The organism is Enterobacter sp. 940_PEND (assembly GCF_001059415.1).
Lineage (GTDB): Bacteria > Pseudomonadota > Gammaproteobacteria > Enterobacterales > Enterobacteriaceae > Enterobacter > Enterobacter cloacae_M.
The window spans coordinates 1-49718 of sequence record NZ_JUMS01000002.1; the positions used below are offsets into that span (position 1 = coordinate 1).

The 49718-nt window shown below is 57.9% G+C and carries 45 protein-coding genes and 1 pseudogene; 23 read left to right on the forward strand and 23 right to left on the reverse strand.

The window, feature by feature from the left end:
* The 5 genes from ADJ24_RS00445 to opgC form a co-directional block, all read right to left on the reverse strand.
* On the reverse strand, positions 1-289 hold a 289-nt coding region (locus tag ADJ24_RS00445; protein ID WP_048701774.1), incomplete at its 3' end, for an ATP-binding protein.
* Positions 290-628: an STAS domain-containing protein gene (locus tag ADJ24_RS00450; RefSeq protein ID WP_023311854.1), complete on the reverse strand. Its 339-nt coding sequence runs from the start codon at positions 626-628 to the stop codon at positions 290-292.
* A complete protein-coding gene (locus tag ADJ24_RS00455; RefSeq protein WP_023311855.1) occupies positions 618-1832 on the reverse strand; it encodes a PP2C family protein-serine/threonine phosphatase in 1215 nt (404 codons plus the stop codon). The genes ADJ24_RS00450 and ADJ24_RS00455 overlap by 11 nt, the downstream gene beginning before the upstream one ends.
* A gap of 9 nt (positions 1833-1841) precedes the next feature.
* On the reverse strand, positions 1842-2741 hold the full coding sequence (locus ADJ24_RS00460) for a hypothetical protein (RefSeq protein ID WP_023311856.1): 900 nt from the start codon (positions 2739-2741) through the stop codon (positions 1842-1844).
* An 11-nt stretch (positions 2742-2752) separates the two neighbouring features.
* Complete coding sequence (gene opgC, locus ADJ24_RS00465; RefSeq protein ID WP_023311857.1) at positions 2753-3970, reverse strand: OpgC domain-containing protein; 1218 nt, start codon at positions 3968-3970, stop codon at positions 2753-2755.
* Between the two features lie 280 nt (positions 3971-4250).
* On the opposite strand from opgC, the gene ADJ24_RS00470 reads away from it, so the two are divergent.
* The 9 genes and pseudogenes from ADJ24_RS00470 (at position 4251) to ADJ24_RS00510 (ending at position 17267) form a co-directional block, all read left to right on the forward strand.
* Positions 4251-6068, forward strand: coding sequence for a glycosyltransferase family 2 protein (locus tag ADJ24_RS00470; RefSeq protein WP_023311858.1), 1818 nt, complete (start codon positions 4251-4253; stop codon positions 6066-6068).
* Positions 6065-7396 carry a DUF3131 domain-containing protein gene (locus tag ADJ24_RS00475; protein ID WP_023311859.1) on the forward strand — a complete coding sequence of 444 codons (1332 nt, stop codon included), beginning with the start codon at positions 6065-6067 and terminating at the stop codon, positions 7394-7396. The genes ADJ24_RS00470 and ADJ24_RS00475 overlap by 4 nt, the downstream gene beginning before the upstream one ends.
* The gene (locus ADJ24_RS00480) at positions 7393-8940 is read left to right on the forward strand and encodes a DUF3131 domain-containing protein (protein WP_023311860.1); all 1548 of its coding nucleotides are present in this window, start codon (positions 7393-7395) and stop codon (positions 8938-8940) included. Before ADJ24_RS00475 ends, ADJ24_RS00480 begins: the two co-directional genes overlap by 4 nt.
* Positions 8925-10319, forward strand: coding sequence for a DUF3131 domain-containing protein (locus tag ADJ24_RS00485; protein WP_023311861.1), 1395 nt, complete (start codon positions 8925-8927; stop codon positions 10317-10319). The genes ADJ24_RS00480 and ADJ24_RS00485 overlap by 16 nt, the downstream gene beginning before the upstream one ends.
* A complete protein-coding gene (locus tag ADJ24_RS00490) occupies positions 10316-10741 on the forward strand; it encodes a globin (protein WP_048701779.1) in 426 nt (141 codons plus the stop codon). Before ADJ24_RS00485 ends, ADJ24_RS00490 begins: the two co-directional genes overlap by 4 nt.
* Before the next feature lie 11 nt (positions 10742-10752).
* Positions 10753-13419: a hybrid sensor histidine kinase/response regulator gene (locus ADJ24_RS00495; RefSeq protein WP_023311864.1), complete on the forward strand. Its 2667-nt coding sequence runs from the start codon at positions 10753-10755 to the stop codon at positions 13417-13419.
* Positions 13416-15586: pseudogene (locus ADJ24_RS00500) on the forward strand (glycosyl hydrolase 2 galactose-binding domain-containing protein). The gene ADJ24_RS00495 and the pseudogene ADJ24_RS00500 overlap by 4 nt, the downstream one beginning before the upstream one ends.
* Positions 15587-15679: 93 nt before the next feature.
* On the forward strand, positions 15680-15967 hold the full coding sequence (locus ADJ24_RS00505) for a VF530 family DNA-binding protein (RefSeq protein WP_023311866.1): 288 nt from the start codon (positions 15680-15682) through the stop codon (positions 15965-15967).
* Between the two features lie 7 nt (positions 15968-15974).
* Positions 15975-17267, forward strand: coding sequence for a glycoside hydrolase family 10 protein (locus ADJ24_RS00510; RefSeq protein WP_023311867.1), 1293 nt, complete (start codon positions 15975-15977; stop codon positions 17265-17267).
* A 41-nt stretch (positions 17268-17308) separates the two neighbouring features.
* Here the strand turns inward: ADJ24_RS00510 and dsbG are convergent, their stop codons facing one another.
* From dsbG to ADJ24_RS00545, 7 genes are all read right to left on the reverse strand, one after another.
* Positions 17309-18067, reverse strand: coding sequence for a thiol:disulfide interchange protein DsbG (dsbG, locus tag ADJ24_RS00515; protein ID WP_023311868.1), 759 nt, complete (start codon positions 18065-18067; stop codon positions 17309-17311).
* A 41-nt stretch (positions 18068-18108) separates the two neighbouring features.
* Positions 18109-18720, reverse strand: a complete 612-nt coding sequence (locus ADJ24_RS00520) for a DsbA family protein (RefSeq protein WP_023311869.1) — start codon at positions 18718-18720, stop codon at positions 18109-18111.
* 7 nt (positions 18721-18727) lie between these two features.
* Positions 18728-20752, reverse strand: coding sequence for a protein-disulfide reductase DsbD family protein (locus ADJ24_RS00525; protein WP_023311870.1), 2025 nt, complete (start codon positions 20750-20752; stop codon positions 18728-18730).
* A gap of 47 nt (positions 20753-20799) precedes the next feature.
* Positions 20800-21168: a hypothetical protein gene (locus tag ADJ24_RS00530; protein WP_023311871.1), complete on the reverse strand. Its 369-nt coding sequence runs from the start codon at positions 21166-21168 to the stop codon at positions 20800-20802.
* 87 nt (positions 21169-21255) lie between these two features.
* On the reverse strand, positions 21256-21816 hold the full coding sequence (locus ADJ24_RS00535) for an RNA polymerase sigma factor (RefSeq protein ID WP_023311872.1): 561 nt from the start codon (positions 21814-21816) through the stop codon (positions 21256-21258).
* A 5-nt stretch (positions 21817-21821) separates the two neighbouring features.
* A complete protein-coding gene (locus tag ADJ24_RS00540) occupies positions 21822-22241 on the reverse strand; it encodes a hypothetical protein (protein WP_023311873.1) in 420 nt (139 codons plus the stop codon).
* 156 nt (positions 22242-22397) lie between these two features.
* Positions 22398-22637, reverse strand: a complete 240-nt coding sequence (locus ADJ24_RS00545; protein ID WP_032668446.1) for a hypothetical protein — start codon at positions 22635-22637, stop codon at positions 22398-22400.
* Positions 22638-22803: 166 nt separating this feature from the next.
* On the opposite strand from ADJ24_RS00545, the gene ADJ24_RS00550 reads away from it, so the two are divergent.
* Positions 22804-23595, forward strand: a complete 792-nt coding sequence (locus ADJ24_RS00550) for a hypothetical protein (protein WP_023311875.1) — start codon at positions 22804-22806, stop codon at positions 23593-23595.
* Between the two features lie 167 nt (positions 23596-23762).
* Here ADJ24_RS00550 and ADJ24_RS00555 read toward each other — a convergent pair whose 3' ends face one another.
* The 8 genes from ADJ24_RS00555 to ADJ24_RS00590 form a co-directional block, all read right to left on the reverse strand.
* Positions 23763-25313: a methyl-accepting chemotaxis protein gene (locus ADJ24_RS00555; protein ID WP_023311876.1), complete on the reverse strand. Its 1551-nt coding sequence runs from the start codon at positions 25311-25313 to the stop codon at positions 23763-23765.
* Positions 25314-25402: 89 nt separating this feature from the next.
* Positions 25403-26419, reverse strand: coding sequence for a LacI family DNA-binding transcriptional regulator (locus tag ADJ24_RS00560; protein ID WP_023311877.1), 1017 nt, complete (start codon positions 26417-26419; stop codon positions 25403-25405).
* Positions 26420-26447: 28 nt separating this feature from the next.
* A complete protein-coding gene (locus ADJ24_RS00565) occupies positions 26448-27854 on the reverse strand; it encodes a sucrose-6-phosphate hydrolase (protein ID WP_023311878.1) in 1407 nt (468 codons plus the stop codon).
* Positions 27854-29224: a sucrose-specific PTS transporter subunit IIBC gene (locus tag ADJ24_RS00570; RefSeq protein WP_032656958.1), complete on the reverse strand. Its 1371-nt coding sequence runs from the start codon at positions 29222-29224 to the stop codon at positions 27854-27856. Before ADJ24_RS00570 ends, ADJ24_RS00565 begins: the two co-directional genes overlap by 1 nt.
* A gap of 66 nt (positions 29225-29290) precedes the next feature.
* A complete protein-coding gene (locus tag ADJ24_RS00575; protein WP_023311880.1) occupies positions 29291-30808 on the reverse strand; it encodes a carbohydrate porin in 1518 nt (505 codons plus the stop codon).
* Between the two features lie 173 nt (positions 30809-30981).
* A complete protein-coding gene (locus ADJ24_RS00580) occupies positions 30982-31872 on the reverse strand; it encodes an aminoimidazole riboside kinase (protein ID WP_023311881.1) in 891 nt (296 codons plus the stop codon).
* A gap of 88 nt (positions 31873-31960) precedes the next feature.
* Positions 31961-33172, reverse strand: coding sequence for a diguanylate phosphodiesterase (locus ADJ24_RS00585; RefSeq protein ID WP_023311882.1), 1212 nt, complete (start codon positions 33170-33172; stop codon positions 31961-31963).
* A gap of 95 nt (positions 33173-33267) precedes the next feature.
* The gene (locus tag ADJ24_RS00590) at positions 33268-34749 is read right to left on the reverse strand and encodes an alpha/beta hydrolase (RefSeq protein ID WP_023311883.1); all 1482 of its coding nucleotides are present in this window, start codon (positions 34747-34749) and stop codon (positions 33268-33270) included.
* Positions 34750-35015: 266 nt separating this feature from the next.
* Between ADJ24_RS00590 and ADJ24_RS00595 the strand changes: the two genes are divergently transcribed.
* The 7 genes from ADJ24_RS00595 to ADJ24_RS00625 are packed head-to-tail and all read left to right on the forward strand — an operon-like array spanning position 35016 to position 41850.
* Positions 35016-35870 carry a MurR/RpiR family transcriptional regulator gene (locus ADJ24_RS00595; protein ID WP_023311884.1) on the forward strand — a complete coding sequence of 285 codons (855 nt, stop codon included), beginning with the start codon at positions 35016-35018 and terminating at the stop codon, positions 35868-35870.
* Between the two features lie 12 nt (positions 35871-35882).
* Positions 35883-36458: a D-alanyl-D-alanine dipeptidase gene (gene ddpX / locus ADJ24_RS00600; protein ID WP_023311885.1), complete on the forward strand. Its 576-nt coding sequence runs from the start codon at positions 35883-35885 to the stop codon at positions 36456-36458.
* 15 nt (positions 36459-36473) lie between these two features.
* The gene (locus ADJ24_RS00605; protein WP_048701792.1) at positions 36474-38006 is read left to right on the forward strand and encodes an ABC transporter substrate-binding protein; all 1533 of its coding nucleotides are present in this window, start codon (positions 36474-36476) and stop codon (positions 38004-38006) included.
* 23 nt (positions 38007-38029) lie between these two features.
* Entirely contained in the window at positions 38030-39052 is a 1023-nt protein-coding gene (locus ADJ24_RS00610) for an ABC transporter permease (protein WP_023311887.1), read from the forward strand.
* Complete coding sequence (ddpC, locus tag ADJ24_RS00615) at positions 39049-39942, forward strand: D,D-dipeptide ABC transporter permease (protein ID WP_023311888.1); 894 nt, start codon at positions 39049-39051, stop codon at positions 39940-39942. The genes ADJ24_RS00610 and ddpC overlap by 4 nt, the downstream gene beginning before the upstream one ends.
* Positions 39942-40928, forward strand: a complete 987-nt coding sequence (locus ADJ24_RS00620; protein WP_023311889.1) for an ABC transporter ATP-binding protein — start codon at positions 39942-39944, stop codon at positions 40926-40928. Before ddpC ends, ADJ24_RS00620 begins: the two co-directional genes overlap by 1 nt.
* Entirely contained in the window at positions 40921-41850 is a 930-nt protein-coding gene (locus ADJ24_RS00625; protein ID WP_023311890.1) for an oligopeptide/dipeptide ABC transporter ATP-binding protein, read from the forward strand. The genes ADJ24_RS00620 and ADJ24_RS00625 overlap by 8 nt, the downstream gene beginning before the upstream one ends.
* Here ADJ24_RS00625 and ADJ24_RS00630 read toward each other — a convergent pair.
* Entirely contained in the window at positions 41847-42596 is a 750-nt protein-coding gene (locus tag ADJ24_RS00630; protein WP_023311891.1) for an SDR family NAD(P)-dependent oxidoreductase, read from the reverse strand. The two genes, ADJ24_RS00625 and ADJ24_RS00630, sit on opposite strands and share 4 nt — an antisense overlap.
* A 133-nt stretch (positions 42597-42729) precedes the next feature.
* On the opposite strand from ADJ24_RS00630, the gene ADJ24_RS00635 reads away from it, so the two are divergent.
* A complete protein-coding gene (locus ADJ24_RS00635) occupies positions 42730-43635 on the forward strand; it encodes a LysR family transcriptional regulator (RefSeq protein WP_023311892.1) in 906 nt (301 codons plus the stop codon).
* A 23-nt stretch (positions 43636-43658) separates the two neighbouring features.
* On the opposite strand, the gene ADJ24_RS00640 is transcribed toward ADJ24_RS00635, so the two are convergent.
* Positions 43659-44087 carry an OsmC family protein gene (locus ADJ24_RS00640; RefSeq protein WP_023311893.1) on the reverse strand — a complete coding sequence of 143 codons (429 nt, stop codon included), beginning with the start codon at positions 44085-44087 and terminating at the stop codon, positions 43659-43661.
* A 115-nt stretch (positions 44088-44202) separates the two neighbouring features.
* On the opposite strand from ADJ24_RS00640, the gene ADJ24_RS00645 reads away from it, so the two are divergent.
* Positions 44203-45162, forward strand: a complete 960-nt coding sequence (locus ADJ24_RS00645) for a hypothetical protein (protein ID WP_023311894.1) — start codon at positions 44203-44205, stop codon at positions 45160-45162.
* 7 nt (positions 45163-45169) lie between these two features.
* Here ADJ24_RS00645 and ADJ24_RS00650 read toward each other — a convergent pair whose 3' ends face one another.
* Entirely contained in the window at positions 45170-46045 is an 876-nt protein-coding gene (locus tag ADJ24_RS00650) for a LysR family transcriptional regulator (RefSeq protein ID WP_023311895.1), read from the reverse strand.
* A 110-nt stretch (positions 46046-46155) separates the two neighbouring features.
* Here ADJ24_RS00650 and ADJ24_RS00655 point away from each other — a divergent pair, with 110 nt between their 5' ends.
* From ADJ24_RS00655 to ADJ24_RS00670, 4 genes are all read left to right on the forward strand, one after another.
* On the forward strand, positions 46156-47007 hold the full coding sequence (locus ADJ24_RS00655) for a Vmh family MBL fold metallo-hydrolase (protein ID WP_023311896.1): 852 nt from the start codon (positions 46156-46158) through the stop codon (positions 47005-47007).
* A gap of 232 nt (positions 47008-47239) precedes the next feature.
* Positions 47240-47455, forward strand: coding sequence for a biofilm-dependent modulation protein (bdm, locus tag ADJ24_RS00660; protein ID WP_013096534.1), 216 nt, complete (start codon positions 47240-47242; stop codon positions 47453-47455).
* 95 nt (positions 47456-47550) lie between these two features.
* The gene (sra, locus tag ADJ24_RS00665) at positions 47551-47688 is read left to right on the forward strand and encodes a stationary-phase-induced ribosome-associated protein (RefSeq protein ID WP_008501714.1); all 138 of its coding nucleotides are present in this window, start codon (positions 47551-47553) and stop codon (positions 47686-47688) included.
* Between the two features lie 176 nt (positions 47689-47864).
* Positions 47865-49562 carry an NAD-dependent malic enzyme gene (locus tag ADJ24_RS00670; RefSeq protein ID WP_023311897.1) on the forward strand — a complete coding sequence of 566 codons (1698 nt, stop codon included), beginning with the start codon at positions 47865-47867 and terminating at the stop codon, positions 49560-49562.
* The last annotated feature ends 156 nt before the right edge of the window (positions 49563-49718 follow it).

Below are 49718 nucleotides of genomic sequence, written 5' to 3' on the forward strand. Positions count from 1 at the left end.
CTCGTCGGGCGGCCTCAAGCCGCTCCAGCGGGAATGCATCGCCCGCGTCGGTAAAGACAACGCGGACATTATGGTCCCGGATGTCGAACTCTACGCTAAATGCGCGTGAGGTATCCTCATGCAGCGCGTGCCGGATAATATTCGTCGCCACTTCACAGACGGCCAGGTCGAGCGCGAAACCCCACTCATCGTCAACGGCAAGCGCGCTCAGACGGTCTCCCAGCCAGCCAGCAAGCAGCGTCAGGGAGCCGAGCTCCGCCGGAAATTCCGCATGCTCCGGCGTCTGCATCTACTGCCCCAGCTGCGCAAGCGCGCTGTTTTTATCCGGATAGATGCGGAAGATGCGATCCATTCGGGTCAGGGTGAACATATTCATGATCCCGGGATTCAGGGAGCACAGCGCCATTTCGCCCTTACCGTTCATCAGCTTAAACAACGACACCAGCATCCCCAGTCCGCTGCTGTCGATAAAGTCCACTTTGCTAAAATCGACAATTAAGGCTTTACGATCGTTGCCAATTTCTTCCGTGACAGTAGCCTTAAACGTCGCGGCAATGGACGCATCCAGCCGCCGGACCGCTGGCGTAAGAATGTTGGCATGCGGTAATCGTTCAGTGTTAATAATCATTCTGTTCTCCCTGACGCTCAATCGCTAACAGTGAAACGTCATCGGTTAAGGCGGTCGGTTCATGTCTATTTGCATTGCGCCAGCCGGTCAGGTGTTGGCCGAACCGCGGCAGGAGCTCGTCAACCGGCAGATGGGTATGCTCATGAAGCCAGCGTTCCAGACGTTGCGGGCCAAACTGCTCGCCATCGCTGTTCTCACACTCCGTGATGCCGTCACTGAATAAGCATAAGCGATCCCCTGGATTGAGGGTAAAAGCGACGTCCTCCCAGCTCAGGTCGGGCATCAGTCCGACAGGCGGTCCACCCTCGCCAACGTAAGTGACGGCACTCTCTGCGTTCACAATCACGGGAGTAGGATGCCCCGCCTGACACAACAGTCCCTGACCACTAACGGGGTCGATCACGCCGTAGATGATGGTGAAATAGCTGGTGATGTCGTTTTCTTCACTGCAAAAGCGGCTGTTCAGTATTCTGACGACCTCGGCAGGCGACTGAATTCCGCCCTCTGCGGTAAACAAAAAACGGTCCACCACCCGGCCGTGCAGGAACTGACGCGCCACGGCCAGGGACATCATCGCGGCCCCCACGCCGTGACCGGACACGTCCACGCAATAGAACCCCAGATGAGAGTCCAGAGGAAAAATATTGAAGACATCGCCCGATACCCAGGCAGACGGTAAGAAAAGCCAGTCGGAAAAGTAGTCCCCGAAGCGCAGGCGGTGTGAAGGCAGAACCGAGTGCTGAACGCGCGCCGCCAGCTCAAGATCCTGTTCAATCTGGCGTAACGCTTCACTCAGGCGCTTATTATGCGCCGCAAGGGTCGCTTCCAGCGTCAAAATACGTACCCCGGCATGGAGCCGCGCCCGTAGCTCAGCCTGTTCGACAGGTTTGCTTAAAAAATCATCCGCCCCGGCATCAAAACCCTGCGTTAAATCTCCTGCATTCTCGCGGGCCGTGAGCAGAATGATATACACATAGTGGCCAAACTGACGGCTGCGGATCGTCTGACAGAGCGTAAGCCCGTCCATTTCCGGCATCTCCCAGTCGCTTATCACCATGCTGATCGGCTGGCTGGACAATATTTCCAGCGCGGCGACGCCATTTTCCGCCTCGCTCACGATATACCCCCACTGGGTGAGCATTCGGGAGAGTAACCGACGATAAATCAGCGAATCTTCAACGATTAACACGTGCAGCGCTGACATGTATCCCTCCTATAGCGGTAAGAACCAGATGAGGCTCACGGTCCCTTCCCTGAATTTTGCGTTACCGTTGCCGTGCCCCGGATAGCGCGTCCCGGCATAGTTTGCGTACTGGATGGAGAACGAACCTGGCGTATAGCCCGCATAGCCAAAGCTGTAGCTGTAATCGCCGTTCCAGGGCTGCTGCTGGCTGCTGTCCGGGAACCAGAACGCCGTTGCGCGAACGAAGAAATGTTGTTTGAAGGTATAGCCGCAGCCGCCGAGCATGACGTTTTTATTTTTGCGGATGTCATCGCTGCTGAGGTCGTAGTAGCGCGGAACCCAGCTGTACCCGACCTGGCAAATAATAGAGTCGCCTTTATTAATCAGGAGCGTGTTTTCGACCGGTTTCGGTAGCGAAAACTTATAGGCCAGCGTAAAGGCACCCTGTTCGAAATAGGTGTGTCTCCGGCTACCCGACGTCCAGAAGTGGTTGTCGCCGTAGTTGCCGTAGACCAGGCTGAACGTATTGGCATGCCAGTCGTCATAGCCGAAGCTGTAGCGAAAATCCGCGGTGTAGCGGTTGGTATTCCTGACCGGCAGCCGGGAGGTAATGTTGGCAAACCAGAAGCTGTAGGGGGAATACTGCAGACTAAGATTCAGCGTCTGGTTAATTTTTTTCGCCTGCGCGGCGCTGTCCGAGCTGTTGGGCACGCTCACCATCTGCTCTTTCAGCCCAGAACTAAAGCTCAGGGCGCCTGAAAATTTCTTGTCATTGCCTGAGAACAGGCGCCCCCACCGGCTGGTAAAAACGCCTGCCTGAACGGGCTCGCCGTTTTTATCGCGCAACGTCTCTTTCTCACTGCTTTGCGCCGCATCCGCCGCGGGTATTGCGGCGAGTAAGAAGCCCGCCAGGAGCCATTTTCCGCGCATAACCGCCATCCTTAGTTAGGTATCCAGCGTGCTGCGACGTTGTATTTTGCCATGAGCCACAAAATGCCCAGTGCCGCAGCATGCACTAACGTATTTTCTATCCAGGCATGACGCCACAAATCGAAGGTGATGAACTGACTCACCAGCAGCACCACGTACACATGCAAAATGAAGGTATAAAGCGAGTGCTGGCCTAACGGAATAAGAAACCATCCCAGCAGGCGGTTGAGCGGCGTCCAGCAGTATGTCAGCACCAGATAGACGGTAACCATCAGGGCGATGTCGTTTAACACCCGCACCGGGCCCAGCCCATTTTTCGCCGCCCAGGTGTGATAAAAGGTGTTGAAGCTGTCAGGCGGAATCACGTGCATCAGCAGCGCGGGGGGCATAAACGGGTTGGTATGGTTCTGTGCTATGAACCCCAGAATGAGCGCCACTATCACCAGCGCAACCACCACCACTTTACCTGCAGGCGTGCGTGCGAAAGAGATCAGTTCGGCTTTATACCACCCGCTGGCCATGCCCAGAACAAAGATGAATTGCCAGGCCAGCAGCGGAAAGGCAAATTCGAATTCCGACGGCGTCAGCCGGAGCGGCCACCGCTGCCACAGGCCGTATACCAGCAGAGACGCCCCCAGCAGCCACCAGACGTTACCCTTCTGTAGCATCCCCAAAAATAGCGGACTCAGTAGCAGCAAAAAGATATACAGCCCCAGAATTTGGGTCTGATGGGGGCCAATCTGCAAATAGAGGATAATGTTGAACCAGGTCTCTTTTATTTGCGGAGTGACCGGATAAAGCGACCAGCTTTCACCCGAAAAGCGGTCGGTAAAATGAGTGACCTCGAAAAGATTAATATGCGGGATATAGGCCAGGAGAATAAACGACACTATGATAATGATATTTACACGATATATTTTCCACGCTCTGAGATAAAGCCCCCACGAAACCGTGAGTAATACAACCTTTTGCAGGCGAGCGCGATTCAACATCCCCAACATAAATCCCGAGAGAATGACAAAACCTTCTGCACCTGTGGTTAATCCAAAACGCTCCCAGGAGAATATATTAAATATCGACATGACCTCCGTATGCGCCACGACCATCATGACGAGAGCAATGCCGCGCATAAAGTCAATTCTCAGGTCCCGGGCACCTGCAATGGCATACCGCCATGATGTTGATTTTACTATATCCGCTTGCGCGATCGGCGGCACAACATGGCTCATAGTGTGTCCTTTGCCTGAAAACGAAAATCAAGGTCTAAATAAAGTAGATAGACTAAAGGAATAGTAACTGCAATTTATCGCCGGCAGATGAGGTGTATTAAGCAGAATTAAATCCGAATTAACTGTTGCTACACATTAATAAAAACGGCGCTGGACACTTTTATTCGGCGTTCTACACTTATCTTAAATCTTGTTTAATCGCTATTTTCTTTCGCTTTTGGGCAACTGCGTGCGCAGCAGAATGGCTCTGCATTTTCACGGAATCAGGAACGCCGGAACTATGGATTTTTATTTTTCCCGTTTTGAACATCGTCGACCTCCGGAACCGTTAAAAACGCCGCGCTGGGTAATGATGACCTGGCAGGTGTTAGCGGTCGCGGCGCTTATTCTGGGCGCAAATTATATTTACTGGCGCTGGACCGCTTCCCTGAATACGGACGCCTTATGGTACGCCATACCGCTGGTACTTGCCGAAACCCTGGCCTGGATCGGTACCGTGCTGTTCACCATCAACTTATGGAAAGAACAGGATCCTCCCCAGAGTCCGCCTCCGAGCGAGATTAACGACTGCCTGGCACCGGAGGAGGCCGTAGAACCCCGTCCCGTTAAGGTGGATCTGTTCATTGCCACCTACTCCGAAGACACCGAGCTGGTGAGGCTGTCCATTCGCGATGCCCTGAAGATGGATTACCCATACCCGATTGACTACCGGATCCACGTCCTCGATGACGGCCGTCGCCCGGAGATGAAAGCCGTTTGCGATGAGGAAGGCGTCAATTACATCAGTCGCCAGACCAACATCGGCTTTAAGGCCGGTAATCTGCGCAATGGCCTTGAGCAAACCGACGGCGATTTTCTTGTCATCTGCGACGCCGATACCCGGGTATTTCCCACCCTTCTCAGCCATACGCTGGGCTATTTCCGCAACCCGGAAGTGGCCTGGGTGCAGACGCCGCAGTGGTTCTTCGATCTCCCGGAAGGAGAAAGTTTATCGCGCTGGGGCCAGCGGAAAGCGGGAAAAGTAGGCTATGGCCTGGGCTGGCTGATCCAAAAGTGTGTTGGCCCGGTCACGGTTGGCCGCGACCCGTTTTTTAACGATCCGCGCATGTTCTATGACGTGATCCTGCGGCGGCGCAACTGGGCTAACGCGGCGTTCTGCTGCGGCGCGGCGTCCATCCACCGTCGCGAGGCGGTTATGCAGGCCGCGCTGAGAAGCTACGTCTGGTCCGTCGAAGAGGAAATCCATCGCCATACCCGCGACATTCGCGATGACGAAACGCGGAGCGCGCTACAGGAGGCGATGCGTCCGCACGTGGCATTCGACACCGAACTCACGCCCTACAAGTTTCACGTCTCCGAAGATATTTACACCTCGGTGCTGCTGCACGGTGACGCCGCAAGACGCTGGCGTTCGGTCATGCACCCGCGCGTTGAGTCGAAGATGCTCTCTCCGCAGGATATGCTGACGTGGATGATCCAGCGCTTTAAGTACGCCGCCGGCTCGCTGGATATTTTATTCCATGACAACATCTTCAGCCGTCGTCGCTTCAGGCTTTCACTCCCCCAGACGCTGATGTATGCCACAACCTTCTGGTCCTATATGGCCTGCGTGTGGAACACGGTATTTTTGATCTCGCCCATTATCTATCTGTTCACCGGCATTCCGCCGGTATCGGCCTGGTCGACGCCGTTCTATCTCCACTTTCTCCCCTTTTTTATTTTCTCTGAATTGGCCTTTATGTTCGGGACATGGGGAATATCGGCCTGGGACGGCAGGGCCTCCTACCTCTCCTTCTTTTCCATGAACCTGCGCGCGCTCAATACGGTGCTGCGGGGTGAACAGATCAAATTTCACGTTACGCCAAAAGAGAGGCAGACGGGCCGTTTTCTCTACCTGGTGAAGCCGCAGATTGCCATCGTGGTACTGACCCTCGCTGGGCTTATCTGGGGCGGCATTCAGGTTGCTCGGGGCCAGGTCGACGATCCTTCCGGCTACGTCATCAATATTTTCTGGGGAGGGGTAAACATCGCCGCCATGCTGCCGCTGATATTCGCAGCCATGTGGACGCCCGCCGAAGACGATGAGGTCACCCAATGAGAATACGTGATGCCCTGCTTTCCGCGCGCAGTTATCTCACTATTCTGCTGGGGTTCCTGCTCGGCTTTGCCATTGTGGTATGGGTTGAGAAACAAATGCCTTCGCGCGTGGAGAGCAGCGGCGGCATCGCGCTCAGTAAAGATTTCCCTCCGCTGCCCGCGAAACGCGAGCTAACCTACGACGAGGCCATCTGGGCGCGGGTGGCCTGGCAATACTATGTGAACAATACCCAGCCAAATGGCCTGGCAAATGCCAGCGACGGTGAGCCCTGGCTGAGCCTCTGGAGCGTAGGGAGCTACCTGTTTGCGACCGCCGCCGCAGAGCAGCTCAATATCATTTCCACCGATGAGTTTGACGAGAGGGTCAGCGCGGCCCTGTTTACGCTGGGGCAGCTGCCGCTCAATGAACAAGGCCTCCCTGCCGCGTATTACCATGCGGACACCCTCAAAATTCTGGGGAAACCCGACGCCTCTGCAATTGGGCTGAGTCGCATGCTGACGGCGCTGCAGACCATTCTGTGGCGCTATCCTCAGCACGCGTCCGCTATCCGCGATCTGTTTAGCGTCTGGCGCACCGGCGCGCTGATGGAAAACAGCACCCAAAGCCACGCGGCGGTACCGCTCCATCACTGGACGCTGGCTGCCGACGAGCAGCGAGATAGCTTTGGCTACCGGCTCTATGCCAGCCATACGCTGCGCTTGATTGACAGTGCGGCGGGACTGGCGGTCACCAATCCGCCCGAAGGGCAAAAGATGATCGACCTGGACGGGATCATGGTTCCCGATGAAGGGCTGCGCACGCCCTGGGGCAAGCAGACCTCTCTGATCAGTCTGCCCTATCTGCTAACCGGACTCGAACTGGGTTTTGACGCACAGAGCGCTGAAATTGCGTGGCGGATTATGCAGATCCAGCAGCGGCGCCACGGCCTGCGTTCACCAAAACCTCCCATCAGCACGGATTACGCCGAACCGGCACCGGATTACGTTACCGATCTGCCCAACAGGCAGCCGGTACAGGCGCGCGCCCTGCGTGACGAAGTGCCGGAGAAAGTCGCGATCGCCTCCACCCGCACCGCGTTTGCCTGGTATGCCCTGTTCCGCAACAGCTGGAGCGAGGCGCTGCGCCAGCAGGTTCTGCCGCTTCTGGTGCCGGGTAAAGGCTGGCAACGCGGCTTCAATCTTAATAACAGCGTTAATAGCGTCGTGGACGCCGACACCAACGCCATCGTGCTGGAAAGTCTGTCGTATATCGCGCACGGCCAGATGCTTTGTCTGGCCTGCTTCTCCACAGCCACTCATTCATCCACTCCCGCAGGAGCAACGCCATGAAGTCAAGATCCCCGATCCTTTTCCACCTGCTCACGGGAATAACGATCTGCTGGCTGGCGCTCTCGACCGCGCGCGCGGAAACCGGGCTGCCTGCATCAGGCTACGCCCCGCGCAGCGGCGAGCTGACGGCCCGAGAGATGACCATTGCGAAAAACGCCTGGCAGTATTTCGTCTCCAACTATCAGCCCACGACGGGGCTGGTGAATGCGGTCAACAAATATCCCTCCACCACCATGTGGGACAGCGCTTCCTATCTTGCCGCAATGACCGCAGCGCGCGAGCTAGGGATCATTGATAAAGCAGAGTTCGACCGCCGGATGCTGAAATTCCTCGCCACGCTTAACACCCTTGTGCTGTTCCGCAACGAGCTGCCCAACAAAGCCTATAACACCATCAGCGGCCAGAAGGTGGACTACACCAACAAGCCCGGCGAAATTGGCTTCTCGGCCCTCGATATCGGGCGAATGCTGGTCTGGCTGAAAATCATCAAAGAGCGTTACCCGGAATACGGCAACAGCGTTGATAACGTGGTGCTCGGCTGGGATTTCAGCCACGCGATCGACCCCTGCGGCACGCTGTACGGTGCTTATCTGGAGAACGGCCAGCCGAAGTATGTTCAGGAAGGCCGCCTGGGCTATGAAGAGTACGGTGCGGCAGGTTTCCAGCTTTGGGGGTTCAATACCTGTAAAGCCAGCCGTCCGCAGCCATACGAGCTGGCCGAGATTTACTGCGTGCTGGTTCCGTATGATTCACGCGACCCGCGCAATACGTCTCAGCATAACTACGTGGTGACGGAATCCTACCTGCTCTACGGTCTGGAGTTCGGCTTCGATAAGCCGACCGATCGGGATAACGCCCCGCGCGACTACTCCCTGACGTGGATGAAAAACTTTGCCGATCGCGTTTATCAGGCTCAGGAGAACCGCTATACCATCACCGGCGTCCTCACCGCGCGCTCTGAGCACCAGCTCGATAAAGCGCCATACTTCGTCTATGACACCGTCTTCAGCGACGGGTACAACTGGAACACCATTACCGACAAAGGACAATTCGTCCCTAACGCTGCTGCGATTTCACTGAAGGCGGCGCTGGGAATGTGGGTCCTGTGGAACTCGCCTTATACCGACCGCCTGCTGAATACCATTGAGAATGCCAACGAAGAGGGAAAAGGCTACTACGAAGGGCTGTATGAAAACGGCGACGGGCCGATCAAGGAGTTCACCGCGAACAATAACGGCATCATGCTGGAAGCCCTGCTGTTCAAAAAAGAGGGAAAACTGCTGGCCTTCAATACCGACAACCCGAAAAGCAAGGATTTTGCGCCGTCGCTGTGGGATCAAAAGCTGCTCGATCAGTTTGAAGAGAACAACGCCCTGCGCAGCCGCCCGTTCCTGACAAGCACGCCAGCCGTAAAAAGCTGGTGCGACCGGACCGGCGTCACGCAGCGCACCAAACCCGCCTGCCAGGCCTGTCAGTGCGCGTCATGCAGCGCGGACGAGCCGGTTAAACTGCCTCCGGTGACTGCGCAATGCTTAAAACCATAGCCAGAGGGCTCGCGGGATTACTCCTCGCAGGTGTGGTCATCTTTGCTCTGTTTGGCCATCAGGGGGCTGGCTGGCGTTGGCTAATCAATGGTGGCTGGCACTCCAGCGCGCGTATCGCTGCCCTGACGCCGGAAGAACAGAAATGGGCGGCGATCGCCTGGCGCTATTTCGTCAATAATACCCAGCCGCAAACGGGCCTGGTCAACGGAAGCGACAAACAGCCACGCGTCACGCTCTGGCAAATGGGCGATACGCTTATCGCCCTGCTGGCGGCAAAAGAGCTGGGGATGATTGATGAGGCCGAGTATGACGCCCGCCTGACGCGGCTGATGGGCACTCTCAACCGCTTGATGCTGACCGAGACCCGGACGCCAGGACGGCTCTATTCCAGCCAGACGGCGGCGCCGATCGACTTTGGCGGCAAGCCCGCTAAAAATGGCTGGTCCGCACGCGACATGGCTCGCCTGATGCTCGCCTTGCGCCTTACCGCTGAGCGGGAGCCGCAGTACAGCGAGTATCTGGATAAAATCATTCTGCGCTGGAACTTCTGTCCGGTCATCGATGGTGAAGGTGAACTGTGGTCCTCTTCCCTGCAAAACGGCCAGCCGGTGGTCCGTGAGGAGCTGCGCCTGGGCGAAAGCGAATATGCCGCGACGGCGTTTCATCTGTGGGGGTTTTCCCCGGATAAAGCGTTTACGCCCCCGGCGCACCACGTCATCATCGCCCAGCGGCGGCTTGCTGTGGACGCCCGCGATCCGCGTACCACGTGGCAGCCCTCCCTGATAACTACCCTTCCCTATATGCTGCCGGGCCTGGAGTTTGGCTGGGAGCCGGAAGGCGTTGCGGCCGATCTGCAAAAGCGCCTGCGCAAGCAGGCGGAAAACGTCTGGCTCAGCCAGAAAAGCCGCTGGGAGACCGATAAGATCCTGACGGCCAGAGCGGATTTTTCACTCCCTCAGGCACCCTGGCATATACAGGATACGGTCTGGGGAAATGGCTATGCCTGGAACTCTGTTGGCGATGATGGCCGGGATTACACCCGCTTCGCGCAGGTATCGACAAAAGCGGTTTTTGCGCTGTGGGCCTTGTGGGATACCTCTTATACCGACGTCCTGATGTCGGTCACCGAGCACCTTAACGATCCGCAGAAAGGCTGGTACGAAGGCCGCCTTGAAGCCACGGGCGATACCAACGCCTCCCTCACCCTTTCTACCAATGCCACGGTTCTGGAAGCCCTTTTCTTTAAGCACAACGCCGGGCCGCTGTTTGACGCCCGCCGGTCTAAGAAAGAGAGCTACTTTACGCGCCGTGTAGCAGAGGAATATACGCCAGTCGGACACTGTCTGCCGGGCGAAAACGCCGTAAGGAGGACGCCGTGAAGTTTTACCGCGATCTGTTTGAATCCAGTCTGAACCGCGTCTTTCCGGATAATGACAAAACAGCGTTTTTTCAGACGTTCTATGACGCCTTCGTCCATATGTCACCCGAGACGGAGCAGCATTTTTCTCGCCTGCCGGATCGTGAAGGTCAGCAGACCCTGTTTAAAAGTTTCTTCGCCATGCTTGCGGTAGACGGCGCCCTGATCGTCCCTGATTTTCTCGAGCGTCTGGCGCGGGAGCAAAACGACGACGGCCTGCACCTTCCCCCACGATTTTTCGCGCTCTGGCGCGAAGCGATGTTGAACGCGGTGAGCGAGCGCGATCCGCAGTGCGACGATGAGATCCTGACGGCCTGGGCGATGGCTATCGCGCCCGGGCTGGAATACCTGCGCCGACAGGCAGAACTGCACTACCGCGAGTAGGGAGGATCACGATGAGTTCATTCACGTACGATCTTAACGCGCTGCCGGCCGCCGTCATGATTTATGACTGCGATGAGCGCCTGCAGACCTGGAATGATAACGTGGCCCTTTTTTATCCCGTCATCACCCCCTGGCTGCAGGTGGGTATGCCCCTTGCTGAGCTGGCGGAACGCTTTATCGATGCTGTTTATAACGTCGACCCCGGCCTGCGCCAGACGCTGCGCGAGTCGGTCGTGCGCAACTGTCGGCAGGATAAACACTGTGAGGTGCGGCAAGTTGGCCAGCGGCGGATCTTCGTCCAGCATCAGCGCCTTGCGGACGGCGGTATTGTTAGCCTGCACAGCGATATTACGGAGCTGGATGAGGCGCAGCGCGCGCGCCACCAGCTGCATGACGATTTTTTGCTGACAGCGGAATCCATCCATATTGGGATCTGGGACTGGCAGGTTTCCGGCGACGCGTTACAGGTTAACGACACGCTGCTTGCCATGCTGGGTCAGTCGCGCACACAGTGGCGATATCCGGTTCGTTTTCTGCTCAATCAGATCCACGAGGACGATCGTGCAGCGCTGCGCGAGGCGCTGCACGCTTCGAAGCAGGATCATCGTCCGGTCTTTGAATGTGAAATTCGCGTACATCATCCTACCGAAGGACTGCGCTGGATGCTGCTGTCAGGCCAGGTGGTCACACTCTCCATTGAGGGAAACGCCGAGCGCGTTATTGGCACGCTGCAGGATATTACGCGGCGCAAAGAGGCTGAAATTCAGGCGTTCGCCTCGGCCCTTGAGGCACAAAAAGCCAATGAGGCGAAAAGCGCGTTCCTGGCGAACATGAGTCATGAAATCCGCACCCCGATGAACGGCATTATTGGCATGACCCAGCTGTGTCTTGACACAACTCTCAACGCCGATCAGCGCGATTACCTGACGCTGGTGATGAGTTCTGCCCAGTCTTTGCTGCATATCATCAACGATATTCTCGACTTTTCCCGTATTGAAGCTGGCAAAGTGGAGCTGGAGGCGGAACCAGTCCCTGTCCGCCCATTTATCCAGTCGCTTATTCGCCCGCATATGCCGGGCGCAAGCGAAAAAGGCATCGAGCTTCTGGTTGATATTGCACCCGATGTTCCCGACGTGCTGCTGGTCGATGGTGCCCGGCTGCGTCAAGTTCTGACCAATCTGCTGGGTAATGCGCTGAAATTTACGCACCAGGGAGAAGTTATCCTGATTGTTGAATCCGGGGATGACCCGAATCACTGGCGTTTTCGGGTGCGCGACAGCGGTATTGGTATCCCGGCTGATAAGCAAAAGGCCATTTTTGAAGCCTTCAGCCAGGCGGATAACTCAACCACCCGCCGCTACGGCGGTACGGGGCTCGGGCTAACCATCTCTTCGCGACTGGTTGCGGCGATGGGCGGCGAGTTGACGGTCACCAGCGAGCCGGGGAAAGGCAGCGAATTTTCGTTCGTTCTGCCGCTTTCAACACAGTGTCTTATCCCTGAGGAACGCCCGCGTAGCCAGCGCTTTAACGGGGAACCCGTGCTGGTGGTTGATGACAACGAAACCAACCTTCGTCTGCTGGCCGCCATGCTGAGCCAGATGGGGCTAAAACCCACCTGCGTCAACAACGCCAGCGAGGCCATCAACCGGGTTAAAGCGAGTGCCTGGCCGCTGATCCTGCTGGATGCGCAGATGCCGGATATGGACGGCGTGTCTCTGGCCCTTGAGCTTTCGGTTCTGCCGCAGATTTCTGAAAGCCATATCATCATGCTGAGCTCCATGAGCCGACATTTTGACATCAATATGCTGAAGCGGATAGGCATCAAAAACTATCTGCATAAGCCTATCGCCCAGGACGAGCTGCATCAGGCGATTGCCGCGGCGTTTGAACGTGCGCCGAAGACCGTGGGGGAAACCGCGCCCGCCCCCGTCGCCGCCCCGGGCATTACGGGGCTGCGGATCCTGCTGGCTGAAGATAATCTGGTTAATCAGAAAGTTGCCGCGCGCCTGCTGGAACGCCTCGGCCATACCTGTCAGATCGTCGACAACGGCGTCGCGCTGCTTGAACGCTGGCGCACGGGCGTGTGGGACGTTCTGCTGATCGATCTTCAGATGCCCGAGATGGACGGCGAGACCGCCATTCGCCTGCTTCGCGAGGAGGAACGCTCCCGGCACGGACCGGCTCAGCCTGCCGTCGCCATGACCGCACACGCCATGCAGGGGGATAAGGAGCGCTGCCTTAATATGGGCTTCGACGGCTACATTGCCAAACCCATCAGCCAGGAGCGTCTCGCTGAAGAGATTGCTCGCGTGCTCGAGCGTCATGATGATTCCTCCGTTTTTCCTGATGAAGCACGCCTGCTGAAACAGTGCGCTGACGACCCTGTCCTGGTACAGGAGCTGCTGGCCCTGTTTGGCGAAGGGCTGGAGGAGGCCATAAGAGCGATCGCCCTGGCTATCGACAACGATGACCGCGAAGCGCTGCGCCGTAAGGCCCACAAGCTGCGCGGAGAAGCCGTCACGCTGGATTTCGGGCTGCTCGCCCGTCAGCTGCAGGCGCTGGAGAATGAGGCGCACACGCAGGACAGGCAACAGCTTGCGACGCTAAACCGGCGTCTTCAAATGGAATCGCAGCGCCTGATGGCGTGGCTCAACGCGCGAGGGGTAAACGAACCATGACCCGTAGCTGCGCGCTGCTCTTTGCGCTGTTTATTCCACCGCTGGCGGCGAACCCGACACCGGTCAGCTGGTCACTTGCTGGCACCTGGCGGGTTCAGGATGCCAACGACGGCACGCCTCCTACCGCGTCAGGCTGGCGCGGGCTGAAAGTCCCTGCCAACTGGTACAGCGCGGGGTACGATCGTCAGGGCGCGCTGTGGTATAAGCACGCCTTTACGCTACCCCTTCAACCGCCCGACGTGATGAGCACCCTGGTGTTTGACGGCGTCGATTACCTTGCCGATGTGACGCTGAACGGCCAGCCGCTGGGCAAGCACGAGGGCTATTTTCAGCGCTTTTCGCTGGACGCCAGCGCCGCGTTACAACGTCACAACCAGTTAGTGGTTCGGGTGGATAGCCCTTACGAAGATCCGCACAAGGTCTGGCCGTTGCATAAAACGGTCATGAAGGGGATTCTTAATCAGCATGACACGCGTCCCGGCGGCGCCTGGTCGCCGGAGGACAGGACGCCAACTCTGGCGGCATTTGGGCTCCGGTCAGGCTGCATCTGAGCCGGGGCGCCACCTTGGATGAAATCATCCTTCGGCCTGACTGGTCGCAGGGGCTGAAAAGGCCTGAACTGAAGGCTGAGATTCGCTATCGCGCGCTCGGTCAGGGCCCGGCAACCGCGCGGCTCACCGCCACACCTGCCAATTTCAACGGTAAGCGCTTCCAGGCAGATTTTCCGGTTAACCTGGAAAACGGCGCCCATTCCGCGCGCGTCACGCTGCCCATGCCTGCGGCAAAACTGTGGTGGCCGGTCGGCACCGGGAAACCCCATCTGTATACGGTTCGCGTCTCATTACGGGATGAAAAAGGGTTAATGGATACGGCGGTCACCCGCACCGGGCTGCGCAAGATCGTTGAGCAGCCAGACAACAAAGGCTGGCTCATTAACGACAGGCGCCTTTTTGTTAAGGGCAGCAATTACATCGGTTCTCCCTGGCTCGGCACCATGACGCGAGAAAAATATCGTCGCGATCTTCGTCTGGCAGAAGCCATGAATGCCAACGCCATTCGCGTGCACGGACACGTTGCCGGGCGCGCGCTGTATGACGTTGCCGATGAGATGGGAATGATGATCTGGCAGGATGTTCCGCTGCAGTGGGGCTACGACAGCAGCGACGCCTTTACCAAAAATGCGGTTCGACAGACGCGGGAGATGATCGAACAGTTTGGCAACTCACCCGCCATCATCGTCTGGGGCGGCCATAACGAACCGCCCTGGAATTCGCCGTGGATGGAAAAACGCTTCCCGGACTGGAACAAAAACCTCAACCGCGAGCTCACGCAGCGGGTAGCGGATACGCTTGCCGAAGATACCTCCCGCATCGTGCATCGCTTTTCCGCCGTTGAGGAGCACTACTGGGCGGGCTGGTATTTCGGTAGCGTACGTGACCTGCTGACGCCAGCTAAAACGGGGATCATTACCGAGTTTGGCGCGCAGGCGCTGCCCCGCTTGTCAACGCTAAAAACCATCATCCCGGCTGCGCATCTCTGGCCAAAAACCACCGCCGCTGACGATCCCGGCTGGAGCGTCTGGAAATACCATAACTTTCAGCCCTTCCAGACGTTTAAATTTGCCGGTATCCCGCGCGGAAACAACATTCAGGAAATGATCCGCAATACCCAGGCGTATCAGGCGCGGCTGGTGGCCACGGCGGCCGAGAGCTACCGCCGACAGCGCTACCAGCCGGTGACGGCCCTGTTTCACTTTATGTTTGTCGAGACCTGGCCCTCCATTAACTGGGGCGTGGTGGACTATCTCCGTAAGCCTAAAGCCGGTTTTTACGCGTTAAAACGCGCATACCAGCCGGTTCTGCCTTCTATTGAACCGGTCACCCCGCAGTGGAAATCCGGCACGGCGGCGACCGTGCGTCTCTGGGCCATCAACGACACCTGGAAACCGTGCAGCGAGTGCCGTCTGTCGTGGCGTATCACCCAGCGCGATAAGGTGCTGGCAAAGGGCATGATGACGATGACGATCCCAGCAGATTCGGGAAAGATGGTCAAAACGCTGACGGCCACGCCCGTGGGTCAGGATGAGGTATCGATCGGGTTTACGATTGAAAACAGGGCGGGAAAAAGTGTTGGTGAAAATCAGCGCACGGAGTCCGTCATAAAATGAGCGAGAGAAAAGGAAAATTGCCGCTTCCCCTGCTTTCTTGTACCCTTTCAGGGGTTACCCCAATCCCCTAAAAATCGAGACATCCGGACACCTATGACTGCACATATTTCCAAAGATCCTTTGCATGGCGTAACGCTGGAGATGATGGTCAATGCCCTGGTGGCAAAATATGGCTGGAGCGAACTGGGCGACCGAATCAAAATTAACTGTTTCAGAAAAGATCCCAGCGTTAAATCGAGCCTGAAATTTCTGCGCCGCACCCCGTGGGCGCGCTCGGAAGTGGAAGCCCTGTATCTGGACTCCCTCAACGATGAGGTAAGCACAGAACAGGCGGAGCCCGCCTTTAATCCCTGGGCCAACAGTCGGATTATCAAGAGCTAATACGCAAATGACGCGACACGTAAAACGGATTGGTGCGCTGGCTGCCTGCGCGCTTTTACTTGTGAGCTGCTCCTCAAAACCACCCAAATCACTGGTTACCCCTCTCCCCACCGCGAGCAAACCGACGCCGCAGGCAAACGAGCCGATGCGCGGGATCTGGCTGGCAACCGTCTCTCGTCTCGACTGGCCGCCAGTAGCCTCGGTGAACGGCCGCAGCGCCGATCAGCGCATCGCGATGCAGAAGCAGGCGCTGATAAGCAAGCTCGACAACCTTAAGCACCTCGGTATTAACACGGTGTTTTTCCAGGTGAAGCCGGACAGCACGGCCCTCTGGTCATCAAAAATTTTGCCGTGGTCGGATATGCTGACGGGCAACATCGGCGAATATCCGGGATACGATCCGCTGCAGTTTATGCTGGATGAAGCGCACAAGCGCGGCATGAAGGTCCATGCCTGGTTCAACCCATACCGCGTGTCGACCAACACCAAACCGTCAACCATCGCCGCCTTGAACCGGACTTCCTATCAGACTCCGTCCAGCGTCTATGTCCAGCACCCTGAGTGGGTGCGCATCTCGGGTGACCGCTTTGTTCTCGACCCCGGCATTCCGGAAGTGCGCGACTGGATAACCAAAGTGGTGACCGAAGTGGTGGCGAATTACGCGGTAGACGGCGTGCAGTTCGATGATTACTTTTACGCCGAATCTCCGGGGTCCGCGCTCAATGATTCGCAGACCTGGCGGCAATACGGCCAGGGATTTGCCTCAAAGGCCGACTGGCGTAGACACAACACGCAGCAGCTGATCGTCCAGGTTTCCCGCGCGATTAAACAGACTAAGCCCGACGTTGAGTTTGGCGTCAGCCCGGCGGGCGTGTGGCGTAACCGCTCCTTTGACCCGGCAGGCTCGGACACCCGCGGCGCCGCGGCCTACGATGAATCCTACGCCGATACGCGTCAGTGGGTTCAGCAGGGCCTGCTCGACTACATCGCTCCGCAGATTTACTGGCCCTTCTCCCGGGACGCCGCGCGCTACGACGTGCTGACCAAATGGTGGGCCGACGTCGTTAAGCCGACCCACACTCGCCTGTATATCGGCATTGCGTTCTACAAGGTGGGCGAGCCGTCGAGAAACGAGCCGGACTGGACGGTTCAGGGCGGCGTGCCGGAGCTGAAAAAACAGCTCGATCTCAACGATTCGCTGCCCAACGTGAACGGCACCATCCTGTTCCGGGAAGATTACCTGAACCAGCCGCAGACGCAGCAGGCGGTGAACTACCTCCGAGGACGCTGGGGTAGCTGATTGATGACCAGGCAGAAACATCCCGTTTCTGCCTGTTTTTTTTACGGCTTCGGCCCGAACATCGCCTCAAGCTGCTGCGCATCCGGCATACCGACCACCTGCTGCAGCTCATTTTCCGCATTCAGATAGTAAATGGCCGGCGTGGCGTTAGCGCCCAGGCTGTCCATCAGCGTCTGGTGCTTCTGCAGGATCTCAACCGTCTCACGGGAAGCCTCGCCCTCTGGCTTCGGTAATTTTTTCCCACCGGAAAGCTCGTATTCGCGCCACGCCGAAACCGGATCTTTCGCATTCAGAATCGCCGAGGCGTTACGCCCGCTGTTGGGGTTGAGAAACGCCACCAGCAGCGTGTTGAGCTGCACCTCGCCCGCCTTCACCCACGGCTGCGCTTCGGCCCAGAACTGCTTGCAGTACGGACAGAACGGATCGGCGAAAACAAAGACTTTACGCGGGGCGTTATCCGCCCCTTCCTTCAGGGGATGCGCCGCGTTGAGGTTCTTCCACATTTCGCGGCCCATCGGGGCGTAGATCTCTTTCTGGAAATAGCCTTCGCTGAGGTTTTTTCCTTTGTCATCGTACAGATAGCCTGAAATGACGTGCTTGCCGTCCGGGGTTAAAAAGAGCGTCACGCCCATGTCCTGATACTGCCCCAGCCAGGCGGGCGCGCCGCCGGGCGCATCCAGCTTCTTGATGATTTTAATGTTCTGCTGCTCGCCGAAGTGCTTCACCACGTCCGGTATGGCTTCAGCGGCCTGCACCAGCCCTGACGTCGCCAGCGCTGAAAGTAACAGTAATTTTTTCATTTCCCTCTCCGGTTTGTCGGGGGCATTCCGCCCCCTTCAGGTTAGCGGTTTTTCAGTGCGTCACTGACCATTTCGTCGAACTGTTCAAACGGCACCCAGCCGGGCAGCAGTCCCTCGCCGATGAGCGTGGCGGGCGTGCCCTGGATCCCCATTTTTTCCGCGACGATCAGGCTGCGCTTGATCGTCATCAGGCTCTCGTCATCCGGCGCGGTGACGCTCACGCCCGCCCGCTTCTGCGCCACCTGAATGCTGGCGTCATCGTGGTAGCCCTTCTTCGCCATCAGAGTGTGGTTAAGCTTCATAAACTGCCCCGGATCCTGACGCCAGAGCGTTAACGCATCGCGCGCCGCGGTTAGCGAACTTTCCGAGCGGAAAGGTAAAAATTTAAAGACCACCGCGACGTCCGGATGCTTTTCGACGATCTTCTCCAGGTACGGATCGAATTTTTTACAGTACGGGCAGTTGTAGTCGGTAAACACCACCAGGGTGAGCTTTGGGTTTTTCGCGCCGATGCGCGGGGAGTTCGGATCGTTAAACAGGAAATCAGCGATCATCTTCTGCGCACGCTGCTCCTGGTCCGGCGTCAGCGGCTGGGCAGCGAACACCTGAACCGGGGCCAGCAGGAGCAGAAGCGTAATAAGGATTTTTTTCATAACACAGTTAGCCTTTTGCGTTGTTCAGGGTGGTGATGAGGGTGCGCTTGTCCAGCAGCGGCGAGAGGATTTCGCCGTCAGACAGGCCGGGGCCATACACCGCGTTAAACGGAATAGCGTAACGGTTTCGCTTCGCCAGAAAATCCGCGATAAACGCGGACGGCTGGCTCCAGTCTCCGCGCAGGGCCACCACGTCCGGCTGGCGCAGCGCGGCAATGACGTCCGGCTGATTCAGCACCCGATGCTCGTTAACTTTGCAGGTCACGCACCAGTCCGCCGAGATATCCACAAACACCCGCTTCCCCTGCGCCAGCGCCTGCTGGATGGCCTCCTCGCTGAGCGGCTGCCACGGGATGGACTGAGCGGCATTCTGCGCCGGAGCGTCAGGCGGCGCGTTAAGCAGCCCGCGCGCCTGATACCCGCCGAGCGCCGACAGCGCGATAATCACGAGCCAGAACAGCGGTGAGGATTTTTGCCCCTTCAGGGCTAACAGCGCGAGCGCGACGGCGATGAGCACCAGCATCACAATCTGGCTGACCGCCTCGCCCAGATGCACGCTTAACAATGTCGCCAGCCACAGGCTGGAGGCGAGCATCATCAGGCCCAGAACGACTTTTAGCGTATTCATCCAGCGGCCGGGTTTCGGCAGCAGCATGGCCGTTTTCGGCACCAGAGCGACAAACAGCCACGGCAGGCTCATGCCCACGCCGAGCATCAGGAAGATCAGCCACAGGGAGTGCAGCGGCGCGCCAAGGGCAAAGGCGACCGCCGTACCGAGGAACGGCGCGGAGCACGGCGTCGCCAGCAGCGTGGCGAACATCCCTTCGCAGAAGCTGCCGCCAATCCCCGCGCCACCTGCCGTAGCCAACCGTCCCGTAGCGGCGGAAGGCAGCAGCATCTCAAACACGCCAAACAGGTTCAGCGCAAACAGGAAGGTGACGGCGACCATCAGGCCGATAAACCACGGGTTCTGGAACTGAATGCCCCACCCCAGCGACGCCCCGGCCAGCTTCAGCGCGGTCACCATTCCCGCCAGCAGCATAAAGGAGGTGAGGATCCCGGCGCTGGTGGCCAGAAAGCGCAGCCTGATGGCGCGCCTGTCCGATCCCGCCAGCAAGATGCTGTTAAGCTTCATGCCCATCACCGGCAGCACGCAGGGCATCAGGTTCAGGATCAGCCCGCCCAGCAGGGCAAAGAGCACCATTTTTCCCGTCCCGTCCGGCACGGAGGTCTCTTCGGGCGTTGTCCCAACGGTCATGGTGGTTTGCTGCGCCCGATCGCCGTTGGTCAGCACAAACGATAGCCTCTTGCCCTCCAGCGAGGCGGGCTTGTCTCCCCATTCGTCGGTCACGGGTACCGTCACCCGAAGCGTATTGCCGTCGTGTTTGATGACCGGCTCGCCGGGAAGAATGTCATCCTCCAGCGGGTCAAAGTAGATCCCCGGGTTATCCCACTTCCCGTCCGTCGTGCCGGTAATCACCAGCTTGTCGCCAGCGAGCCAGGCGGAGAGATCCGCGGATACGCCTGACGTACCGGGCACGGCACGCATCGCCTGCGCGAACTCGCTGCGGAAGCCTTCGTCCACCGGCTGGGTAAAATCGAGATGCAGCGGGTAGTCCGTCAGCAGGCAGACGTTACTGCACGTCGAGAGCGTGAGCGTCCCGTCAAGCGTGTCGCCCTTCACCCCGTCGAGCGTAATCGGGATAGTGACCTTATCGTGATAGCCCTGCGTGGTCATGCCGGAGATATCGAAGCGCGACGGGACCGGCCAGGACCAGCTATCCGTTACGCCTTCCGGCCAGCTGATTTTTGGCGCGACGCCGCCCTCGCCCGGCGATCGCCAGTAGGTTTTCCAGCCGGGCTTTAGCTCAACGGTGAGCAGGCCTTTAACGTGCGTTTGCTCCCTCTCCGCCTGAAAGCGGATGCGGGCGTGATCGTTTTGTGGGGAAACCTGCCAGCCGGTGTCTGCCGCATGGACAATGCCGATGCAGGACAGCCACAGGAAGACGAATCCCCTGAAGAGGTTAACCATGTTTTACTCCGTGAACAGTGAAAATTATCGTGTGAGGACGATGATTTTCATTCACGGAAAACGCAGTTTTTCAGGTGTATTCGGGGAGGCGGTGCCTGAACGGGCTGTTCTGCGGGAGCCAATGCCCGCCCTTGCGTAAACAGCTGCAGCAGCGCGAAGAAGATAATAATGGCCGGTAGCGCGCCGTCGAAGAACAGCGGCTGGGCGCAAAGCAGCGAGTGTGCGCCAAGTTGGCAAGGCGACGGGCCGGGCTGTTCGGTGCTGGTTTGCGTTGGGGCATCAGCACTCAGAGAAATCTGCGGATCCAGTCCCTGTAAAAAATGGTTGAGCATCACCGCACGCTGCACGAGGCAAAGCGCCATCGCGAGACAGGTGATAATCAAAAGCCATTTTCCGAGGAGCTGACGGTTGCGCATAACGTTCCAGAGTGACAAGACGCCCCGATCATAAACGATAGTGATGAATCTACAAGTGCCGGAAGTGTAAGGTTTTGTCTGTCGCCGCTATTCGCCCGTCAGCGCGTCATAGACGTCCCGCAGCCGCGTGCGCAGAAACAGCACCGCCTTGTGCTTGCGGGATAACAGCGCCTGCTCGCTGGCGCCCGTCTCCTCTGCCAGCATTTTAATGCTGTAGCCGTGGAGTTCGGTCTTTTCAAACACCTCGCGCTGCGGCGGCGGGAGTTCAGACAGCGCCTGCCCAAGCTCTTCCCACAGCAGCGTCTTGAGGTACTCCTCTTCCGGCGTGTGCGGTACGCCGAACAGGGTTTCGGCCAGCTCGTCTTCCGGGAAACCGTCGTCGTCTTCGCCCGTAAAATAACCGGAGAGCGACACCTCACGCTTTTTACGCGCCCGGTCGGTCATCTCGTTACGCGCCGCGCGGAACAGCCAGGCGGCGACGTTTTCGACCGGCTGCTCCACTTTCATCAGCTGATAGGTGACTTCCTGCAAAATGTCGTCGGCATCATCGCGAACGGAGGTCCGTCCGCGAATGAAGGCTGTCAGCCGGGCGCGGCAGGCATTGAGCGCCGACATCAGCATGGATCCGCCCGCCTCCCCGGCTTTCATTTCGCTCACTCTGCTTCCGGCGCTTTTGGCGTGGCGTCGTCGCGCTTATCGTCACGATGACCGTGCCAGCCGCAGTGGCCGCGACCATGGCGACCAAACCCTTCGCGGCGCTGCTGAATAAACGCCTCGCGCTGTTCGGGCGTCATGTTCATCCAGCGCTCGTGCATGCGGCGGTGCGCGCCAAACATCCCCGGGCGGAAACCTAACCCGCCAAACAGAATGCGGCTCAGCACCAGAATGCCCAGCGCCTGCCAGAAGCCAATAGCCTTAACGCCGAGAATGGCCGGGAGCAAGGCGTTCCACAGGGTCATCACCACCAGGCCGAGCACGATGAAAATCACCGCGCCGATGACTAAACCCTTACCCATACGGTGGCGACCGAATCCGCGCCCGTGACCTCTGCCGTGCAGTTCAAAATCTCTCATGGTGTTTACCTCGTTTACAGTAACTGATTATGGCTTGTGATGAGGTAGACGGATGAGGAAGGGAAATATTGCTGGGGTGAATAAAATTTTTTGGGCTGACGATTTGGACTCATAGCGGTAACGGCTGACGGGTGCTATGAGTCGCTCGAAAGCAAATCATCGCGTACGAAGAAGTCGCTTAACCAATGCGATAGCAATAATGGCCAGTATGATTGACACCAGTGCCAGGAAGATAAGCAAGGATAATAGTGGATTTAACAAGCCACCTAAACTGGTGAAGTCGCTGATACGGCCAAGTTGCTCGGACGTGCATACACGCAAAATGATCTCAGGAATAATAAGCAAAAATATAATGACGGTCAGGACATAAACCAGAGCACCCTTGCGCTTTCCCATTTTCGATGTTGCCCCTTTCTCAATCATGATCAATGATAATAAAGTAATGATAATGCAAGGTTGTATAAAATGTCACAAAATTAATTAATTGCAGACCGTCCGAGGCATTAAAGTTTTGCTAACAACTGCCGATTTATGAATTACCACCTAATATTGAGGCGCCAAAATGTTCCTTGAAAACTTTAAAAATAAGGATTTTATAATTTACTTTATCTATGTCGCTGTATTTATCGTGATTGTGAATAGAGCATATGGAATGTCTAACTTACTAAGATTTGTCTTTCGCTATCTGGCAATTGGTTACTCAGATGCAAGAATGAAAAAACTTGATGACAAATGGTTTGATATCCAACTATTCAAAATAACCAATGGAATTAACACCACCAATTTAAACGACGCAAGACTAATACAAAGAGGGTTAAATGAGGGGTTACTAAAACCATCATGGTTTTTATTTACCAGTTCATGGGGAGACATCACCATAAAGATGTCGAAAAAGAAATTAATCTTATCCTATCTAATGGGACTGGTTATATTTATCATGGGGAATTATGCATGGATTGAGCAAACCCAAATTGTTGATGGATTCGTCAAGATCGACCACAAGGAATTTAGTTATTATATTTCTAAAGAAAAACTGATTATAACATCATTTAACAGATCTATTGATAATGCCACCGTCCATAGTAAAGAGGATTGCAAGAGTATTACAGGTTCAATTCCTAAGGACTCAATGTTCTCTATAGCATGCACGAAGCTACTTGATGATAGACTGTCGTATAAATGGTGGCTTGAAAAAGAAATCCAGTCCGTAAATAGCAGGAAAAATACGCTAAGGCTTATTTCTTACATTTATTGTATCACTAGCGTTTTGTGGGGATTTTCATTATACCAATTCAATCGCGCCAGCACTCATGTCGTAAATTATAAATTATCGATGCAAAATCAAAGTTCATAGATAAAAGTATAAAGCCGCCTTTCACAGAAAGGTAGCTTTCGATAATGGCTCTGTAAGGGGGTATTGCGACTGTAAGTGTACCCGTTATAACTCCATGCATTTTTTGAGATGTCCATTAGTGGAGGTAGTAAACGGCGAGGCTCCAGAGGGAGCCTCCCCTGATACCATCAAGCCTGCACCGGTAAACTAAAACTCGAAATACTCCGCGAAAGCTGCTGCGCCTGCTCTTCCAGCGATGCCGCTGCCGCAGCGGACTGCTGCACCAGCGCGGCGTTCTGCTGGGTGACGCCGTCCATCTCGGTCACCGCCTGGCCGACCTGGCTGATCCCGCGGCTCTGCTCTTCGGAGGCGACGGAGATCTGCTCCATCAGCGTATTCACTTTATTCACTGACGAAATAATCGAGTCAATCACCTCGCCCGAGCGGCTCACCAGCTCCGCACCGTTTTTCACGCTGGAAACCGACTGCGCAATCAGGCTCTCGATGTCCTTAGCCGCCACCGCGCTTTTCTGCGCCAGGGTGCGTACCTCGCTGGCCACGACCGCAAAGCCGCGTCCCTGCGTACCGGCGCGCGCCGCTTCAACGGCCGCGTTCAGCGCCAGAATGTTGGTCTGGAAGGCGATGCTGTTAATCACGCTGGTAATGTCTTCGATGCGCTTCGAGTTCGCCGCGATGGTGTTCATCGTGTCGATCACTTCACGGGTCACCGCTTCACCGGTGTGGGCATTTTTCACCGCGTCCTGCACCAGTTTCCCGGCCTGATAAACGTTGTCGGTATTGTTCGCCACCGTCGCGCTCAGCTCTTCCATGCTCGCTGCCGTCTGGGTCAACGCGGAAGCCTGCTGTTCGGTACGTGACGCCAGGTCGATATTCCCGGAGGCAATCTCCTGCGCTGCGTGCGTTACGGTATGGCTCGCATCGCGCACTTGGGCGATGGTCGCCAGCAGCGCCTGACGCATCTGCTCCATAGAACTCATAAGATGATCGATTTCGTTATGAGCGCTCCCCTTGACCGGGACCGGAACGTCCAGCCTGCCCGCCGCAATCTGGCTGCAGTGCTCGCGCGCCAGGTTTACCGGCGCAAAGACAAAGCGCTTCATCAGCAGGCTGACGGCGACAATCACCACCACAAACAGGCTGGCGATAGCGGCAATGATCGCCAGGCCGGAGACGAAATTGCTGCTCGCATCCTCGTTCAGGCTTTTGGCGTATTTCTGGTGGACGGAAAGGACCTGGTCGAGAACGATCTCGTACTGGCGGTCGAGGCGGGAGACTTCCGGGATCAGCGCGTTAAATTTGGCCACATCGTGCGCCTCGGCGGCATCGATCAGCGGCGCCAGCCCCTGGTTGCGGTAGTTTTGCCAGGCGTCCTGATAGGCAGTCACCAGCGGCGCTTCATCCGTCAGACGCGGCGAAGCCATAAAGGCCGCAAAGGCGTGGTCCGCTTTGGTCAGCGCCTCTTTCACGGCGGTTAGCTTTGCAGCCCCGTCTGCCGAGTTGCCCGCTTCCACCATCTTCACATACTCCATCACCCGCACGCGCAGCGTACGGCTGTGGTTGATGGGGTCAATAATAGACAGCACAACCTGGATCTCTTTGTTGACGTTATCCAGGGAATTATTACTTTTTATGATGAGGCCAACGCTGGTGACAATGCTGACAACAAAGAAGAAAAGCAGCGAGAACAGGACGATCAGGGACGACTTTTTCAACGACATAAACCAATACCTCAAGGAGAATTATTCCTTATGGTTATCGGCCATTCCAAAACTTAAATTAATTAAAGTTATTGAAGTATCGAACCGGGCTATTTCGCTGGCTTATAGCGTCGCTGCAGGGTGGCATTGAGCTTGCGCTGCAACGGCTGCGGCGTCTCCCCTTCGATCAATTTGCTAATCAAATCAAAGCAGTGCCACGCCAGCTGGCGGTTATCCTGACGAATGGTATCCACGGGAATCGTCAGCGAATCGTAGAGATAGTGATCGTCAAAGCTGGCTAACCTGATATCGTTTTGCAGCAGGTTGTGCTGGCCCATATAGCGCAGCACCCCTTCCAGCAGCCCGCAGGCGGCGGCGAACAGCGCTTTCGGCGGACGTCCCAGACGGGCGCAGAGTTCAGCAAACATCTCGTAACCGGAGCTCGGGTGATAGTTGCCGTGAATGATCCACTCGGGACGCAGCTCCACGCCGGCCTCTCGCAGACCTTGCTTAAACCCTTCCAGACGATCGCGCGTCGGAGAAAGGCGCGGCTGGCCGCCGAGAAAATAGAATTCATCAGGATGCTGGCGCGCAATGTCGGCCACCAGTTCCGCCGTCGGGGTAATGGAGTCGGTGATCACCAGCGGCAGCGCGCTGTCGTTGATGTGGCGGTCAAACAGGACAACGGGCAGCTGCTCGCTCAGCTTGTGGTAGTCCGCATCGTTAAGCATGCTGGAGGCCACAATCAGTCCGTCAACCTGACGCGCCACCATGTTGTTCACCACCACCGTCTCCTGCCCCGGGTTTTCATCGCTGCAGGAGATCAGCAGCTGAACCCCCGCCTCGCGGCACAGCGTTTCCAGCTCGTGAGAAAACACGGCAAAACCGTAGTTGGTGATCTCCGGAACCACCAGACCAATGGTGTGGCTGCGGTTATCGCGCAGCGACCGGGCGTGAATGCTGGGCTGATAGTGGTGCTCTTTTGCAATCGCCAGCACGCGCTCGCGCGTCTCCTCCGCCACGCGAAGCTCTTTGCTACGCCCGTTGAGGACCAGGCTGGCGGTGGCTTTTGACACGCCCGCCAGCTCCGCGATGTCTTTAATGGTGACGCGTTTTGTTTTTCTCACAACGACTTAGATCCGGCTGCCAAAACCCTCATTCTATCATGCAGGCGCGCAGCGACCAGTAGCGTAATGTGATATCGGACGCACCTTCGAATCGCACCCGGGCCGGATGGTCAGGAAAATAGCGGCTGCTCATCACCCCTTCGCCATGGTTTATGAAGATTTCAACGCTGGAGCGGTCGCAGAGAACGCATAAATGAGTGACGTCGCCCTGCCAGTAGCGGGTCAACGTTTCACCGGTTTTCAGGCTCGCGCGTTCAAGACGTATACCCTGCTCATCGACCGTGAGACGCAGCGCGCCGCCAAAATCGACATTCACCTGCGCTGCGCTCAGCTCAAACTCCAGGCGCGTCGCGTCCAGGTCCGGCGCCTCGCTGGCGCGCCCCTGCCAGCGCTGTTCATCTTCACGCAGCGCCGCCAGCTCGCGAGCCGGGGTCTGCCAGAGCCTGCCGTCGCGATAGCGTAATTCGCGCGGGCAGGTCATCTGGTGCATCCAGCCGTGTGTCCGGGTTGGCTGAAGCATCTCTTCCCCGTCCGGTACGCCCATCCAGCCGATCAGAATGCGTCGTCCGTCCTCCGCCAGGGTCGTTTGGGGTGCGTAAAACTCAAAGCCCGCGTCCAGCTCGTGCAGCTCGCTGTGATCGAATGCGGCGTTTTCATAGTCAAACGCCCCGCTCATCCAGGTAGCCGGATAGGTGTTGAGATAGCGATGCGGCTCGCGCGCCAGCCCCTGCGGACAGCTGATCAGGACGTGCGTTCCGTCGAGGGCGAACAGGTCCGGACACTCCCACATATACCCCGCGTCCGTCAGGCCGTTGACGCCGTGACCGGCGATTTCCCCGCAGGACGTCCAGGCGTGCAAATCGGCTGAGGTAAACAGCAGCACCTTGCCGCGCTTTTGCACATCCTGCGCGCCGAGCACCATGTACCACTCCCCGTCGTGCTGCCACACCTTCGGGTCGCGCACGTGGCCGGTGTAGCCTTCCGGCAGCGCCAGCACCGGCCCCAGCTTCTTAAAGGTCCCGTCCGGCTGTTCCACGGCGAGGCACTGCCAGGCCGTGCGGCTGCCGTCATCAAATTTAACGTTGCCGGTGTAGCACAGGGTCAGGACGCCCTGGTTATCCACGGCGCTACCGGAGTAGCAGCCGTTGCGGTCATACTCTTGATCCGGCATCAGCGCCAGCGGCTCATGCTGCCAGTGCACCAGGTCAGCAGAGCTCCAGTGCCCCCAGCATTTAAACCGATGCTCGCAGTCCAGCGGGTTCCACTGATAGAACAGGTGGTAGCGGCCGGCAAACCAGATGAACCCGTTGGGATCGTTCATCAGCCCCGTCACCGGCGCGGGGTGCCACTGCGGATAGTGGCTATCCGCCAGCGCCCGCGGCTGACCTTTCATAACGGCCTGCAGGATCGCAGGCCAGCGGGAAGGTAACGTCATTATTCAGAGTCCGTTTTATATTTCAGCAGCAGTGAGACGGTAAACGCCACGCCGAAGGCAATCACCATACCGATAATATAGTTGAGCAGCGAGCTGGCCTGCACGATGGCCATGCCCGGAATAGCGGTCAGCCCAACGGCGGTCATGTAAACATGAACAGATACCACCCAGGCCCCGCCCACCGCGCCGCCGATCAGCGCGGCGATAAACGGTTTCACGAAGCGCAGGTTGATACCAAAAATAGCCGCTTCGGTGATGCCCAGCATCGCAGAAAACGCCGACGGTAAGGTAATGGCTTTAATTTTGGCATCTTTGGTTTTGAACCACACCGCCAGACAGGCGCCGCCCTGCGCCACGTTCGCCATGGCCCAGATCGGCAGCAGGAAGTTCACGCCAATCGACGGGTTGCCCAGCAGACCGGCTTCAATCGCGTGGAAGCTGTGGTGAATACCGGTGATCACAATCACCGAGTAAAGCCCACCGAACAGCAGCCCGGCCAGCCAGCCCGCGTGTTCAATTAACGTGCTCAGGATAAAGGAGATGCCGTCGCCCAGCGCGCGCCCCGCCGGGCCGATAATCAGCAAGGCGATAAAGCCGGAGATAACGACGGTGAGGAACGGCGTCAGGATCAGATCTAACGCGTCCGGGATCGCGCGGCGCAGATTTTTCTCCACGATGCTCATAAACCAGACGGCCAGCAGCACCGGGAACACCGTGCCCTGATAGCCAATCATCGCGATCTCAAGGCCGAAGAAGTTCATGGTGTGGAATCCGGAGGCCACGCCCCAGGCGTTGGTCAGCGCCGGGTGCGTCAGAATGCCGCCCAGCGTCGCGCCGAGATACGGGTTACCGCCAAATTCCCGCGCGGCGGTAAAGCCGATCAGAATAGGCAGAATGATAAACGCCGCGGAGCTGCACATGTCCAGCATGATGTAGAGAGCGTTATCCGCATTGACCCAGCCGTAGGTTTTCACCATGCCGAGCAGGCCCATCAGCAGGCCGGAGGCCACAATCGCGGGAATGATCGGGACAAAGATGTTGGAGAGCAGACGGGCAATGCGCTGGAACGGGTTCAGCTTGCGCGCCGCCAGATCCGCGGCCTCAGATTTACTGGATTCGCTAATCCCCGCAGCCTGAATAAACGCGGCGTAGACCTTGTTGACCACGCCCGTGCCAAAAATCACCTGCATCTGTCCGGCGTTACGAAAACAGCCTTTTACGCCGTCGACCTTGCCGATCGCCTGCTGATCGGCAAGCGCGTCATCGACCAACACCAGACGAAGACGCGTTGCGCAGTGCGCCGCGCTGGCGATATTTTCCTTGCCACCGAGCAGCGGAATAAGCTCGCGGGCGATTTGATTAAAATCCATAGATACCTCTGCCTGACTTCTTTTTATGATGTGCGAAACGCTCCCGCAAAGCGGGAGCGTGATGGGTTAAAACCAGGTTTCCATCTGGACCCCAAAGTTCCATTCCCCGCCGGCGTTGAAGCCGCTGCTGCCAAAGGCATCATCGCTGGCGTAATGATCCAGTTTGCTGCTCCAGTCCATCCAGGTGGCAAACAGACGCAGCTCCGGACGGCTGAAGAAATCGCCGATTTTGCTCGCTTTTAACGTTGGCGCAAAGGTCAGCTTGTAGAAACTGCCGTTGACGGCGTTGCGGTCCTTATAGCCTTCCGGATTTAAATCCATGTACTGATAGCTTCCCTCAAACGCCAGGGCGAAGTTCTGCGTCACCTCTTTAATCAGACGGGTGTTGAGCGTAACCCACTCATAGCTATCGCCCTTGACGTAGCGATCTTTACTGCTCTGCGCCAGGACGGCGGGCGCAACGCTCCAGCCGCCGCCGACAGGCGTGACACCGTAACTTGCGAAGCGCCAGGTATCCGCCTCAGACAGCAGCGCGCCGTCGGAACCGATGCTTTTCACTTCCGCACCCAGCCCGTGACCGTACAGCAGCGCCGTTTTGGCTGTCCCTTCCCGCACGCCGTAGAAGCTCTCATTATGCAAGCCGACCAGGGCATGAACGCCGGTATTGGCGGCGTCGGTTTTGATGAGATCGCCGTTGGTGTCTTTACGGTCGTCGTTATCCTTCGCCCGCAGGCCGCTCACCATCAGCTGGAACGGTCCGGCGAAGTGGTTCATGCTGAGGATATAGTTCTGAACGTCATTGTCGGTCTGCTCCACGCTGCCGAAGTTGCGGCCGTAGATGGAGAAGTTGCTGCGCAGCGAATCGTTCCATTTCACGTCGTAGACGCCGCCGCCGGTACCGGCGAGGAACACCACGTCGGAGTCCAGCCAGTGAATATCAAAGTTGTCGCGGTCGAAGCGTTTACCCGCCCAGAAGGTGCTGCCCTTCAGCGCGCCGGTAAAATCAGGCAGGTTGCCCAGCTCCGCGAAGGCCTGGCGAATATTGAGATCGCTGGTATCGGCTGACCAGTCGTTATAGGTTCTCTGACCGTCGGCCAGCATCGCTTTGAAGCGCGTGGTGGCCCCGTTATCCAGAGTTTGCTTGTGCTCCAGGTTCAGCTCGACGTAGGTGTCGGCTTCGTTACCCAGACGCCCTACCGCGCCGCCGGTTTCTCCGGCCGGGGTCAGATAAGGACCGCTTTTGCTGCTGGAGGCCGCATCGTTCATCAGCAGGCCCGAACGGGCGTAGCCGTGGAACTCAAACCCGCTGCTTTGATCCGCCTTCTTCTCCAGCGCGGTGGTGCGCTGCGCCACCGCCTGGGTTGTCGTTTGCGTCTGCTGCTGCACGGCCACCAGCTGCTGCGTTTTTTGTTCCGCATCCGTGGCGCGTTTCTCAGCCACCTGCGCACGCGTTTCCGCCGCCTGGAGGCGCTGCTCCATCGCGGCAAGACGCGCTTCGATACTTGTCATATCCGTTTGGGCAAAAACAGAGGTACTTCCGGCCAGCATGCCTATCATCACGGCAAGTCTGCGTTTTTTATACATTTTGTCGCATCCCTAAAAGAAGTCATTAAACGTGCTAAATTGCTAAACCGGTTTAGGTTGCTGATACTAAACCTCTGAATTTTGGATCGGCAATCTTTTTTGCTAAACCGTTTTAGTAAGTGTGATCGAGGCGACAATTCAGGCCGCCGGATGGCGGCCAGTGGAGGAAGGAATTACAGATCGTGCTGCCAGGGCAATGCAGTCATCGCCCCTTTGGCCGTGGTGGCTAATGCGCCGCAGCGCTGGGCTAAGGCGATGACCGGCGTCAGATCCTGCCCGGCGGCCAGCCCGTAGAGTAGCCCCGCCACGAAGGCATCGCCCGCGCCGGTGGTATCGACACACTCTACGGGCGTTGCCGGATAGTGCTCCACGGCGCCGTCATGCCAGGCGATCACCCCCTCTTTTCCCTGGGTGACCAGCACCAGATGCGCCGGGCAGCGCGCCATCAGCGCGTCCAGACCGACGTTTACCTCGACATGTCCGGTTAGAAACGCCAGTTCTTCAACGGAGAGTTTCACCACGTCAGCGCTCTGCAGGGCCAGCTCCAGGCAGCGGCGCAGCGCGTTCTCATCCGGCCAGAGATCCGGGCGAATATTGGGGTCGAAGCTGACGTAGCCGCCCGCCTCGCGAACGGCGGCCATCGCCTCAAACGTCGCAGAACGGCTCGGCTCTGCGCTTAACGCGATGGAACAGACGTGCAGCCATTCCCCGGCGCTGAACGTCGGCAGATCGGCGGATTCGAGAAACAGATCGGCGCTCGGGCGCACCATAAAGGTAAACGAGCGTTCGCCGTGGTCGTCGAGATCGACCACCACCGTTGAGGTGCGGTGCGCCGGGTCAAGGCGCATAGACTTCACGTCGACCTTTTCGTCAGCGAGCGTTTTCGCCATAAAGCGCCCGAAGGGATCGTCGCCAACCCTGCCGATAAAGGCGCTCTGGCCGCCCAGCCGGGCAATACCGACCGCAACGTTTGCCGGTGCGCCGCCGGGACACTGCAGCAATCTGCCTTCTCCATCGGGCAGCAAATCCACTACCGCATCGCCAAGTACCCAGATTTTTTTCATGCTTTCCTCGTAGCTAAACAATGTTAAACCGTTTTAGCTATTTAAGCACAGGCAGTGCGAAGGGGAAATAACGCGGGAGGAAAATTGGCTAACGCACCAGATGCGGCCAGTGAATATCACCGACGCCATTAAGCTGCGGGCGGGCAAACAGAAAGCCCTGGAAGCGGCGGATCCCGGCAGACTCGAGCCAGCACCACTCCTCTATCTTCTCGATCCCTTCCGCCACCAGGGTAATTTCAAGATCGGAGCAACAGCTGACGATGGAGCGCACAATCGCCTGCTTCGGGCCGCTGAGGTGGATATCGCTGACTATCTCCCGGTCGATCTTAATTTTATCCGGCTGGAAGCGGGTCAGCAGCGAAAGACCGGCATAGCCGGAGCCGAAATCATCGATCGCCAGGCCAATCCCCTCACCGCGAAGCTGCTTGATGGCGCTATTAAACTGGTTGAAGCCGGAGATCATCTCGTTTTCCGTCACTTCAATGACCACCTGCTCCGGCTGAAGGCCATGTTTTTTTATCTCGCTGACCAAAAATTCCACGGCGTTGGGGACATTCACCAGCGACATCGGCAGCAGGTTTACCGCAATCTTATGGCTGCCAATGCCCAGCTTTTCCGCGAGAGCAAAGGCATACGCTTTCGTCTGGAGATCGACTTCGTAGATTTTGTCCGGGTCAAGGGCGCTGAAGAAATGCTCCGGGCTGCCGCCTTCGTTGCCGCGAATAAGGGCTTCAAGCGAACTGATCTTCCCTTCCGAGGGCTCAACGATGGGCTGGAGCGCAAACTGACAGGTTTGGTTGGCCATCAGCCCCAGGTGTTCGCCAAAGGGCAACGCCTCGGATGAAAGCGTCCATTTTTCAGGTACGTAGCGTGCACCCGACAGGGCCGGACGTTTGCCTGTGATAAACGTCTGGATAAATTTGAACACCCGGTCATCGGATGTGAGATAGCTTTCCAGCTTGCTGTAATTCAGAACCGACTGCAGCACCTCTTTCGGTGACTGCGTCTGCAGATCGAACAGCAGCATACCGACGTTTTCGAAGCGCCTGCGCGGGCCATAGTCCCGCATCAGCTCAACCACTCCACTGTGCCGCTTGTCGTCACGGATTTTATGGAACAGCTTAAGCACGCTCTCTTCCGACCCTTCGAGTATTTGCAGCACGTCGCTACCTTTTGCGAGCAGAACCCCGGTGATATTCAGACTGGCATTGCGGATCCGGGCGCGCTCCACCAGTTCCCGCAGCTCGGTGGAGGGGCGGGATAAATTCAACTGGCTTCGGTAAATCAGAGTCGTCAGCACAAAAATGGGTTCCGATGAGAAAGTGAGGTGCCTTGAAGCTACTATTTAACATACTTAATCAATGCGACCTAACATATTCACACCACAGGGGAACGTTACTTTTCACCGTTGCCAATTCGGCTGTCGATCCTCTCCTGCATATAGTCGTAGAACGGATTCGAGGTAACCCGCATCAGCGCCTCTTTTCCGACGCTCAACACGGAGGTTTCGCCCCAGAGCGCAATCGTCCCCAGGCTGATGCCGTAGCGGTTTTTCACCCCAGGCTCACGGCCATAGAGATCGTCATCCGGCGGGAACGGCACCGCAATATGCGACAGGGAATAGACATCCTGCGGCCAGGCCTGCGCCAGCGGCACGACCGTCTCCCGGGTGCTGCCTGCCGGAGTGATCTTCGCCACCGTCGAGAAACTGTGCTCGCTGGCATTGGTAATAATCGTGACACCGTAACGCCTCTGCGCAACCGGCAGCAGTGCCGAAGTTGCCGTCCACGACGACGGTTTGAACAGCGGGCGGAAGCTCGCCGCCTGGTTGATGTCAAACATCACCAGCTCGCTGCCGTTTGCCGGAAGCTGGTCAAACAGGCCGGTCACCACCGCGCGGGTGCTGACCGTGGAATCCATGACCGACTGGAACGCCAGGATCGGCGGCAAATTCGCCAGCCTGTTCTCCCGCGCCTCGCGGCCGATTTGCTCCTGCAGGGCCTTCGTCAGAAGCCATGACTGGCGGGCGGCGTTGACCGGGAACGAGTTATATTTGTACGGGTTATATTCCGGAGAGATATTCAGCCACGCCGCTTTGGCAAACGCCGGCAGCAGCGCCGGTAACCCGGCGAAACCGGCAAACCGCGCAAAGGCCGTCACGCCAATCATAGGTGAGAGGAGTATCACCTGCTGCGGTTTACGCAGCGAAGGCGCGTCCAGCGCATCGAGGGCATATTTCATCGCCAGCGCCCCGCCGTTGGAGTAACCCACCAGATGCAAAGGCGCAGCCTCGCCCGCCAGACGCGTGGCCTCCCGCACCGCAAGACGCGTCGCCGCGAGCCACATTTCCCAGTCGACGTCCGTCAGCGCGCCGGGCGCGGTGCCGTGCCCGGGCAGGCGCGGGACCACGGCCACAAAGCCGTGCTGTTGATAGTTCACCGCAAGGCGCCTGACGCTGTAAGGCGAGTCCGTCAGACCGTGCAACAGCACCACCGCGCCGCGCGGCTTTCCGGCAGGCATCAGCACAAAGGAGCGGTTGGCATCGGGCGTAAACTGTCCCGGCCACACCAGGCTCTGGCGATAATAGCGGTTTAACGGCGTGCGTTCCTCGCCCTCTGTTTTCGCCGTCACCGCATTATCAAGATCGGCGAAAATGGCGTTTTCCCGGGCGATATACCGGGCAAAATCGGCGTTATCCATCTCGCGCACGGACATCTCATCGGCCCGCCAGGTATGCCAGAGGTGCAGTTCCGGTCCCTGCTGCGAGAGATAGACCCGAACGGCCAGCAGGACGACCAGTACGATCCCAACGACCATCCCTATTTTCTTTGCAAGCGCCATCAGGCGCACGCTGACTCGCCAGGGCAAATTTGCCATGCCGGGATCCCTTTTATATTCACAGTACATCTATCTTATCAAAAATGTGAACGGACTGACGTATTCACCAAATTCATACCTGCCCGCTCAGCCAGTGCACCAAAAGTGAACTACGCTGCACAAATGTTGATCATTGGTTAAACAAATATTGCATGAAGTTTACTGCACAGCGGGTTTCACCCGCCCTGTGAACCTGGCACGCGTCATGCATTGTTAACCCGGTAACAAAAATTCGGCCTTTGACAGCCTGTTAACAGCGAGGCGGTATGACGACGAAACCTGAGATGTTGAGCCGTATCGAAGCGACGTTCAGCCAGCTCACGCCCAGCGAAAAGCGGGTCGGAAGCTGGCTGCTGGCGCACGCCGCGCAAATCCCGTTTGAAACGGCGGAGAGCATCGGTCAGGCGAGCGGGACCAGCGGAATTACCGTCGGACGCTTCCTGCGCAAGCTGGGGTATCGCAACCTGGAGGATGCCAAAAAGAGCCTGCGCGATCCGTATCAGCCCTGGGGCATGAACGAGCGGCTGGACTCCTGGCAGCAGCAGCGCCCCCTTTCCAGCCGCCTTCAGCACGCCCTGTCGCTGGAAGTGGATGCCATCACGCAGGTGTACCAGATGGCGCAAACGGACGCCTTTCGTCAGGTGGTGCACAACCTCGCCCACGCCGACGCGGTGTTTGTGCTGGGGATCCAGTCCACGCGCGGGATTGCCAACGCCTTCTTCAGCCACCTTGAATACCTCCGCCCGCGCGTGAGCTATTCGGAGGGGGCTTCCGGCAGCTGGGTGGAATCCCTCAACTCGGGTTTTTCGCATCCGTACGTCGTGCTGACCGATACGCGCACCTACTCCACGATGGCCCGCCAGTACTGCCGCGTCGCCAGCGAGAAAGGCATTCCGCTGGCCTTAATCACCGACATCTGGTGCCCGTGGGCGCGGGATTACCCGATTGATTTACTGCAGGTGAAAACCGATACCGGTCACTTCTGGGATTCGCTTGCCCCCGTGAGCTGTCTGTTCAACCTGCTGCTGTCGGGCGTGGTGGAAGCGCTGGGTGATGCGCTCCCGGCGCGTCTGGCGGTCAACCGACAATTACAACAAGAGTTTGGTCAATTCGAACGCTAAAGGAGCGGAGCTATGCCCGAAGAGAGTGAACTGATTGATGTGGCGAAGACGTTTCCCACGCTGCATATCGATCTGAAGTACGCCACCGCCGACAACATCACCGGCCGTCCGATCTATCAGGAGGCGCTGTGCCTGCTGCATACCGACGCGGCCACCGCGCTGGCAAAAGCCATCAGCATTGCCTCGCTGGCCGGGCTGAAGCTGGTGGTGTACGACGCCTATCGGCCGCAGCAGGCGCAGGCCCAGCTGTGGGATGCCTGCCCGAACCCGGAATACGTGGTCGACGTGGCGATTGGCTCCAATCACAGCCGCGGTACGGCCATCGACGTCACCCTGATGGATGAACATAACGCCGTGCTGGATATGGGTGCCGGTTTTGACGAAATGCACGACCGCTCGCATCCGTATCACCCTTCCGTGCCGCCGCACGCCCAGCGCAACCGTCTGCTGTTGAACGCCATCATGTTCGGCGGTGGTTTTGTCGGTATCAGCAGCGAATGGTGGCACTTCGAACTGCCGAACGCCGCCAGCTACCCGCTGCTTGACGACCGTTTTGCCTGTTTTCCCCTGACGCACACTTCTCTTTAAACCTGGAGCACTGCCATGAAAACATCGCTTGTTTCGACCCTGATCGCCGCCACGCTGGCCCTGAGCGCCCCGCTGGCGCTGGCTGCCGTTCCGAAAGACATGCTGGCGATCGGTAAAGCCGCCGACCCGCAAACGCTCGATCCTGCCATCACCATTGATAACAACGACTGGACCGTTACCTATCCGTCCTACCAGCGTCTAGTCAAGTACAAGCCGGGCTCTACCGAGGTGGAAGGCGATCTATCGACGGGCTGGAAGGCGTCTGAAGACCAGAAAGAGTGGACCTTTACCCTGGCGGATAACGCGAAATTTTCCGACGGCACGCCGGTTACCGCCGAGGCGGTAAAACTCTCCTTTGAGCGCCTGCTGAAGCTCGGCCAGGGGCCGTCTGAAGCCTTCCCGAAAGATCTGAAAATAGATGCCGTCGATGACCATACGGTGAAGTTCACCCTCAGCCAGCCGTTCGCGCCTTTCCTCTACACCCTGGCAAACGACGGGGCGTCAATCATTAACCCGGCGGTGCTGAAGGCCAATGCGGCGGACGATGCGCGCGGTTTTCTGGCGCAAAACACCGCCGGTTCCGGGCCGTTTATGCTGAAAAGCTGGCAGAAAGGCCAGCAGCTTATTCTGATCCCTAACCCTCACTGGCAGGGTGAAAAGCCGCACTTTAAGCGCGTATCGGTGAAAATTATCGGTGAGAGCGCCTCGCGCCGACTGCAGCTTTCCCGCGGCGATCTGGACATTGCCGACTCCCTGCCGGTCGATCAGCTCGCAGTGCTGAAGCAGGAAGGTAAAGTCGCCGTCGCGGAATACCCGTCCCTGCGCGTGACTTACCTCTATCTCAACAACGGTAAAGCGCCGCTCAATCAGGTGGATTTACGCCGGGCCATCTCCTGGGCGACGGATTACCAGGGGATGGTGAAAGGCATTCTGAGCGGCAACGGCAAGCAGATGCGCGGCCCGATCCCGGAAGGCATGTGGGGCTTTGACGCCACGGCAATGCAGTACAGCTTTGACGAGGCCAAAGCCAAAGCGGCGCTGGAGAAGGTCAAAGACAAACCCGCCAGCCTGACCTTCCTCTACTCGGACAACGATCCGAACTGGGAGCCTATCGCCCTCTCCACTCAGGCCAGCCTCGGCAAGATCGGCATTAACGTCAAGCTGGAAAAACTGGCCAATGCGACCATGCGCGACCGCGTCGGAAAAGGCGATTACGACATTGCCATCGGCAACTGGAGCCCGGACTTTGCCGACCCGTACATGTTCATGAACTACTGGTTCGAATCGGACAAAAAAGGGCTGCCGGGCAACCGCTCGTTCTATGAGAACAAAGAGGTCGATTCCCTGCTGCAGGCCGCGCTGAAAACCACCGACCAGGCAGAACGCACCAAAGATTACCAGCAGGCACAGAAGGTGGTTATCGACGAGGCGGCCTACGTTTATCTGTTCCAGAAAAACTACCAGCTGGCGATGAACAAAGAGGTCAAAGGCTTCACCTTTAATCCGATGCTCGAGCAGGTGTTCAACATCGCCACCATGAGCAAATAACGGTTCTCGCCGGGGGAAAGCGTATGACGTTCTGGAGCATAGTGCGCCAGCGCTGCTGGGGGTTAATCCTGGTGGTGGCCGGTGTCTGTATTATCACCTTTATTATTTCACACCTGATCCCCGGCGATCCGGCCCGTCTGCTGGCTGGCGACCGCGCCAGCGACGAAATCGTGCAGAACATCCGCCAGCAGCTAGGGCTGGACCAGCCCCTGTATATACAGTTTGGCCGCTACGTGGACGCTCTGGCCCACGGTGATTTAGGCACGTCCATCCGTACCGGACGCCCGGTCGCGGAAGACCTGAAGGCCTTTTTCCCTGCCACGCTGGAGCTGGCCTTTTGTTCTCTGCTGCTGGCGCTGGTCATCGGCGTGCCTCTGGGGATTTTGTCCGCGGTGTACCGCAACCGCTGGCTGGATCACCTGGTGCGTTTAATGGCGATGACCGGGATCTCCACGCCGGCCTTCTGGCTCGGGCTGGGCGTCATCGTGCTGTTCTACGGGCACCTGCAGATCCTCCCGGGCGGCGGCAGGCTGGACGACTGGCTCGATCCGCCGACGCACGTCACCGGCTTTTATCTGCTGGACGCGCTGCTGGAGGGCAACGGTGAGGTCTTTTTCAACGCGCTTCAGCACCTGATTTTACCCTCGCTGACGCTGGCGTTTGTTCACCTGGGGATCGTGGCGCGCCAGGTCCGTTCGGCGATGCTGGAGCAGCTCAGCGAGGACTACATCCGTACCGCGCGCGCCAGCGGACTGCCCGGCTGGTACATCGTCCTGCGCTACGCTCTGCCGAATGCGATGATCCCGTCCATTACCGTGCTCGGGCTGGCGCTGGGCGATCTGCTTTACGGCGCCGTGCTGACCGAAACCGTCTTTGCCTGGCCGGGCATGGGCGCCTGGGTGGTGACGTCCATTCAGGCGCTCGATTTCCCTGCCGTGATGGGCTTTGCCGTCGTCGTTTCGCTGGCCTACGTGCTGGTTAATCTGGTGGTCGATCTGCTTTACCTGTGGATTGACCCGCGAATCGGGCGCGGAGGTGCCGAATGATGTTAACGCAGGAAACGCCCGTCCCGGCTAAAACCGCCGGACAACGCATCAACTGGGCAAAGCTGTTCTGGATGCTGCGTCAAAGCCCGCTCACGATCGTTGGCGGCATCATTATGATTGCGATGCTCTTCCTGATGGTGGCTTCGCCGTGGATTGTGCCGCATGACCCGAACGCGCTGGATCTGACTGCCCGCCTGCAGGCGCCGTCTGCACAACACTGGTTTGGTACCGATGAGGTGGGACGCGACCTGTTCAGCCGCGTGCTGACGGGCAGCCAGCAGTCGATTACCGCCGGGCTGGCGGTGGTGGCGATTGCGGGCGGCATTGGCTCACTGCTGGGCTGTTTTTCCGGCGTGCTGGGCGGGCGCGGCGACGCCATCATCATGCGGGTGATGGATATCATGCTCTCCATTCCCTCCCTGGTGCTGACCATGGCGCTGGCCGCCGCGCTCGGGCCGAGCCTGTTCAACGCCATGCTGGCGATTGCGATTGTCCGCATCCCGTTTTACGTCCGCCTGGCGCGCGGGCAAACCCTGGTGGTGCGCCAGTTTACCTACGTTCAGGCCGCCCGCACGTTTGGCGCCTCCCGCTGGCATTTGATCCGCTGGCATATCCTGCGCAACGCCCTTCCGCCGCTGATTGTGCAGGCTTCGCTGGACATTGGCAGCGCCATTCTGATGGCCGCCACGCTGGGGTTTATCGGCCTGGGCGCGCAGCAGCCGACCGCCGAATGGGGCGCGATGGTGGCCGTTGGCCGTAATTACGTCCTGGACCAGTGGTGGTACTGCGCCTTTCCCGGTGCGGCAATTTTGATTACCGCCGTAGGCTTTAACCTGTTTGGCGACGGTATCCGCGATCTGCTGGATCCGAAATCGGGAGGAAAACAGTGATGACCGAACCGGTATTACGTATTGAGGACCTGCACCTGAGCTTCCCGATTTTTCGCGGTGAGGTCCACGCGCTGAACCACGTCTCGCTGGAGATCGGCAGGGGCGAAATTGTCGGCGTGGTGGGCGAGTCGGGATCGGGTAAATCCGTGACCGCCATGCTCGCCATGCGGCTGTTGCCGGAAGGGAGCTACCGCATTCATAACGGACAGGTGAAGTTACTCGGCGAAAACGTCCTGACGGCGTCCGAGAAGCAGCTTCGCCAGTGGCGCGGTGCCCGAGTGGCGATGATTTTTCAGGAGCCGATGACCGCCCTCAACCCGACGCGGCGGATTGGCAAACAGATGGTGGAAGTGATCCGCCAGCATCAGCCGCTTTCGCGGCGCGAGGCGCAGCAGAAGGCGATTGCCCTGCTGGAAGAGATGCAAATCCCGGACGCGAAGCAGGTCATGGAGCGTTATCCGTTTGAACTCTCCGGCGGCATGCGCCAGCGGGTGATGATCGCCCTTGCCTTCTCCTGCGAGCCGGAGTTGATCATCGCCGACGAGCCGACCACCGCGCTGGACGTTACCGTCCAGCTCCAGGTGCTGCGCCTGCTGAAGCACAAGGCGCGGGCCAGCGGGACCTCGGTGTTGTTTATCAGCCACGATATGGCCGTGGTGTCGCAGCTCTGCGACAGGATGTACGTGATGTATGCCGGGAGCGTGATCGAGAGCGGTGCCACGCAAACGCTGATCCACCGACCCGTGCATCCCTACTCCATCGGCCTTCTGCGGTGCGCGCCGGAAAACGGCCAGCCGCGCGACCTGCTTCCCGCCATCCCCGGCACGGTGCCCAACCTCAGCCAGCTTCCGCAGGGATGCGCTTTCCGCGAGCGCTGCTTTGCCGCCGGGGCGAAATGCAGCGAAACGCCGCGCTTACAGCCCAACGGTGCAGAGGGCCATCAGGCTGCCTGCTGGTATCCACAACGGGAGAAACACCATGTCTGATGTACTGCTGGAACTGGATAGCGTGCACGTGAACTTTGCGGCGCGCAAAAACTGGCTGGGCCGCGTGACGGAACAGGTCCATGCCCTCAATGGGCTCGATCTGCAGATCCGCCGGGGGGAAACGCTGGGCATTGTCGGTGAATCCGGCTGCGGGAAAAGCACGCTGGCCCAGCTGCTGATGGGCATGCTTAAGCCCAGCGCCGGCGCGTGCCAGCGGGCTCACCACGCAGGCGGCATGCAGATGGTGTTTCAGGATCCGCTCTCGTCGCTCGACCCGCGATTGCCGGTCTGGCGCATCATCACCGAGCCGGTGTGGGTGCAAAAACGCAGCAGCGAGCGCGAGCGCCGTCAGCTGGCGGAGGATCTGGCGCTGCAGGTGGGCATTCGCCCGGAATACCTCGACAGGCTTCCGCACGCCTTCTCCGGCGGGCAGCGCCAGCGCATCGCCATCGCCCGGGCGCTCTCGTCCGATCCCGATATTATCGTGCTTGATGAACCCACCAGCGCGCTGGATATCTCCGTGCAGGCGCAAATCCTCAACCTGCTGGTGAACCTGCAACAGCAGCGTAATCTGACCTACGTGTTAATCTCGCATAACGTCTCGGTGGTCAGGCACATGAGCGACCGGGTGGCGGTGATGTACCTCGGGCAGATTGTGGAGCTGGGCAGCGCCGCGCAGGTGCTTGGCGAGTCGCGCCATCCCTATACCCGTCTGCTGCTCGACTCGGTTCCCCGCACCGGTGAACCGCTGGATGAAAATCTGGCGTTACGCAAAACGGAGCTTCCCGGCAACCGTCACCTGCCCGAGGGCTGTTTTTTCCGCGACCGTTGTCCGATGGCAACGCAGGGGTGTGAACGTCCCCAGCCGCTACAGCCCTCACGCGAGGGCCGTAACGTCCGCTGCTGGCGCAGTCTGGATTAGATTTGCGCCATTCCGCCGTCCACAAACAGCTCGATGGCGTTAATAAAGCTGGCCGCGTCGGAGGCCAGAAACGCCACCGCTTTACCCACCTCGCCCGGCGCGCCTAAACGCCCCAGCGGTACCTGGGCGGCCAGCGCGTCGTACAGCCCCTGACGGTGTTCTTCCGGCACCAGATCGCCGAGACCTGGCGTTTTGATCGGGCCCGGGCTCACCACGTTGACGCGGATCCCGCGGCCCTGCAAATCCAGCGCCCAGGAGCGGGCAAAGTTGCGCACGGCGGCCTTGCTGGCGCTGTAGACGCTGAAGTTGGCCGTCCCTTTAACGGAGACCGTCGAGCCGGTCAGAATAATCGACGATCCGGCGGAGAGCAGCGGCAGCGCCTTCTGCACCGTGAACAGCACTCCGCGGACGTTGGTGCCAAAAATCCGGTCAAACTGCTCTTCGGTGATCGCGCCCAGCGGCAGCATATCGCCGCCACCGGCATTGGCGAACAGGATATCAAGACGGCCTTCATCTTTGGCTATCCGGGCATAAACCTCATCCAGATCGGCAAGCTTTGAAACGTCCGCGCGAATGCCCACGGCGTCAGAAGCAATTTCTGCTACCGCGGCGTCCAGTTCGGCCTGACGACGACCGGTGATGTACACCTTCGCGCCCTGCGCCGCCAGCTCCTGCGCCGTGGCAAGACCAATACCGGTGCTGCCGCCGGTGACCAGTGCGATTTTTCCTGAGAGAGTCGTGTTCATGTCATTTACCTTTTGTTGGGTTTGTGGTGCGCGCTTTCGCTCGCGTTGAACAAACTTTAGCCCTTGCGGCATTAGTGAAAAACAGGCAAAAATGAAAATGACTATTCACATACAGAAATAATCAGAGGTCATCATGGACCAGCTCATGGCGATGCGCGCCTTTACGCGGGTCGTGGAGTCCGGCAGCTTTACCCGCGCGGCGGACTCGCTGAATATGCCGATCGCCACGCTGAGCAAGCTGGTCAAATCGCTTGAGTCGCACCTGGAGATACGCCTTCTGCACCGGACCACTCGCCGGGTGGTCGCGACGCCTGAAGGGATGGAATATTATGAAAAAGCGCTCAGGGTGCTGATTGATATCGAAGATATCGACACCTCGTTTCGCGTTTCCCGCGCGACGCCAAAAGGGCATTTGCGGGTTGACGTGGGCGGCTCCACCGCCCGGGACGTGCTCATTCCCCTGCTTCCGGAATTTATGCAGCGCTACCCTGAGATCCGCATCGACCTTGGCGTGGCCGACCGGCCGGTCGATCTCATCAGCGGTAACGTAGACTGCGTGATCCGCGGCGGTCCGCTGGACGACTCAACCCTCATCGCCCGTCATCTCGGTAACGCCGAAATGGTCACCTGCGCGACGCCGGGTTACCTGAAAAATCACGGCGTCCCGGCCTATCCGCAGGAGCTGTGCAACGGCCACAAGCTGATTAGCTATCTCTCGCCCGTCACCGGACGGCCGTTTCCGTTTCGCTTCCGGCAGAACGGCGAGGCGCTGGAAATCAACATTCCGCACTATCTCGGCGTCAATGAAAGTAATGCCCATCTGGCGGCTGCCGCGGCGGGGCTGGGGATCGTTCAAACCTTTGAGTATTCGGCAAAGGCGTATTTGCAGGCGGGAACGCTGGCGGCGATCCTGGGCGGCTGGCACCCTGCCGCGTATCCGTTTCATGTGGTTTACCCGCAGAACCGGCATTTGACGCACAGGCTGAAGGTGTTTATCGCCTGGCTGGCGGAGGTGTTCCCCGCCGCGCTGAAGGGGTAGCCGGGCGCAAACCCGGCTGCGGCTTAATTAAGCTTATAGTCCAGCGTAATCTCAGCTTTCAGGAGCTGCGAGACCGGACAGCCCGCTTTTGCTTTCTGAATAATGCCGTCGAACTGCTGCGGGGCGATGCCTGGAACGGTCACCTTGCTTTTCAGGGCAACCTTAGTGATGGCAAAGCCGCCGTCGGTTTTATCCAGAGAGACGTCCGCCGTGGTATCAATGGAATCGGCGGTATAGCCCGCTTCGCCGAGCATCAGCGACAGCGCCATTGAGAAGCAGGCCGCATGTGCCGCGCCAATCAGCTCTTCGGGGTTGGTCCCCTTTTCGCCCTCAAAGCGGGTATTGAAACCATAAGGCTGCTGATTGAGAACGCCGCTCTCGGTGGAAACCGTTCCTTTTCCGCGCTTAATGTCGCCAGACCAGTGTGCCGAACCGTGCTTATGAATAGTCATTCTTGCTCTCCTTTTGGCTTACAAAGGGTTAAGTATAGACTACGCATCTGCCCCACCCTGGAACACAGACAATTCCGGGACTTTCACCTGCTGTACCGACAAAAAGGATAATGATATGGCGCTAAAAATCAGGATGGCCGTTGCCGTCACCACGCTGGCTCTGTCGCTCTCTTCACTGGCGAAAACGCCGGAGAACTTTATTTATACCAGCTCGGGCGATCTCGACGCGGCGTTTCCGCTCGTTGCGCGAAGCGATATCGGCGGCGTGCAGATCGTTTACAACTGGCGCCTGCTGGAACCCGAGAAGGACAGCTATGACTTCTCGCGGATTGAACAGGATCTGGCGCGCGTTAAGGCCGCCGGAAAAAAGCTCTTTATTCAAATCCAGGATCGTTTCTTTGAGCCGGACGCCCGCTACGTTCCGGACTATCTGATGCACGACACGCAGTACGGTGGCGGGATTGCGCCGCAGTTCGATAACCCCGGCGAAGGCAAGCCGGTCGGTTCAGGGTGGGTGGCGCGTCAGTGGGATCCTGCCGTGCGCCAGCGCTACCAGGCGCTGCTGGCCGCCCTCGCGAAACGCTTTGATGGAAAGGTGTATGGGGTAAACCTGCCCGAAACCGCCATTGATATCGACGAAAAAAATCCGCCCGCCGGATTTACCTGCGACAGCTATTTCGCGGGTGAAATGGAAAACCTGGCCTTTGCGCGAAAGGCTTTTCAGAAATCACGCGTGGTGCAGTACGTGAACTTCTGGCCGTGCGAATGGGATAATGACCACAACTACATGGGGCGACTGTTTGCGTATGCCAGCGCCAACAATATCGGCCTGGGTGGGCCGGACATTGTTCCCAACCGCAAGGCACACATGAAGAATGCCTATCCCTTCTTCCATAAAAATAAACAGACGCTGCCGCTCATCGCCATGGCGGTTCAGGAACCGACCCTGACCTATAAGAATCCTCAGACCGGAAAACCGTTCACCAAAGCGGAATTTGTCCGCTTCGGCGAAAGTTATCTCGGTGCCGATATTATTTTCTGGAGCACGACGTCTCCCTGGCTAAAGGCGAAGTAATGCCCTCTTATGCCAGGTAGCGCGACAGTTCGTCAAGGAACACGCGCAGCGCGGCAGGCTGGTATTCCCGGGACTGATAAATGCCATGGATGGCAAGCGGTTTCGGCTCAAGCGCCTCCAGCACCGGCACCAGTAATCCCTGTTCCAGCGCGGCAGACGCTTCGCGCTCCGGCAGCATGGCAATACCGCAGTGCTTGATCGCCGCGTCCATCAACAGCGAAGAGATGCTGGCGCTCAGGTTGCCGCTGACGGCCACGCTCAGGCTTTCCCCTTCCGGCGTCAGAAAGTGCCAGGACTGCCCGGCAAAAAAGCTGTAGTGCAGACAGTTGTGCTGCGCTAATTCTTCAGGGCTGACGGGGATACCGTGCTGTGCCAGATACGCCGGCGAGGCGCAGAGCACCGAGCGACATTCCCCCAGCGGGCGGGCAATCATGCCGGGTTCGGGGTTGTCGGTAATGCGCACGGCGACATCAATGCGCTCTCCCACCAGGCTGACCGGGTGGTTGTTCACGTCCAGCTCAATGCGCAGCTGCGGGTAGCGCGAGAGCAGCTCAGGCAGGACCGGCGCAATCAGGTGCATGGCGGTAAAATGGGCGCAGGCCACCCGCAGCGTGCCGGAGGGCAGATCTTTCTCCGACTGGCCCTCGATTTCCTGCGAAATCTGCGAGAGCGTCCGCGTTTTTTGCAGCACCTTTTCCCCTGCCGCGGTCAGCGTCAGCTTGCGCGTGGAGCGGTTTACCAGCCGCGTACCCGCCCACTTCTCCATTTGTTCCAGGTAGCGGCTCACCATCGGCCGGGAAATGCCCAGCGCGCGCGCCGCCGCGCTCAAACTTCCCAGCTCGCATATCCGGTTGTAGACCTGAGCGGCAATAACGCGATCCATAAAAGCTCCATCTGCTCGATTTATGAAACTAAGCATGTCTTGTTTCAGGAATTCTGGCAAATGCGAATATCCGTACAATAGACACATTCCTGAACAACTGAGACAACAGCATGAAACTCACTCATATTGCCCTGCTATCCACTCTTTTCACGCCGGCGGTTTTTGCCGCGCCGTTAACCATTGATACCTGGAACCCGCAGGAAAAAGGCATTTTCCCGGTCTCCTCCACGCTGGTTTCCGGCCCGAAAGAGGCGGTGCTGTTTGACGCGCAGTTCAGCGTGAAGGATGGCGAAGCGCTGGTAGAAAAAATCCGCCGCAGCGGTAAAACCCTGAATAAGATTGTGATCACCTCCGGCGATCCGGATTTCTATTTTGGCCTGCAGCCGCTGGTCAAAGCCTTCCCGAATGCCAAAGTGGTGGCCACGCAGCATGTGGTTGACCATATTAAAGCCACCAAAGATGCCAAGCTCGCCTTCTGGGGGCCGCAGATGAAGGACGGCGCGCCAACGGAGCTGGTTGTCCCGCAGGTTCTTGCCTCCACCACGTTCATGGTTGACGGGGAAAAGGTCGATATCGAGCAGTCAGACAGCTACGCGGCCTATGTGTGGATCCCCTCAGCAAAAACGATCCTCGGCGGCACCGGGGTAGCCTGGGGCATTCACGTCTGGACGGCAGACACCCAGACGCCGGAAAGCCGCAAGCAGTGGCAGGAAACGCTGGAGCATATGGCCGCGCACAAACCCGAGCGCGTGATCCCGGGCCACTACCTGGGCACCCCACCAGCGGGCACTGGCGCGATTGATTTTACCCGCGACTATCTGCAGCGCTTTGAAAAGGCTTTAGCCGCGCATAAAGATTCCGCAGGCGTTATCAATACCCTGAAAAAACAGTATCCGGGCCTGGCTGATGAAAGCTCGCTGGAATTAAGCGCCAAAGTGAATACTGGCGAAATGAAGTGGTAATTTAAAAACGGCTCCTGCTATATTTCCGCGATAGCAGGAGCCCCGCCAAAATATCCCCGCCGTTACCCGTCGATATAGCCACATCTTTTAAAAGTGCATAAAAGCATGCACTTATGTCATTTTTATTTCTAAGATGAATCTGAACCACAACCGGGAAAATATTTGCCATTCTGTTTATGAATTAAATTTTTTGCGAGCCGTACCATTAAACAGACAACGACACGGAGGCAGCATGTTTACTTATTACCCGGCTAATACCGCAGCAGCACAACCTGAACTCGTTAACGCGATTGCGCAGGGTCTTCACGCCGAGCACGGTGCTGTGACTGAAGATGACATTTTGATGGAACTAACCAAATGGGTGGAATCCACGGATAATGACATCCTCAGTGACATCTACCAGCAGACTATTAACTACGTCGTCAGCGGGCAAAACGCACCCTTGTAAAAACCTGCTAAGCTGGATCTGCAACCTAAGGGGTTACATTTCGTTTGCGTAAGCAAACTGGTCCTTAAAACTATCAACAGGATTGAGGAGTTAACATGAAATCGAACCGTCAGGCACGCCATATTCTGGGACTGAACTACAAGCTTTCAAATCAGCGTAAAGTGGTGATTGAAGGCGACCACGAAACGCAGGTCACGCACGCCACCGGCAGAAAACGCCACGCCGGCAAGTAAGTTCCAGACTGAGATCCAGAACACCATCGGTAATCCCGATGGTGTTTTTGTTTATGTGTTGCGGTAATTAATATTTAGCTCCTTTATAATACCGCCTGACCGCACCCCATCGCACAGGCCAGAAAGATGACAAACAGCAGTGTCAGGGACGGATCTTCATAAAAAGAGTGAGTGACATGGACAACAAACTGAAAAAACATCGTTCCTTATACATCCCATACGCCGGACCGGTTTTACTCGAATTCCCCCTGCTCAACAAAGGCAGCGCCTTCAGCATGGAAGAGCGCAGCAGCTTTAACCTGCTGGGTTTACTGCCCGAAGTGGTTGAAACCATTGAAGAACAGGCGGAGCGCGCGTGGATCCAGTATCAGGGTTTCAAAACCGAAATCGACAAGCACATCTACCTGCGTAACATTCAGGACACCAATGAAACCCTCTTCTATCGCCTGGTGCAGAACCATCTCGAAGAGATGATGCCGGTGATCTACACCCCGACGGTGGGTGCGGCCTGCGAGCGTTTCTCAGAGATCTACCGTCGTTCACGCGGAGTTTTCATCTCCTATCAGAACCGCCACAACATGGACGATATTCTGCAGAACGTGCCGAACCACAATATCAAAGTGATTGTGGTGACCGACGGCGAACGTATTCTCGGCCTCGGCGACCAGGGCATTGGCGGGATGGGGATCCCAATCGGTAAGCTCTCTCTCTACACCGCCTGCGGCGGCATCAGCCCGGCGTATACCCTGCCGGTGGTGCTGGACGTCGGGACCAACAACCAGCAGCTGCTCAACGATCCGCTCTATATGGGCTGGCGCCATCCGCGCATTACCGACGACGAGTACTATCAGTTTGTCGACGACTTCATCCAGGCCGTGAAGCACCGCTGGCCGGACGTTCTGCTGCAGTTTGAAGACTTCGCGCAGAAAAACGCGATGCCGCTGCTGAACCGCTATCGCGATGAGATCTGCTCTTTTAACGACGACATCCAGGGCACCGCAGCCGTGACCGTGGGTACGCTTATCGCCGCCAGCCGCGCAGCCGGCAGCCAGCTGAGCTACCAGAAAATCGTCTTCCTGGGCGCAGGCTCTGCGGGCTGTGGCATCGCCGAGCAGATCATCGCCCAGACGCAGCGCGAAGGCTTAAGCGAAGAGCTGGCCCGCTCCCGCGTCTTTATGGTTGATCGTTTCGGCCTGCTGACCGACGCTATGCCGAACCTGCTGCCGTTCCAGAACAAGCTGGTGCAGAAGCGCGAGAACCTGAAAAACTGGGATACCGACAACGAAGTCCTTTCCCTGCTGGACGTAGTGCGCAACGTGAAGCCGGATATTCTGATCGGCGTTTCCGGGCAAACCGGCCTCTTCACCGAAGAGATCATTCGCGAGATGCACAAGCACTGCGAGCGCCCTATCGTGATGCCGCTTTCCAACCCGACCTCCCGCGTGGAAGCGACGCCGCAGGACATCATCGCCTGGACCGAAGGTAACGCGCTGGTCGCCACCGGCAGCCCGTTCGACCCGGTGGTGTGGAAGGATAAAACCTATCCGATCGCCCAGTGCAACAACTCCTATATCTTCCCGGGCATTGGTCTGGGCGTGATCGCCTCCGGCGCGTCCCGCATTACCGATGAGATGCTGATGTCGGCGAGCGAAACACTCGCGGGCTACTCGCCGCTGGTCAACAACGGTGAAGGGCTGGTGCTGCCGGAGCTGAAAGACATTCACAAGGTGTCGCGCGCTATCGCGTTTGCGGTGGGTAAAATGGCGCAGCAGCAGGGCGTGGCGGTGAAAACCTCTGCGGACGCGCTGCAGCAGGCCATCGACGACAACTTCTGGAAACCTGAATACCGTAGCTATCGCCGTACCTCGATTTAATTCTGCCTTCCGACCATTCCCTCTCCCTTTGGGAGAGGGAACCACAGTAATTTCTCTACCCGAAGCGATGGATCTTGCTTCCGGAAAATAGATGACTTACAGGGATACCCTGGTCCGGCTGTAAATCGCTGAGGCGTTTCCTGCAGGCCGGGGCGA

Bases quoted from the DNA above. Each gene is read 5' to 3' on its own strand.
- ADJ24_RS00450 (WP_023311854.1), bottom strand. From the start codon at position 628: ATGATTATTAACACTGAACGATTACCGCATGCCAACATTCTTACGCCA.
- ADJ24_RS00455 (WP_023311855.1), bottom strand. From the start codon at position 1,832: ATGTCAGCGCTGCACGTGTTAATCGTTGAAGATTCGCTGATTTATCGT.
- ADJ24_RS00460 (WP_023311856.1), bottom strand. From the start codon at position 2,741: ATGCGCGGAAAATGGCTCCTGGCGGGCTTCTTACTCGCCGCAATACCC.
- opgC (WP_023311857.1), bottom strand. From the start codon at position 3,970: ATGAGCCATGTTGTGCCGCCGATCGCGCAAGCGGATATAGTAAAATCA.
- ADJ24_RS00470 (WP_023311858.1), top strand. From the start codon at position 4,251: ATGGATTTTTATTTTTCCCGTTTTGAACATCGTCGACCTCCGGAACCG.
- ADJ24_RS00475 (WP_023311859.1), top strand. From the start codon at position 6,065: ATGAGAATACGTGATGCCCTGCTTTCCGCGCGCAGTTATCTCACTATT.
- ADJ24_RS00480 (WP_023311860.1), top strand. From the start codon at position 7,393: ATGAAGTCAAGATCCCCGATCCTTTTCCACCTGCTCACGGGAATAACG.
- ADJ24_RS00485 (WP_023311861.1), top strand. From the start codon at position 8,925: ATGCTTAAAACCATAGCCAGAGGGCTCGCGGGATTACTCCTCGCAGGT.
- ADJ24_RS00495 (WP_023311864.1), top strand. From the start codon at position 10,753: ATGAGTTCATTCACGTACGATCTTAACGCGCTGCCGGCCGCCGTCATG.
- ADJ24_RS00505 (WP_023311866.1), top strand. From the start codon at position 15,680: ATGACTGCACATATTTCCAAAGATCCTTTGCATGGCGTAACGCTGGAG.
- ADJ24_RS00510 (WP_023311867.1), top strand. From the start codon at position 15,975: ATGACGCGACACGTAAAACGGATTGGTGCGCTGGCTGCCTGCGCGCTT.
- dsbG (WP_023311868.1), bottom strand. From the start codon at position 18,067: ATGAAAAAATTACTGTTACTTTCAGCGCTGGCGACGTCAGGGCTGGTG.
- ADJ24_RS00520 (WP_023311869.1), bottom strand. From the start codon at position 18,720: ATGAAAAAAATCCTTATTACGCTTCTGCTCCTGCTGGCCCCGGTTCAG.
- ADJ24_RS00525 (WP_023311870.1), bottom strand. From the start codon at position 20,752: ATGGTTAACCTCTTCAGGGGATTCGTCTTCCTGTGGCTGTCCTGCATC.
- ADJ24_RS00530 (WP_023311871.1), bottom strand. From the start codon at position 21,168: ATGCGCAACCGTCAGCTCCTCGGAAAATGGCTTTTGATTATCACCTGT.
- ADJ24_RS00535 (WP_023311872.1), bottom strand. From the start codon at position 21,816: ATGAAAGCCGGGGAGGCGGGCGGATCCATGCTGATGTCGGCGCTCAAT.
- ADJ24_RS00540 (WP_023311873.1), bottom strand. From the start codon at position 22,241: ATGAGAGATTTTGAACTGCACGGCAGAGGTCACGGGCGCGGATTCGGT.
- ADJ24_RS00545 (WP_032668446.1), bottom strand. From the start codon at position 22,637: ATGGGAAAGCGCAAGGGTGCTCTGGTTTATGTCCTGACCGTCATTATA.
- ADJ24_RS00550 (WP_023311875.1), top strand. From the start codon at position 22,804: ATGTTCCTTGAAAACTTTAAAAATAAGGATTTTATAATTTACTTTATC.
- ADJ24_RS00555 (WP_023311876.1), bottom strand. From the start codon at position 25,313: ATGTCGTTGAAAAAGTCGTCCCTGATCGTCCTGTTCTCGCTGCTTTTC.
- ADJ24_RS00565 (WP_023311878.1), bottom strand. From the start codon at position 27,854: ATGACGTTACCTTCCCGCTGGCCTGCGATCCTGCAGGCCGTTATGAAA.
- ADJ24_RS00570 (WP_032656958.1), bottom strand. From the start codon at position 29,224: ATGGATTTTAATCAAATCGCCCGCGAGCTTATTCCGCTGCTCGGTGGC.
- ADJ24_RS00575 (WP_023311880.1), bottom strand. From the start codon at position 30,808: ATGTATAAAAAACGCAGACTTGCCGTGATGATAGGCATGCTGGCCGGA.
- ADJ24_RS00580 (WP_023311881.1), bottom strand. From the start codon at position 31,872: ATGAAAAAAATCTGGGTACTTGGCGATGCGGTAGTGGATTTGCTGCCC.
- ADJ24_RS00590 (WP_023311883.1), bottom strand. From the start codon at position 34,749: ATGGCAAATTTGCCCTGGCGAGTCAGCGTGCGCCTGATGGCGCTTGCA.
- ADJ24_RS00595 (WP_023311884.1), top strand. From the start codon at position 35,016: ATGACGACGAAACCTGAGATGTTGAGCCGTATCGAAGCGACGTTCAGC.
- ddpX (WP_023311885.1), top strand. From the start codon at position 35,883: ATGCCCGAAGAGAGTGAACTGATTGATGTGGCGAAGACGTTTCCCACG.
- ADJ24_RS00605 (WP_048701792.1), top strand. From the start codon at position 36,474: ATGAAAACATCGCTTGTTTCGACCCTGATCGCCGCCACGCTGGCCCTG.
- ADJ24_RS00610 (WP_023311887.1), top strand. From the start codon at position 38,030: ATGACGTTCTGGAGCATAGTGCGCCAGCGCTGCTGGGGGTTAATCCTG.
- ddpC (WP_023311888.1), top strand. From the start codon at position 39,049: ATGATGTTAACGCAGGAAACGCCCGTCCCGGCTAAAACCGCCGGACAA.
- ADJ24_RS00620 (WP_023311889.1), top strand. From the start codon at position 39,942: ATGACCGAACCGGTATTACGTATTGAGGACCTGCACCTGAGCTTCCCG.
- ADJ24_RS00625 (WP_023311890.1), top strand. From the start codon at position 40,921: ATGTCTGATGTACTGCTGGAACTGGATAGCGTGCACGTGAACTTTGCG.
- ADJ24_RS00630 (WP_023311891.1), bottom strand. From the start codon at position 42,596: ATGAACACGACTCTCTCAGGAAAAATCGCACTGGTCACCGGCGGCAGC.
- ADJ24_RS00635 (WP_023311892.1), top strand. From the start codon at position 42,730: ATGGACCAGCTCATGGCGATGCGCGCCTTTACGCGGGTCGTGGAGTCC.
- ADJ24_RS00640 (WP_023311893.1), bottom strand. From the start codon at position 44,087: ATGACTATTCATAAGCACGGTTCGGCACACTGGTCTGGCGACATTAAG.
- ADJ24_RS00645 (WP_023311894.1), top strand. From the start codon at position 44,203: ATGGCGCTAAAAATCAGGATGGCCGTTGCCGTCACCACGCTGGCTCTG.
- ADJ24_RS00650 (WP_023311895.1), bottom strand. From the start codon at position 46,045: ATGGATCGCGTTATTGCCGCTCAGGTCTACAACCGGATATGCGAGCTG.
- ADJ24_RS00655 (WP_023311896.1), top strand. From the start codon at position 46,156: ATGAAACTCACTCATATTGCCCTGCTATCCACTCTTTTCACGCCGGCG.
- bdm (WP_013096534.1), top strand. From the start codon at position 47,240: ATGTTTACTTATTACCCGGCTAATACCGCAGCAGCACAACCTGAACTC.
- sra (WP_008501714.1), top strand. From the start codon at position 47,551: ATGAAATCGAACCGTCAGGCACGCCATATTCTGGGACTGAACTACAAG.
- ADJ24_RS00670 (WP_023311897.1), top strand. From the start codon at position 47,865: ATGGACAACAAACTGAAAAAACATCGTTCCTTATACATCCCATACGCC.